The organism is Pseudomonas sp. GW823-FHT06E10 (genome assembly GCF_058794995.1).
In genome coordinates this window covers 114,005-169,450 of sequence record NZ_JBXAHJ010000003.1, presented here as the reverse complement: position 1 = coordinate 169,450, position 55,446 = coordinate 114,005, and the positions used below count along the sequence as shown (strand labels likewise).

At 60.2% G+C, this 55,446-nt stretch carries 53 protein-coding genes (1 of these 53 running past the window's edge); 25 read left to right on the top strand and 28 right to left on the bottom strand.

The annotated features are described in order from the left end of the window. Window positions 1–18 precede the first annotated feature (18 nt). Together AC1Q6Y_RS06375 and AC1Q6Y_RS06370 are read right to left on the bottom strand one after the other, a co-directional pair. Window positions 19–1,197 carry a trans-sulfuration enzyme family protein gene (locus tag AC1Q6Y_RS06375; RefSeq protein ID WP_492624208.1) on the bottom strand — a complete coding sequence of 393 codons (1,179 nt, stop codon included), beginning with the start codon at window positions 1,195–1,197 and terminating at the stop codon, window positions 19–21. After that, on the bottom strand, window positions 1,194–2,570 hold the full coding sequence (locus tag AC1Q6Y_RS06370; protein ID WP_102671909.1) for a pyridoxal-phosphate dependent enzyme: 1,377 nt from the start codon (window positions 2,568–2,570) through the stop codon (window positions 1,194–1,196). Before AC1Q6Y_RS06370 ends, AC1Q6Y_RS06375 begins: the two co-directional genes overlap by 4 nt. Before the next feature lie 276 nt (window positions 2,571–2,846). On the opposite strand from AC1Q6Y_RS06370, the gene AC1Q6Y_RS06365 reads away from it, so the two are divergent. From AC1Q6Y_RS06365 to AC1Q6Y_RS06335, 7 genes are all read left to right on the top strand, one after another. Next, window positions 2,847–4,208 carry a flavin-containing monooxygenase gene (locus AC1Q6Y_RS06365; RefSeq protein ID WP_492585919.1) on the top strand — a complete coding sequence of 454 codons (1,362 nt, stop codon included), beginning with the start codon at window positions 2,847–2,849 and terminating at the stop codon, window positions 4,206–4,208. Continuing rightward, complete coding sequence (locus tag AC1Q6Y_RS06360) at window positions 4,208–4,618, top strand: RidA family protein (protein ID WP_003201555.1); 411 nt, start codon at window positions 4,208–4,210, stop codon at window positions 4,616–4,618. Before AC1Q6Y_RS06365 ends, AC1Q6Y_RS06360 begins: the two co-directional genes overlap by 1 nt. A 10-nt stretch (window positions 4,619–4,628) precedes the next feature. Then, entirely contained in the window at window positions 4,629–5,303 is a 675-nt protein-coding gene (locus AC1Q6Y_RS06355) for a DUF1028 domain-containing protein (RefSeq protein ID WP_429521497.1), read from the top strand. Continuing rightward, entirely contained in the window at window positions 5,296–6,465 is a 1,170-nt protein-coding gene (gene argE, locus AC1Q6Y_RS06350; RefSeq protein WP_492624207.1) for an acetylornithine deacetylase, read from the top strand. Before AC1Q6Y_RS06355 ends, argE begins: the two co-directional genes overlap by 8 nt. 35 nt (window positions 6,466–6,500) lie before the next feature. Then, window positions 6,501–7,541 carry an ABC transporter substrate-binding protein gene (locus tag AC1Q6Y_RS06345; RefSeq protein ID WP_090456239.1) on the top strand — a complete coding sequence of 347 codons (1,041 nt, stop codon included), beginning with the start codon at window positions 6,501–6,503 and terminating at the stop codon, window positions 7,539–7,541. 683 nt (window positions 7,542–8,224) lie between these two features. Next, a complete protein-coding gene (locus tag AC1Q6Y_RS06340; RefSeq protein WP_492624206.1) occupies window positions 8,225–9,640 on the top strand; it encodes a purine-cytosine permease family protein in 1,416 nt (471 codons plus the stop codon). 124 nt (window positions 9,641–9,764) lie between these two features. Next, window positions 9,765–10,829: a GGDEF domain-containing protein gene (locus AC1Q6Y_RS06335; RefSeq protein ID WP_492624205.1), complete on the top strand. Its 1,065-nt coding sequence runs from the start codon at window positions 9,765–9,767 to the stop codon at window positions 10,827–10,829. A 118-nt stretch (window positions 10,830–10,947) separates the two neighbouring features. Here AC1Q6Y_RS06335 and cls read toward each other — a convergent pair whose 3' ends face one another. Together cls and AC1Q6Y_RS06325 are read right to left on the bottom strand one after the other, a co-directional pair. Next, a complete protein-coding gene (gene cls, locus AC1Q6Y_RS06330; protein ID WP_492624204.1) occupies window positions 10,948–12,243 on the bottom strand; it encodes a cardiolipin synthase in 1,296 nt (431 codons plus the stop codon). Between the two features lie 286 nt (window positions 12,244–12,529). Then, complete coding sequence (locus tag AC1Q6Y_RS06325; protein ID WP_090456231.1) at window positions 12,530–14,431, bottom strand: potassium transporter Kup; 1,902 nt, start codon at window positions 14,429–14,431, stop codon at window positions 12,530–12,532. Between the two features lie 429 nt (window positions 14,432–14,860). On the opposite strand from AC1Q6Y_RS06325, the gene AC1Q6Y_RS06320 reads away from it, so the two are divergent. Next, a complete protein-coding gene (locus tag AC1Q6Y_RS06320) occupies window positions 14,861–15,676 on the top strand; it encodes a lytic transglycosylase domain-containing protein (protein WP_090456229.1) in 816 nt (271 codons plus the stop codon). Between the two features lie 70 nt (window positions 15,677–15,746). Here AC1Q6Y_RS06320 and AC1Q6Y_RS06315 read toward each other — a convergent pair whose 3' ends face one another. Continuing rightward, the gene (locus AC1Q6Y_RS06315) at window positions 15,747–16,316 is read right to left on the bottom strand and encodes a DJ-1/PfpI family protein (RefSeq protein WP_159390200.1); all 570 of its coding nucleotides are present in this window, start codon (window positions 16,314–16,316) and stop codon (window positions 15,747–15,749) included. A 470-nt stretch (window positions 16,317–16,786) separates the two neighbouring features. On the opposite strand from AC1Q6Y_RS06315, the gene AC1Q6Y_RS06310 reads away from it, so the two are divergent. After that, complete coding sequence (locus tag AC1Q6Y_RS06310; RefSeq protein WP_492624203.1) at window positions 16,787–16,912, top strand: hypothetical protein; 126 nt, start codon at window positions 16,787–16,789, stop codon at window positions 16,910–16,912. 190 nt (window positions 16,913–17,102) lie between these two features. Here the strand turns inward: AC1Q6Y_RS06310 and AC1Q6Y_RS06305 are convergent, their stop codons facing one another. Further along, window positions 17,103–18,062, bottom strand: coding sequence for an HlyD family secretion protein (locus AC1Q6Y_RS06305; RefSeq protein WP_150814616.1), 960 nt, complete (start codon window positions 18,060–18,062; stop codon window positions 17,103–17,105). A 3-nt stretch (window positions 18,063–18,065) separates the two neighbouring features. After that, complete coding sequence (locus tag AC1Q6Y_RS06300; protein WP_090456221.1) at window positions 18,066–18,437, bottom strand: DUF3302 domain-containing protein; 372 nt, start codon at window positions 18,435–18,437, stop codon at window positions 18,066–18,068. A 118-nt stretch (window positions 18,438–18,555) separates the two neighbouring features. Between AC1Q6Y_RS06300 and AC1Q6Y_RS06295 the strand changes: the two genes are divergently transcribed. Further along, complete coding sequence (locus AC1Q6Y_RS06295) at window positions 18,556–19,218, top strand: VIT1/CCC1 transporter family protein (RefSeq protein WP_090456219.1); 663 nt, start codon at window positions 18,556–18,558, stop codon at window positions 19,216–19,218. A gap of 77 nt (window positions 19,219–19,295) precedes the next feature. Continuing rightward, entirely contained in the window at window positions 19,296–20,378 is a 1,083-nt protein-coding gene (locus tag AC1Q6Y_RS06290) for a sterol desaturase family protein (protein WP_492624202.1), read from the top strand. 205 nt (window positions 20,379–20,583) lie between these two features. On the opposite strand, the gene AC1Q6Y_RS06285 is transcribed toward AC1Q6Y_RS06290, so the two are convergent. Together AC1Q6Y_RS06285 and AC1Q6Y_RS06280 are read right to left on the bottom strand one after the other, a co-directional pair. Then, window positions 20,584–21,522 (bottom strand): cupin-like domain-containing protein, encoded by a 939-nt coding sequence (locus AC1Q6Y_RS06285; protein WP_492624318.1) that lies wholly within the window; start codon window positions 21,520–21,522, stop codon window positions 20,584–20,586. A 349-nt stretch (window positions 21,523–21,871) separates the two neighbouring features. Next, complete coding sequence (locus AC1Q6Y_RS06280; protein ID WP_492624201.1) at window positions 21,872–22,348, bottom strand: hypothetical protein; 477 nt, start codon at window positions 22,346–22,348, stop codon at window positions 21,872–21,874. A gap of 1,805 nt (window positions 22,349–24,153) precedes the next feature. Here AC1Q6Y_RS06280 and AC1Q6Y_RS06275 point away from each other — a divergent pair. From AC1Q6Y_RS06275 to AC1Q6Y_RS06265, 3 genes are all read left to right on the top strand, one after another. Continuing rightward, window positions 24,154–25,518 (top strand): OprD family porin, encoded by a 1,365-nt coding sequence (locus AC1Q6Y_RS06275; protein ID WP_407516471.1) that lies wholly within the window; start codon window positions 24,154–24,156, stop codon window positions 25,516–25,518. A 78-nt stretch (window positions 25,519–25,596) separates the two neighbouring features. Continuing rightward, window positions 25,597–26,130: a molybdopterin-dependent oxidoreductase gene (locus AC1Q6Y_RS06270; protein WP_349736776.1), complete on the top strand. Its 534-nt coding sequence runs from the start codon at window positions 25,597–25,599 to the stop codon at window positions 26,128–26,130. Between the two features lie 33 nt (window positions 26,131–26,163). Then, window positions 26,164–26,460, top strand: coding sequence for a hypothetical protein (locus AC1Q6Y_RS06265; protein ID WP_492624200.1), 297 nt, complete (start codon window positions 26,164–26,166; stop codon window positions 26,458–26,460). Window positions 26,461–26,472: 12 nt separating this feature from the next. On the opposite strand, the gene AC1Q6Y_RS06260 is transcribed toward AC1Q6Y_RS06265, so the two are convergent. Next, the gene (locus tag AC1Q6Y_RS06260; protein WP_492624199.1) at window positions 26,473–27,231 is read right to left on the bottom strand and encodes a DUF899 domain-containing protein; all 759 of its coding nucleotides are present in this window, start codon (window positions 27,229–27,231) and stop codon (window positions 26,473–26,475) included. Window positions 27,232–27,315: 84 nt separating this feature from the next. On the opposite strand from AC1Q6Y_RS06260, the gene AC1Q6Y_RS06255 reads away from it, so the two are divergent. Together AC1Q6Y_RS06255 and AC1Q6Y_RS06250 are read left to right on the top strand one after the other, a co-directional pair. Beyond that, the gene (locus tag AC1Q6Y_RS06255; RefSeq protein ID WP_492624198.1) at window positions 27,316–28,536 is read left to right on the top strand and encodes a helix-turn-helix domain-containing protein; all 1,221 of its coding nucleotides are present in this window, start codon (window positions 27,316–27,318) and stop codon (window positions 28,534–28,536) included. A gap of 35 nt (window positions 28,537–28,571) precedes the next feature. Next, window positions 28,572–29,204, top strand: a complete 633-nt coding sequence (locus AC1Q6Y_RS06250; RefSeq protein WP_407516468.1) for a Vgb family protein — start codon at window positions 28,572–28,574, stop codon at window positions 29,202–29,204. Between the two features lie 253 nt (window positions 29,205–29,457). On the opposite strand, the gene AC1Q6Y_RS06245 is transcribed toward AC1Q6Y_RS06250, so the two are convergent. The 5 genes from AC1Q6Y_RS06245 to AC1Q6Y_RS06225 form a co-directional block, all read right to left on the bottom strand. Continuing rightward, complete coding sequence (locus AC1Q6Y_RS06245) at window positions 29,458–29,859, bottom strand: GFA family protein (protein WP_492624197.1); 402 nt, start codon at window positions 29,857–29,859, stop codon at window positions 29,458–29,460. 388 nt (window positions 29,860–30,247) lie between these two features. Beyond that, a complete protein-coding gene (locus tag AC1Q6Y_RS06240; protein ID WP_223502979.1) occupies window positions 30,248–31,108 on the bottom strand; it encodes a CAP domain-containing protein in 861 nt (286 codons plus the stop codon). A gap of 175 nt (window positions 31,109–31,283) precedes the next feature. Further along, on the bottom strand, window positions 31,284–31,949 hold the full coding sequence (locus tag AC1Q6Y_RS06235; protein WP_429521484.1) for a helix-turn-helix transcriptional regulator: 666 nt from the start codon (window positions 31,947–31,949) through the stop codon (window positions 31,284–31,286). 19 nt (window positions 31,950–31,968) lie between these two features. After that, window positions 31,969–32,598, bottom strand: coding sequence for a hypothetical protein (locus AC1Q6Y_RS06230; RefSeq protein WP_492624196.1), 630 nt, complete (start codon window positions 32,596–32,598; stop codon window positions 31,969–31,971). Between the two features lie 133 nt (window positions 32,599–32,731). Then, window positions 32,732–33,520 carry an alpha/beta hydrolase gene (locus tag AC1Q6Y_RS06225; RefSeq protein ID WP_492624195.1) on the bottom strand — a complete coding sequence of 263 codons (789 nt, stop codon included), beginning with the start codon at window positions 33,518–33,520 and terminating at the stop codon, window positions 32,732–32,734. Window positions 33,521–33,649: 129 nt separating this feature from the next. On the opposite strand from AC1Q6Y_RS06225, the gene AC1Q6Y_RS06220 reads away from it, so the two are divergent. Together AC1Q6Y_RS06220 and AC1Q6Y_RS06215 are read left to right on the top strand one after the other, a co-directional pair. Beyond that, window positions 33,650–34,594 carry an aldo/keto reductase gene (locus AC1Q6Y_RS06220; protein ID WP_492624194.1) on the top strand — a complete coding sequence of 315 codons (945 nt, stop codon included), beginning with the start codon at window positions 33,650–33,652 and terminating at the stop codon, window positions 34,592–34,594. A 123-nt stretch (window positions 34,595–34,717) separates the two neighbouring features. Continuing rightward, window positions 34,718–35,371: a peroxiredoxin gene (locus AC1Q6Y_RS06215; protein WP_056727305.1), complete on the top strand. Its 654-nt coding sequence runs from the start codon at window positions 34,718–34,720 to the stop codon at window positions 35,369–35,371. 145 nt (window positions 35,372–35,516) lie between these two features. Here AC1Q6Y_RS06215 and yghX read toward each other — a convergent pair whose 3' ends face one another. From yghX to AC1Q6Y_RS06185, 6 genes are all read right to left on the bottom strand, one after another. Continuing rightward, window positions 35,517–36,404, bottom strand: a complete 888-nt coding sequence (gene yghX / locus AC1Q6Y_RS06210) for a YghX family hydrolase (protein WP_492624193.1) — start codon at window positions 36,402–36,404, stop codon at window positions 35,517–35,519. A 150-nt stretch (window positions 36,405–36,554) separates the two neighbouring features. Then, complete coding sequence (locus tag AC1Q6Y_RS06205; protein ID WP_090456193.1) at window positions 36,555–36,956, bottom strand: heme-binding protein; 402 nt, start codon at window positions 36,954–36,956, stop codon at window positions 36,555–36,557. A gap of 19 nt (window positions 36,957–36,975) precedes the next feature. Next, window positions 36,976–38,193 carry a glycolate oxidase subunit GlcF gene (gene glcF, locus AC1Q6Y_RS06200; protein WP_492624192.1) on the bottom strand — a complete coding sequence of 406 codons (1,218 nt, stop codon included), beginning with the start codon at window positions 38,191–38,193 and terminating at the stop codon, window positions 36,976–36,978. 3 nt (window positions 38,194–38,196) lie between these two features. Then, window positions 38,197–39,261: a glycolate oxidase subunit GlcE gene (gene glcE, locus AC1Q6Y_RS06195; protein ID WP_492624191.1), complete on the bottom strand. Its 1,065-nt coding sequence runs from the start codon at window positions 39,259–39,261 to the stop codon at window positions 38,197–38,199. Next, entirely contained in the window at window positions 39,261–40,760 is a 1,500-nt protein-coding gene (gene glcD / locus AC1Q6Y_RS06190) for a glycolate oxidase subunit GlcD (protein ID WP_090456187.1), read from the bottom strand. The genes glcE and glcD overlap by 1 nt, the downstream gene beginning before the upstream one ends. Window positions 40,761–40,977: 217 nt before the next feature. Next, window positions 40,978–42,741 (bottom strand): L-lactate permease, encoded by a 1,764-nt coding sequence (locus AC1Q6Y_RS06185; protein ID WP_218497691.1) that lies wholly within the window; start codon window positions 42,739–42,741, stop codon window positions 40,978–40,980. Between the two features lie 178 nt (window positions 42,742–42,919). Between AC1Q6Y_RS06185 and AC1Q6Y_RS06180 the strand changes: the two genes are divergently transcribed. After that, the gene (locus tag AC1Q6Y_RS06180) at window positions 42,920–43,156 is read left to right on the top strand and encodes a hypothetical protein (RefSeq protein ID WP_090456183.1); all 237 of its coding nucleotides are present in this window, start codon (window positions 42,920–42,922) and stop codon (window positions 43,154–43,156) included. Between the two features lie 38 nt (window positions 43,157–43,194). Here AC1Q6Y_RS06180 and AC1Q6Y_RS06175 read toward each other — a convergent pair whose 3' ends face one another. Next, window positions 43,195–43,455 carry a hypothetical protein gene (locus tag AC1Q6Y_RS06175; RefSeq protein ID WP_090456182.1) on the bottom strand — a complete coding sequence of 87 codons (261 nt, stop codon included), beginning with the start codon at window positions 43,453–43,455 and terminating at the stop codon, window positions 43,195–43,197. A 383-nt stretch (window positions 43,456–43,838) separates the two neighbouring features. On the opposite strand from AC1Q6Y_RS06175, the gene AC1Q6Y_RS06170 reads away from it, so the two are divergent. Next, window positions 43,839–44,903 (top strand): hypothetical protein, encoded by a 1,065-nt coding sequence (locus tag AC1Q6Y_RS06170; protein WP_492624190.1) that lies wholly within the window; start codon window positions 43,839–43,841, stop codon window positions 44,901–44,903. Window positions 44,904–44,920: 17 nt separating this feature from the next. Next, window positions 44,921–45,274, top strand: a complete 354-nt coding sequence (locus AC1Q6Y_RS06165) for a DUF1428 domain-containing protein (RefSeq protein WP_090456179.1) — start codon at window positions 44,921–44,923, stop codon at window positions 45,272–45,274. 16 nt (window positions 45,275–45,290) lie between these two features. Here the strand turns inward: AC1Q6Y_RS06165 and AC1Q6Y_RS06160 are convergent, their stop codons facing one another. Next, window positions 45,291–45,485 (bottom strand): hypothetical protein, encoded by a 195-nt coding sequence (locus AC1Q6Y_RS06160; protein ID WP_056727280.1) that lies wholly within the window; start codon window positions 45,483–45,485, stop codon window positions 45,291–45,293. 122 nt (window positions 45,486–45,607) lie between these two features. On the opposite strand from AC1Q6Y_RS06160, the gene thpR reads away from it, so the two are divergent. Then, on the top strand, window positions 45,608–46,150 hold the full coding sequence (gene thpR / locus AC1Q6Y_RS06155) for an RNA 2',3'-cyclic phosphodiesterase (protein WP_492624189.1): 543 nt from the start codon (window positions 45,608–45,610) through the stop codon (window positions 46,148–46,150). A 284-nt stretch (window positions 46,151–46,434) separates the two neighbouring features. Here thpR and AC1Q6Y_RS06150 read toward each other — a convergent pair whose 3' ends face one another. The 5 genes from AC1Q6Y_RS06150 to AC1Q6Y_RS06130 form a co-directional block, all read right to left on the bottom strand. Next, complete coding sequence (locus tag AC1Q6Y_RS06150) at window positions 46,435–47,532, bottom strand: polyamine ABC transporter substrate-binding protein (RefSeq protein WP_090456176.1); 1,098 nt, start codon at window positions 47,530–47,532, stop codon at window positions 46,435–46,437. A 178-nt stretch (window positions 47,533–47,710) separates the two neighbouring features. Next, on the bottom strand, window positions 47,711–48,595 hold the full coding sequence (locus AC1Q6Y_RS06145) for an ABC transporter permease subunit (protein WP_090456174.1): 885 nt from the start codon (window positions 48,593–48,595) through the stop codon (window positions 47,711–47,713). Continuing rightward, window positions 48,592–49,506, bottom strand: coding sequence for an ABC transporter permease subunit (locus AC1Q6Y_RS06140; RefSeq protein ID WP_150814396.1), 915 nt, complete (start codon window positions 49,504–49,506; stop codon window positions 48,592–48,594). The genes AC1Q6Y_RS06145 and AC1Q6Y_RS06140 overlap by 4 nt, the downstream gene beginning before the upstream one ends. After that, on the bottom strand, window positions 49,503–50,645 hold the full coding sequence (gene potA, locus AC1Q6Y_RS06135; protein WP_102672777.1) for a polyamine ABC transporter ATP-binding protein: 1,143 nt from the start codon (window positions 50,643–50,645) through the stop codon (window positions 49,503–49,505). Before potA ends, AC1Q6Y_RS06140 begins: the two co-directional genes overlap by 4 nt. Before the next feature lie 366 nt (window positions 50,646–51,011). Further along, complete coding sequence (locus AC1Q6Y_RS06130) at window positions 51,012–51,773, bottom strand: gamma-glutamyl-gamma-aminobutyrate hydrolase family protein (RefSeq protein ID WP_492624188.1); 762 nt, start codon at window positions 51,771–51,773, stop codon at window positions 51,012–51,014. 283 nt (window positions 51,774–52,056) lie between these two features. On the opposite strand from AC1Q6Y_RS06130, the gene AC1Q6Y_RS06125 reads away from it, so the two are divergent. The 3 genes from AC1Q6Y_RS06125 to AC1Q6Y_RS06115 form a co-directional block, all read left to right on the top strand. Then, window positions 52,057–53,433: a glutamine synthetase family protein gene (locus tag AC1Q6Y_RS06125; RefSeq protein ID WP_090456168.1), complete on the top strand. Its 1,377-nt coding sequence runs from the start codon at window positions 52,057–52,059 to the stop codon at window positions 53,431–53,433. A gap of 184 nt (window positions 53,434–53,617) precedes the next feature. Then, the gene (locus tag AC1Q6Y_RS06120) at window positions 53,618–55,108 is read left to right on the top strand and encodes an aldehyde dehydrogenase (RefSeq protein WP_492624187.1); all 1,491 of its coding nucleotides are present in this window, start codon (window positions 53,618–53,620) and stop codon (window positions 55,106–55,108) included. 51 nt (window positions 55,109–55,159) lie between these two features. Next, a protein-coding gene (locus AC1Q6Y_RS06115; RefSeq protein ID WP_154861981.1) for an NAD(P)/FAD-dependent oxidoreductase crosses the window boundary here: on the top strand, window positions 55,160–55,446 show its 5' portion. 997 nt of this gene lie beyond the right edge of the window; 287 of the gene's 1,284 nt are visible here — the first part of the coding sequence; it begins with the start codon at window positions 55,160–55,162; the stop codon falls past the right edge of the window.

Genomic DNA, 55,446 nt, shown 5'->3' with positions numbered 1-55,446 from the left:
TCTCAACATTCAGGTGATTTACATCCTTGCCAACGCCTGCGCCAGATCGGCACGCAAGTCCTCGACGTCCTCAACCCCCACCGACAACCGCACTAACCCGTCGCCAATCCCCAGTTCCGCGCGGGTATCGGGCGGGATGGTGGCGTGGGTCATGATTGCCGGGTGTTCGATCAGGCTTTCCACGCCGCCCAGGCTTTCGGCCAGGGCGAAGATCTGCACGCTTTCAAGGAAGCGTTTGGTACCGGCCAGGTCACTGTTGAGGTCGAGGGAGATCATCCCGCCGAAACCGCGCATTTGCCGCTGGGCCAGTTCGTATTGCGGGTGCGACGGCAGGCCAGGGTAGTAGACCCGTGAGACTTGTGGCTGGCGCTCCAGCCACTGCGCCAGCTCCAGTGCGTTGCTGCAATGTCGCTCCATGCGCAGCGCCAGGGTCTTCACGCCGCGCAGGGTGAGGAACGCATCGAACGGGCCGGCGATGGCGCCGACGGCGTTTTGCAGGAAGCCCAGGCGCTCGGCCAGTTCGGCGTTCTGCCCGACCACGGCGATACCGCCGATCACGTCGGAGTGACCGTTGAGGTATTTGGTGGTCGAGTGCAGCACGATGTCGAAGCCCAGCTCCAGCGGGCGCTGGATCCACGGGCTGGCGAAGGTGTTGTCGGCCACGCAGATGATGCCGCGGGCGCGGCAGGTGCGGGCGATGGCGGAGAGGTCGGTGAGGCGCAGCAGCGGATTGCTCGGGGTCTCGACCATGACCATGCGTGTGTCGTCTTGCAGGGACGCTTCGAACGCCGCCAGGTCGGTAAGGTCGACGAAGCTGAAGCGGTGCCCGGCGCTGCGCTGGCGCACCTTGTCGAACAGGCGGAAGGTGCCGCCGTACAGGTCGTTGCCCGAAACGATGTGCGAGCCGGCGTCGAGCAGTTCGAGCACCGTGGAAATGGTCGCCAGCCCCGAGGCGAAGGCAAAGCCCCGGGTGCCGCCTTCGAGGTCGGCCACGCAGCGTTCCAGCGCCCATCGCGTCGGGTTGTGCGAACGCCCGTAGTCCAGGCCTTTGTGCACCCCGGGGCTTTGCTGCAGGTAGGTGGAGTTGGCATAGATCGGCGGCATCAACGCCCCGGTCGAAGGGTCCGGCGCTTGCCCGGCGTGGATCACCCGGGTGGCGAAGCCCTGTGGCGGGGCGTTTTTATCCTGTTGACTCATGGCAGGGATCTCCGCAAATGGTTGAGCATGTCGGTTCGGGTAATCAGGCCGTGAAAGCCCGAGGCATCCTGGATGATCGCCACCAGTCCACGGCCCAGCTCGGCTTCCAGTTCAGCCAGCGTGGCATTGGGGGACAGGGTTTGCAGTTTGTCGGTCATGGCGCTGGAGACTGCCCTGCGAAAGTGCGCAACATCTTCATGCACGCCCAGCAGGATGTCGGACTCGTCGATCACGCCGACCAGTTGCTGCCCCTTCACCAGCACCGGCAGCTGCGAGACATCCGCCAGGCGCATGCGCTGGAAAGCCGTCAGTAGCGTGTCATCCGGGCCGACGCTGATCACTCGGCCATCCTCGAAGCGCCGCGCGATCAGGTCGCGCAGGTCGCCGTAGTGCTTGCGTTGCAGCAGGCCCTGATCGTTCATCCACTGGTCGTTGTAGACCTTCGACAGGTAACGCGTACCGGTGTCGCAGACGAAGCTGACGACCCGTTTCGGCTGGGTCTGTTCGCGGCAGTAACGCAACGCCGCCGCCAGCAAGGTGCCGGTCGACGAACCGCCGAGAATCCCTTCGGCGCGCAGCAGTTGGCGGGCGTGATCAAAGCTTTCTTCGTCGCTGATCGAATAGGCGTGGCGCACGCTGGACAGGTCGGCAATCGACGGGATGAAGTCTTCGCCAATGCCTTCCACCGCCCAGGAACCGGGGGTGGGGAGGGTGCCACCGCGGCTGTATTCGGCCATCACCGAACCGACCGGGTCGGCCAGGACCATTTCCAGGTCCGGCTGTACCCGTTTGAAGAAACGGGTCAGCCCGGTGAGAGTGCCGGCCGAACCGACACCGACGACGATGGCGTCCACATCATGCTGGGTTTGCGCCCAGATCTCCGGCGCGGTGCTGCATTCGTGGGCCAGCGGGTTGGCCGGGTTGTTGAACTGGTCGGCGAAGAACGCATCGGGAATTTCCGCCGCCAGCCGTGCGGCGACGTCCTGGTAATACTCGGGATGGCCCTTGCCGACGTCGGAGCGGGTGATGTGCACCTCGGCGCCCATGGCCTTGAGGTGCAAGACCTTCTCGGTGGACATCTTGTCCGGCACCACCAGCACCACTCGGTAACCCTTGGCGCGGCCGACCAGGGCCAGGCCGAGGCCGGTGTTGCCGGCGGTGGCTTCGACGATGGTGCCGCCGGGGCGCAGGCGGCCATCGCGTTCGGCGGTGTCGATCATCGCCAGACCGATGCGGTCCTTGATCGAGCCGCCGGGATTCTGGGATTCGAGTTTGAGAAACAGCGTACACGGGCCGGTATCGAATCGGCTGACGCGTACCAGAGGTGTATTGCCGATCAGTTCGAGCACGGCAGGGCGGGAGTTGTCAGTCATGTCGTCACTTCCTTGCGCTATTCGCACTGGGTGGACATCGACCGGCGCTGTGCCATCAGGCGTCAATCGCCGGCATTGCATCGCTAGGACCATAGGCCGGGATCAGGCCTCCCGCAACCTTGCACAGCCGACCGGTCGGCTCGACGCTTTTTCCTCGCCAGCAACCACAAAAAACATAATTTCGCTATTTCCCGGCTCCGAACAGAATGCGGCCAACACCCTGACACCGATAGCCCAAGCAGAAGAACAACAGTGATCAGAATCGAGGCGGCAGCCATGACCGACCTGAATCAAACCACCTTTCAGAAGTGCACAGCCATGACAGTTGATAAAACCGAAATTGATACGCTTGTTGTTGGCGCCGGCCAGGCCGGCGTGGCCATGAGTGAACACCTGAGCAAGCTCGGTGTGCCTCACCTCGTTGTGGAGCGCAATCGTATCGCCGAAGCCTGGCGCACCGGTCGCTGGGATTCGCTGGTCGCCAACGGCCCGGCCTGGCACGACCGCTTCCCGGGGCTGGAGTTCGACGGTCTGGACCCGGATGCCTTCGCCGGGAAAGAGCAGGTGGCTGAGTACTTCGAAGCCTACGCCCGCAAGTTCAACGCGCCGATCCGTACCGGCGTGGACGTGAAGAAAGTCGAACGCAATACCGACCGTCCCGGTTTCACCGTTGAAACCTCTGATGGCGTGATCGAGGCCCGGCATGTGGTGGTCGCCACCGGTCCGTTCCAGCGTCCGGCCATTCCGCCGATTGCCCCACAAATCGCCGGCATCGCGCAGATTCACTCCGCCCAATACTACAACCCGCAGCAACTGGCCGAAGGCGCGGTGCTGGTGGTGGGTGCAGGTTCCTCGGGCGTGCAGATCGCCGATGAACTGCAACGTTCCGGCAAGCAGGTCTACCTGTCGGTGGGCGCCCACGATCGTCCGCCGCGAGCCTATCGCAACCGTGATTTCTGCTGGTGGCTGGGGGTGCTTGGCGAGTGGGATGCCGAAGCCATGCAACCGGGCAAGGAACACGTGACCATCGCCGTGAGCGGTGCCCGTGGCGGCCACACCGTGGACTTCCGCCGGCTGGCTCACCAAGGCATGACCCTGGTTGGCCTGACCCAAGCGTTCAACGGCGCCGTGGTGAGTTTCGAAAACAACCTCGCTGACAACATCCAGCGCGGCGATGAAAACTATCTGGCACTGCTCGACAAGGCCGACGCCTACATCGAACGCAATGGCCTGGAGTTGCCGCTGGAACCCGAAGCCCGGGCCATGCTGGCGGACCCGGATTGCGTGACCAATCCAATCCTGGAGCTGGATCTGCTCAAGGCCGGTGTCACCACGATTATCTGGGCCACTGGTTACTCAACCGATTACAGCTGGCTGAAGGTCGATGCCTTCAAGGAAAACGGCAAGCCGCAGCACCAGCGCGGTGTGTCGGCCGAGCCGGGGGTGTATTTCGTGGGGTTGCCTTGGCAGTCCCGTCGTGGCTCCGCGTTTATCTGGGGCGTTTGGCACGACGCCAAGCACATCGCCGACCACATCGTTAAACAGCACACCTATCTCAACTACCGGGATGCGACCCAGCGTCAAGCCGAAGCCGCCCGTGCACCTATTCACAAAGCCAGCCTCATGGGAGTTCGTTAATGCCTACTCATACCCGCATCCGCATGTTCAACACCAAAGACACCTATCCGAACCAGACGCTGGACAACGATTTGTGCCAGGCCGTGCGCGCCGGCAACACCGTGTATGTGCGTGGTCAGGTCGGCACCGATTTCAACGGCCAACTGGTGGGCCTCGGTGATCCGCGCGCCCAGGCCGAGCAGGCCATGCGCAACGTCAAGCAACTGCTGGAAGAGGCGGGCAGCGACCTGAGCCACATCGTCAAGACCACCACCTACCTGATCGACCCGCGCTATCGCGAGCCGGTGTACCAGGAGGTCGGCAAGTGGCTCAAGGGCGTGTTCCCGATTTCCACCGGCCTTGTGGTCAGCGCCCTCGGCCAGCCGCAGTGGCTGATGGAAATTGATGTGATCGCTGTCATCCCTGAATAAGGAATTCGCCATGACTTTTTCCATCGTGGGTCGCTGCGCCGAGACCGGCCAGTTGGGCATTGCCATCAGCTCTTCGAGCATTGCCGTCGGCGCGCGCTGCCCGTGGCTGCGGGCCGGTGTCGGCGCGGTGTCGAGCCAGAACATCACGCTGCCGGCCCTCGGCCCGCAGATCCTCGATGAACTGGCCAACGGCTCGGCGCCGCCCCAGGCGCTGGATCACTCATTGACCCGCAACGGCTACAGCCAATATCGCCAGGTGGCGGTGGTGGATGCCCACGGGCGCACGGCGGTGTTCAGTGGCAACCATGCCCTGGGCATCAATAACGCTGTGGCCGGTGACCAATGCGTGGCGGCCGGCAACCTGCTGGCCAACAGTGGGGTGATCGAGGCGATGGTCGCGGCGTTCGAAAGCAGCGAAGGCTGTCTCGCCACCCGGCTGATGAACGCCTTGCAGGCCGGGCAGGACGCTGGCGGCGAAGCCGGCGCGGTGCACTCGGCAGCGCTGTCGGTGGTCGGTGACCTGACCTGGCCGATTGTCGACCTGCGGGTGGACTGGGCCGAGGAAAACCCGATTGGCGAGCTGGGCAAACTGTGGACGGCCTACGAGCCGCAATTGCAGGACTATCTGACCCGCGCCCTCAATCCGACCCTGGCCCCCGCGTATGGAGTGCCCGGCGATGAGTGAGTTGCGCAGCCGCGCCATGCTCGCGCGATTGATCGGGTTCGCCACGGTCAGCCGCGATTCGAACCTGGAGCTGATCGAGTTCGTGCGCGACTACCTGCACGAACTGGGCGTGGATTGCGAACTGATCTACAACGCCGAGCGGACCAAGGCCAATCTGTTGGCCACGGTCGGCCCGCGTGTGGCCGGCGGCATCGTGTTGTCCGGGCACACCGACGTGGTGCCGGTGGACGGCCAGGCCTGGACGGTCGAACCGTTCTGCCTGAGCGAGGCGCACGGCAAGCTTTACGGTCGCGGCAGCGCGGACATGAAAGGCTATCTGGCTTCTGTGCTGGCCGCTGTGCCGATGTTTCTCTCCAGCCCTTTAAAGCGCCCGGTGCATTTGGCGTTTTCCTATGACGAAGAGGTCGGTTGCCTCGGCGTGCGCGGCTTGCTGGAGGTGCTGCCCCAACGCATCCCGGCACCGGTGCTGTGTTTGATCGGCGAGCCGACCGAACTCAAGCCGGTGCTCGGCCACAAGAGCAAACTGGCGATGCGGTGTCACGTGCGCGGCGCCGCCTGTCATTCGGCTTACGCGCCATATGGGGTCAATGCCATCGAGCAGGCCTCACGCCTGATTGGTCGGCTGGGTGACATCGGCGCCACACTGGCTCGCCCGCAATTGCACGACAAGCGCTTCGACCCTGCGTTCTCGACCGTGCAGGTCGGAGTGATCCAGGGCGGTACGGCGCTGAACATCGTTCCAGCGGACTGCCGTTTCGATTTCGAGATCCGCGCCTTGCCGGACTTCGCCCCGCAAGTGGTCGTCGATGAGTTGCAGGACTACGCCGAGCAGACGTTGCTGCCGGCCATGCAGGCCGTGGACACCGATACCGGTATCCGCTTTGAAAAAATCTCGGCCTATCCCGGCCTGGCGACACCCGCCGACAGTGCAGCGGCCCGGCTGATTGCCCAGCTGTGCGGCAGTGACGAGTTCAGCACCGTGGCCTTTGGCACCGAAGGCGGGCTGTTCGATCAGGCCGGGATTCCATCGGTGGTCTGCGGTCCCGGCAGCATGGACCAGGGGCACAAGCCCGATGAATTTGTCAGCGTTGATCAGATGGTGGCCTGTGACCGCTTGATGGATCGCCTGGCGGCTTACTTGAGTGAATCCGAACACCCATAACAACAACGGGCCGACAAGCCCCGAGGAAGCGATCCATGTCCAGATCCTTGCGTTGCAGTGTTCCGTTTGCCCTGGCGTTGTTGAGTGCCAGTGTGTGGGCGGCCCCCCAGGACCTCACCGTGATTTCCTTCGGTGGTGCTACCAAACAGGCCCAGGATAAGGCCTACTTCCAGCCCTTCAACGCCAGCGGCGCGGGCAATATCATCGCCGGGGAGTACAACGGCGAGCTGTCGAAGATCAAGGCCATGGTTTCCGCCGGTCACACCAGCTGGGACGTGGTGGAAGTCGAAAGCCCCGAGCTGTTGCGCGGCTGCGAAGAGGGCCTGTTCGAGAAGCTCGATGCGGGACGCTTCGGTGATTCGGCGAACTTCGTGCCGGGTGCGCTGACCGAGTGCGGTGTCGCAACCTATGTCTGGTCGATGGTCATGGCCTACGACCAGAGCAAGCAGGCCAAGGCGCCGCAGTCCTGGGCCGACTTCTGGAACGTCGCCGACTTCCCGGGCAAGCGCGGCCTGCGCAAGAGCGCCAAGTACACCCTGGAAATCGCGTTGCTCGCCGACGGTGTCAAGGCGGACGACGTGTACAAGGTCTTGAAAACCCCGCAAGGCGTGACGCGGGCCTTCGCCAAGCTCGACCAGATCAAGCCGAACATCCAGTGGTGGGAGGCGGGCGCGCAGCCGGCGCAATGGCTGGTGGCCGGTGACGTGGTGATGAGCGCGGCCTACAACGGCCGGATCGCTTCGGCGCAGAAGGAAGGCATGAAACTGAGCATCGTCTGGCCGCAGAGCCTGTACGACCCGGAATACTGGGCGGTGGTCAAAGGCACGCCGAACAAGGCGCTGGCGGAAAACTTCATCGCCTTTGCCAGCCAGCCGCAGACGCAAAAAGTCTTCTCGGAAACCATCCCCTACGGGCCGGTGCATCGCCAGACCCTGCCATTGCTGCCCAAGGATGTGCAGGACCAACTGCCGACCGCCGAGGCCAACCTGGCCGGCGCGCGGGCTGTGGACGCGGAGTTCTGGGTTGACCATGGCGAGGAACTTGAGCAGCGCTTCAATGCCTGGGCTGCGCGCTGATACAGGCACCGCATAACCCCTGTGGGAGCGAGCTTGCTCGCGAAAGCGGTATGTCAGTCACATCGATGTTGGATGTGCCGCCGCCTTCGCGAGCAAGCTCGCTCCCACAAAAAGCACAGTGCAATACCTCGGGTTCATGCTCTGCCGTCTTCACGGAATGACGATGGTAGTCAATTCGGACGAAGGACCTTGTGGGAGCGAGCTTGCTCGCGATGAGGCCGTCAGATTCAACATCTTCGTTGGCTGACTCTCCGCCATCGCGAGCAAGCTCGCTCCCACAAAAAGCACAGTGCAATACCTCGGGTTCATGCTTTGCCGTCTTCACGGAATGACGATGGTAGTCAATTCGGACGAAGGACCCTGTGGGAGCGAGCTTGCTCGCGATGAGGCCGTCAGCTTCAACATCGTCGTTGACTGATACACCGCCATCGCGAGCAAGCTCGCTCCCACAGGGATTTCGTCGTTCAGTTGTCATGGTGTTCTGATCAATATTTTATTTTTATTGGTTTTTTCTGCCGGTTATTCCGGGAAACCACGCAATCTTTTTTAAGGTTTAAAGGCACAAATTAACTAATTTTCCTCCTCTCGCTCTTTGTCCATGATCGCCTCCAACAAGAAATGCGCAGGTATGCCCGCGCACACCGAAGTACGAACACGTACTCATCCTTGCCTTGGAGTTCGTCATGTCCACCACCGCTTCATCCGCCCCGCTCATCGAGAAACACACGATCGGGTACGTCCCCCCTGAGGATCGCCACGGAAAGGTCAAAGATCTGTTCACCCTGTGGTTCGGCGGCAATATCGCGCCGTTGCCCATCGTTACCGGCGCGCTTGGCGTGCAGTTGTTTCACCTGAACCTGGTCTGGGGCATCGTCGCGATCATCGTCGGCCACCTGGTCGGCGGTGTGCTGATGGCGCTGCACTCGGCGCAAGGCCCGCAGATGGGCATTCCGCAGATGATCCAGAGTCGCGCTCAGTTCGGTTCGCTGGGCGCGTTGCTGGTGGTGGTGATTGCCGGCGTGATGTACATCGGTTTCTTCGCTTCCAACATCGTCCTGGCCGGCAAGTCGCTGCATGGCGTGGTCGAGAGCGTGCCGGTGTCGGTCGGCATCGTCCTTGGCGGCCTTGGCTCGGGGATCATCGGCATCATTGGCTACCGCTTCATCCACGTGCTCAATCGCATCGGCACCTGGGTGCTGGGCCTCGGCATCGTGCTCGGCTTCGGTTACATCCTGACCCACGTGCAGACCGATGACTTCCTGACACGTGGCAGTTTCAACATCTCCGGCTGGCTGGCCACGGTGTCGCTGGCGGCGCTGTGGCAGATCGCATTCGCGCCCTACGTGTCCGACTACTCGCGCTACCTGCCCAAAGACGTGAAGGTCAGTTCGACGTTCTGGGCGACCTACCTCGGCTCCTCGCTGGGTTCAATCCTGTCCTTCGTGTTCGGTGCCGTCGCCGTGCTGGCCACGCCGGTGGGCATGGACACCATGGACGCGGTGAAACTCGCGACCGGCGCCATCGGCCCGCTGATGCTGGTGCTGTTCCTGCTCAGCGTGATCAGCCACAACGCCCTGAATCTGTATGGCGCCGTGCTGTCGGTGATCACCTTGCTGCAAACCTTCGCCCACCGCTGGATTCCGACTGCTTCGAGCCGGGCGGTACTGTCGCTGATCATCCTCGCCGGTTGCTGCGTGGCGGCCATCGGCGCCTCGGCGGATTTCATCGGGCATTTCGTCGACCTGGTACTGGCGTTGCTGGTGGTGCTGGTGCCGTGGACCGCGATCAACCTCATCGACTTCTACGCCATCCACAAGGGTGAGTACGACATCGCCTCGATCTTCCGCGTCGACGGCGGCATCTATGGCCGCTTCAACCCGCAGGCGCTGTTGGCCTACGCCATCGGCATCGTGGTGCAGATCCCGTTCATGAACACGCCGATCTACACCGGTCCCGTGGCCGTGCACATTGATGGTGCGGATTTATCCTGGTTGGTCGGGCTGGTGGTCACCACACCGCTGTACTACTGGCTGGCGAACCGTGATACGGCTTATCGTCGGCGCCAGAACATGGCCAGTCTGATGCCGACCAACAGTTGATCGGGCCTGTGGCACAGGCGTACCGGGTTGAAATGATTGTGTAATTCGGGATGGTCGTTTGCCGGGCGTATGGCTATGCTCAGCAAGTTTGCCAAACGCCAATGATAACAATCACAGTGAAACCATGAGCCAATCAGACACGCGTGCGACTGTTCTAGCGCTGTATCCAGAAGACTCCCGCGAGGCGGCGGCATTGCTCAAGCAGGCAGTGCCGCTGATGGTTCGTCACAACATTCCGCCCAACCCGGTGCACTACGCGCTCTGGTACACCTACAGCAAGGGCCAGGAGCCGGAGCTCAATCGGCACCTGGACCGGGTGGTCAACGACTTCGACTACTTCCCGCCGGAGTCGGCCGCCAAGCTGTTTCGCGAGTACATCATCCGCGATGAACTGGCGGACGCCCGCTCCGGGCAGCAGGACGCGATCAATCTGGTCGACGACATGGAGCGCGATGTGTCGCGCAGCGTGAAGGGTAACCAGGATTTCCAGGCCAGCCTCGGCCAATACCTGCAGATGCTCGAAGAACCCGCCAGCGAGCGCTTGCCGAGCATCCTGACCCAGCTGCAACAAAGCACCCGGCTGATGCAGGGGCAGCAGGAACACTTCCTCGCCCAGTTGCAATCGGCACAGCATGAAATCAAAAGCCTGCGCGACAAACTGGAGCGCGCCCAACTGGCCGCGACCCTCGATGGCCTCACCGAATTGCTCAACCGCACCACCTTCAACCGCCAGCTTGAACAGGCCTTGAGCAACGTGGCGACGGGCGTGGCGCTGGTCATGCTGGATATCGACCACTTCAAACAATTCAACGACCAGTACGGCCACCCCTTGGGCGACCGCGTACTTCAGCATGTCGCCCGGGTGTTGCGCGATTCGCTGCCTGGCGAAGCGTTCGCGGCACGTTATGGCGGCGAGGAGTTTTGCGTGGTGCTCAAGGATTGTCCGGACCTGGCCGCCGCGGGTGCTTTTGCCGAGCGCCTGCGCCTGAAAATCCAGTCGCTGCGGGTCAAGGCCCGGGGCACCGACACGGTGCTGGACACCATCACCGCCTCGTTCGGCGTGGCCCATGCACAACCCGGCGATACACCGGAAAGCCTGGTGACCCACGCAGACGACGCGCTGTACCAGGCCAAGCGCAACGGGCGCAATCAGGTGCGTCAGCAGTCTGACGTAGCGGTCGGGTCGTAGATTTCAGTTTCACGGGGGTCAAGGTCGCTGGCGAAAGTCTACGCTGCTTCCTGGGCATGGGTTAGCGACATACCCATCAGGGTGCAGAACAGCACATCCCGGTGACACGCCACTCAACTCAGAGCCAGTACTCCCAAAGGCGCGCCATCTGCTCCTTGGCTTTCACACCGAGCGAGCGGCTCTGCCACTTTTCCATCTTGATTTCGTTCGACTTGGCGAGATCGGCCAGGAATGCCGCCTGCATTTTTTTTCCAAACCCGGCGCCCAGCACAACAACGTTGACTTCATCGTTATGCAGGAAGCTACGCCAGTCGAGGTTGGTGGAGCCGACAGTCGACCACACGCCATCGATTACTGCTGTCTTGACGTGGAGTAGCGCGTCTTTGCGTTCGTAAAGCTTGACGTTGGCTTTCAACAGCTCGCTGTAGTAGGCGCGTCCAGCATGGAACACCAGCCACGAATCGGTGCTGCTGGGCAGCACCAGCTTGACGTCGACGCCACGTGCTGCAGCCTCCTTGAGTGCCGCCAGCAACTGCGGGTCGGGAATAAAGTAGGCGTTAGTCAGCCATATCTCGGATTGCGCGCTACGCAGCGCCGAAATCAGCGTGGCATAGATCAGGCTGAACGGCTCATTTGGCGAGCTTCCGATGGCCCGCACCACCTCGGTGCCTTTGCGCTCAGGTGGCGGAAAGTAGTGGCGAGCAGCGAGTGGTTCGCCTTTCTGGGTAGCCCAGGTTCCGATGAACAGCTTCTGGAGTTCCGCAACCACAGGCCCCTCGATGCGCAAGTCGGTATCGCGCCAGGGCAAATCACCATTTGGGCGAGTCTTTGAGTAAGAACTGAACGAGCTCCCCGAATAGACGCTGCTGATGTTGATCCCGCCGAGAAAGGCAATACGGCCGTCCACTATCAGCAGCTTTCGGTGGTCGCGCTGGTTCACGTCCCAGCCCGCTTTGGCAGTCACCGGATTGACTGGGTTGTACTCCAGCACCTTGACGCCCGCGTCGGTCAATTGAGAGAAAAACGCCGATGATGTTTTAAGGGTTCCGACGCTGTCACGGATCAGATTGACCTGTACGCCTTGCCGTTGCCGAGCGATCAGCGCGGTGGCGAAGCGCTGGCCGACTTCATCATCGTCGAGGATGTAGGTCTCCATGTTGATGTGGTCGCGCGCTGCTTCCACGGCTTTGATCATCGACTGGTAGGTGGTGGGGCCGTCCTGCAGCAAGTCGACCTTGTTTCCTTCCGTCAGCGGGCTGCCGACGATGGACTCCTCGATTGCGAGGTGCACGTCGAAGATGTCGGTCTCTGCGCCGGTTGGCTCGAGTCGATCGAGAATGGCCTTGCTGCGCTCGGCTGACAGAGGCCCGTGTACCCCGTCGAGCTGCACTGGCGCAGAGGGCGCGCGAGCCATATCGGGCACTATCCTGGGCAATGTACTGCAGGAAACCACAAATGCCAGGAGCACAGCCATGCACAGAGCCAGAGGAACACACACACCCTTACATGTGGCAAAAAGATTCATCAGGCCCCCTCTTTGTGAGGACGGTGATAGCGAGTGGCGATGCCGTCACTTGCTTTGACTACTGCGCAAGGGCAGGGTTCGTCGTCAGAGAGTGCTTTTGGCCGATTGTTGCTTTTCGGGAATGGGTCGATTGCTGCCGAGCAAACAAGACCGCCAGTGCGATCTTGCCAGTTCCTTACATCTCCACCTGTGTGCCCAGTTCTATCACCCGATTCAACGGCAACTTGAAGTACTTAAGGTTGCTGTTGGCGTTCTTGAGTAAAAAGGCGAAAAGGCTTTCTCGCCAACGGGCCATACCGATGCGCTTGGTCGGGATCACCGTTTCCCGGCTCAGGAAATAGGTGGTGCGCATCGGGCTGAAGTCCAGCTCGGCCAAGTGACAGAGACTCAGCGCCAAGGGGACATCGGGCTCCTCGATAAAGCCAAAGTGCAGACTGACCCGGAAGAACCCTTCGCCATACGCTTCAACCTCAAACCGTCTATCAGCACTCACACGAGGGCTGTCTTCAGACACCACCGTAAGCAATACCACTTGCTCATGCAAAACCTGGTTATGCAGCAGGTTGTGCAGCAACGCATGCGGAACGGCATCGGACCTGGCTGTCAGAAATACCGCCGTACCCTGTACCCGATGAGGAGGCTGCGTGCGGATGCTACCGATAAACAGTGGTAGAGGCAGCGCGGTTTCGTCCAGCCGTTCAACAATGATCTTGCGGCCACGTTTCCAGGTGGTCATCAAAATGAACAGACCAATGCCAGCAATCACCGGGAACGCACCGCCCTGGAAGATCTTCGGAGCATTGGCCGCGAAGTACAGGCTGTCTACCAGCAGAAAACCGAGCAGCATCGGAACGGCCAACCAGCGCGGGGTTTTCCATAGCAGCAGGACGACGGCCGAGGACAGGATGGTGGTGATCAGCATGGTGCCCGTTACAGCGACCCCATAAGCGGCGGCCAAAGCACTGGACGACTCGAAACCAAGTACCAGCAGCACAACACCGACCATCAACGCCCAGTTAACGGTACCGATGTAAATCTGTCCCTGCTCCTGGCTGGAGGTATGCTGGATAAACATGCGAGGGACATACCCAAGCTGGATGGCCTGGTGTGTCAGGGAAAATGCGCCGGAGATCACGGCTTGAGAAGCGATGATGGTTGCCAGTGTAGAGAGTGCGACCATCGGCAGCAGTGCCCAGCCCGGCGCGAGCAAATAAAATGGATTGCGCACCGCCTCGGGGTTTTCCAGGATCAAGGCACCTTGGCCAAAATAATTGAGTACCAGTCCTGGCAATACCAAAATGAACCAGGCGCGGGCAATGGGTTTGCGACCGAAGTGCCCCATGTCTGCATACAGTGCTTCGGCGCCCGTCAGCGCGAGCACCACTGCCCCGAGGATGGCCACACCGATTCCCGGATGAGCAATGAAAAAATGCGCTCCCCAGTATGGATTGAGCGCTTGCAGCACTTCCGGCCGCTGTAAAATGCCATAGACCCCCAGCGCACCCAGCACGACAAACCACAGCACCATCACTGGTCCGAACAGAATGCCGATGCGAGCCGTGCCGTGTTTCTGTATCAAGAACAGCGCCACCAGCACGATCACTGACAAAGGCACGACCCAGTGTTCAATTCCGTCAAACGCCAGCTGTAGCCCTTCAACCGCAGAGAGCACCGAAATAGCCGGGGTGATCATGCTGTCCCCGTAAAAAAGTGCCGCACCAAACAGGCCAAGCAAAACGAGTATTTTACTCATGCGCGGATAAGGGGCGGCTGCGCGGCGAGCCAAAGCCGTCAACGCCATGATGCCGCCTTCACCCTGGTTGTCGGCACGCAGGATGAACAGCACATATTTGATCGAGACGACCCAAATCAGTGACCAGAAGACCAACGACAGAATACCCAGCACGCCGTCGTGGTTGGCCTGAACTCCGTAGTGGCCAGAAAATACTTCTTTCAGCGTGTAGAGGGGGCTGGTGCCAATGTCCCCGTAAACCACTCCGACCGCGGCGACGAGCAAGCCCACTCCTGACGCTTTGGATTGCGAGTTTTCATGTGCTCCGATTGCTGTTTCACTCAAGGGTCGCTTCTCTCGAATTACGGGGAGGAAATACATGCCATCCTTGGGCAAAACGATGTGCCTGGGCCACTGAAGCCTCAAGGCGCATGGACGATCTAAAAAGTCGCGGCCAGTATCTTTGAGGGCGCAAACAGCAGTCGTAAAGAAAGCGTAAAAAATTTACGGCAGATACTCGAAACATCAGATCCAGTGGCTTGGGCCTGTCACGCCCCAGCCCTGGCAAGCCGGGACGACGCGTCGTGCGAGCAATCAGACCTGCGCCTCGCCCGGGAACGTCGGCAGCCCGTACGTCAACGCAAGTTCCAAGGCCGGTTACAAGGGGTATAACTATCAGAACAAAAGGTGGGTCACCCAGAATAGGCCCTCCAAAGGCAGCGCCCGGGACGGGCGCCCCAGGCCTGATCGGCGCCAGCGGCGCGGAGCGATGTGATGAGTTCCAGAGCATGGCGATGGGCTCGCAAGAGCTTTCTTGGCTGCATCGAGCTGGCCGTGCTGGTCACTCCACTGTGCGCCAGCGCCATGTTCAAGTGCCAAGCCAGGGACGGAGCGATCAGCTACACCAGCCAGGCCATCGCCAGCGCCCGCTGCACTCGCCTCAATGGCATGGCGGGCGCCGGTGTCGGCGCCAAGGCAATGGCGCTGCCACGGGTTGTGCGGGACGACACCCCAGGCGCGGTGCGGATTCGGGTGTGGACTTTCATCCACAAGGGTAATCGTCAATATGTGAGCCGGCGCCCCGTCGGGATCTCCGCACGGGTCGATGTCCTTGAGCTCTATTACATCAAGGGCTGCTATCTGTGCATGGCGCCGAAGGATTTCAAGGTCGCGTCACTGCGACTGGACACCCATTCCTATCGACGGGAGATCGAAGCCGCTTCGGGTCATTATGGTGTCGACAGGGCGCTGGTCCGCGCAGTGATACATGCCGAATCGGCGTTTCGCCCCAACGTCATTTCCGAAGCCGGCGCCCAGGGGCTGATGCAGTTGATGCCCGCCACCGCCGAACGCTTCGCCGTGGACGATCCGTTCGACGCACGACAGAACATTCGTGGCGGCGTGCGCTATCTGGCCTGGCTGCTCAAGCGCTTCAACGGCAACCAGATGCTGGCGTTGGCAGGTTACAACGCCGGCGAAGCGTCCGTGGTCCAGTACAACGGGGTGCCTCCCTACGCCGAGACGCAATCCTACGTCACCCTCGTGCAGTCCTTGACCGAACGCTATCGCAACCATAGCGGCCGTCCGTGAGAGGCAGAAACCGGCCAGGAGCGGACCTCGAACACATCACCTGATCGGCTGTTTTTGTAGGACGAAGCGGTCACCCGTGTTCCGCTGCCAACATTGACCTGAACTGCGAAATGATCTCTGAAGATAACCCGGCAGCTTCGAACACTGCGCAGGTAAAGCTAACGGGTGCAGGACCTGGAGCAGTTATGATGCGGTCGGCAACCACCGCTACTTGACTGCTTCGATAAAGCGTGGCCCCGTCATAACCTGCGGCATTCTGTTGTAAAAAGTCAGCGCTGTTCGAAGTATGAGGAACCGTGTCGAGAAGCCCGGCCCTCGCAAGTGCCAGCGTCCCCCCACAGATACCGGCAATTGTCGCTCCACTTGAACGACTAGCATGAAGAAAGTCCCGAATATCCGGTGCATCTGCACGCTCCCAGATCATTCCACCGATGACGACAACAACGTCCGGCTTCCAGTCCAGGCATTGTTGCAAGCTGCTATCCACAGTTACAGCCAATCCGCCCTGCGAGCGGAACTGCCCCGTAGTAGAGGTGAAAAACCTGACGTCGATCCCGTAAAACGGGGATGCGGTTCCTGCAATGAAAGCGTATTCCCAGTCCGCAAAACCGGGTGTCAGTATCAAGCCCAAGCGTGCCATCAGTCCGAATCCTCCATGAAAACGAACAACATAAAGCGACAACAAACAGATCTCAACGTCCGCTTCGGGTCTATTGTGTTGAAAAAATCCCAACGCCATCCTGACTGTTACTGGACTTGAGAAAAAAAAATGAAGTCGCCGTTGCCTCTGTAGTTACCTCTTCAACCAGGTACTTGCCGGTTCTTCGCCTGCCCTCCATCCACATCCGCATGATTCATCCTCGTCTGAAGGTGAAATGAGTGGAGCTACCTCCAACAGATACCATAGAGGACAACCACTGACACGCCTCTGGCCGCTTGACACAGGGAAATGGGATGACTGGAAAAACGGTGGGCAAGTCTGTGCAATCACCCAGCCGGTGGAACTGCAAACCATTCTGGCAATCGAAACTTTAAAGGGCGAGACGGGCGTAGTATGGGTTACGCATTCGCATTGAACGCCCTGTAGGGCTGTAAAGCCGGGAGGGTTGCATGGAAAGGGACGCGATGTTCAAGTTCCTTGCGGGCTACCTGTTGATGTGTGCCCTGCTGGCATGGGGGGTGATCCAGGCGTCGCACTGGATTGCTTCTCGCCTGCTGCTGTATTGGATTATTTAGCGCCGACCCTCGCTGCTTCGCTCCTCCTTGTCGATTCTTCCAGTACCACAATGGTGCGATCCACTGTCTGGCCTTCTCCCTCTGACCCTCAGCCTGCTCGATCAGTCGCTGCAATAACGCGATCAGGCCGGTTCGCTGAACCGGCAACTGACCCCATTCAAGGATTGAGCCAGTTGCCGATGCTGCCAGGTTAGTGGAACGGAAAGATGTAATTCATCCATGCTGCCATGCGCAGAAGGATTTTGCGCATCATCGCGATGTGGTGGAAATGCTGGCTGTACAACGCCGCCTGGCCGTAGGCGCCGCCGGGCATCTGGTCGGCGTACTGGGCATAGTCGGGATCGGTGATCTCAATGATCACCGGAACCCGGCCGGCCGGCGGTGAACCGGTGAAGCTGATCAGTGTGCCTGACGGTTGGATCTGGCCTTCGGCGATGACCGAAACGACGGTCTTGACCTTGCCTTCGAAAACCTTGCCTGGAATGCCGTCGAAAGCGACCTCGGCCTCGTCGCCCTCGGTCAGGCGCAACAGGCTGTTCTGGCGCATCCACGCGGAGAAGTAATGCCCTTCGGCGGGAATGAAGACCATCGAAGGGCGCAGCGGCAACTTGGTCGCCATCATGCCCGGACGCAGTGAAACATGGGTGACGAAGCCTTTGCTCGGCGCACGGACGGTGGTGTTGTCGAGTTCGTACTGCGCGTTGTCCAGTTGTGCCTTCAGGTCATCACTGCGAGCGACCACCATATCCAGTTCCCGTTGGGTACTGAAGTTACGCTTGATCAGCTCGGTGATCCGGGCGCGATCGGCCTGGGCGGCAATCAGCTGTGCCTTGAGGGATTTCACCCGGTATTCGAAAGGTGCAGGGTCGATGCGAAACAGCACATCGCCTTTTTCCAGGGGCTGGTTGGTCTTCACCGAAACATCGATCACCTGGCCGCTGACCACGGGTATCACCGGAACCGATACGAAATAGGACCGCGCCACCTCGGAGTAGGGGTGGTTGTAGTTCATCGTGAAAATCAGCGTGCCGATAATCACGATCCCGCCCAGCACCGCCGTGGGCACCGTCCATTTGTTCAGGGGGATGCGGAAGATCTTGAAGATGGCTACGCAGAGAGCGGCATACGTCAGAATGAGTAAGAGATCCATGGCTCAAATGCCCTCGCCGAGATTGTCCGTTGGCACACGGTTCTGTGCCGTACCCATCGCTGACTCCAGGCGCTCGATCCGGCCTTGCAGCTCGGCGACCTGTTGTTCGAGGTGAACCACATGACTTTTGGGTGAGTGTCCGTCACTGAAACCCCAGCCCCGGTCCTCCCGATAGGCCATCGCCCAGATCCACAGGAACGGCCAGAGTGCGTGCAAGGTGAAGAGGCTGACCCAGCCGGTGGCGTGGATCGCATCCTGGTGAGGGTGGTTGCGGTGGACGGCAATTTCATAGGGGATGTCGTGGAGCAGGATGATCCCGTAGAACAAGAAGAGTCCTACAAATATCAGTACGCCCAGGGCGAAGTATTCAAGCATGAACCAGTCCTCTTGAAGCAGATAGCGTGTGCGCCTGAGTGTAGCCGTTCAATCTACACTTGACGGGGATGCGGATATCCAGCCGGAACAACCGGTACCTGACCGACGAGGTGAGTTCATGCCAACCAATGCTCAATTCGAGAGGGCGCCTGTACTTGACCCTGTCGAGCGCATTACCGAGGTGATCTTCGGCCTGCTGATGGCCATGACATTCACCGGCACCATCAGCGTGGCCACGGCAGACCAGGCCGCCGAACGCACGATGATGATTGCCGCGCTCGGCTGCAATCTCGCCTGGGGACTGGCCGATGCGGTCATGTACCTGTTGCGCGCACTGGTCGAGCGCACGCGCAGGATCAAGCTGTACATGGCCTTGCGTAATGGCACGGACGCCGCGGTCGGTCAGGCGCTCGTTGCGCAAGTGTTGCCGTTGCAGTTCGCGACGGCGGCCGGCAGTGAGGGCCTGGAGTTGTTGCGCCGTCGGCTGCTCGAGCAGCCCCCCTTGCCGATCAGGGCCGGCCTCGGCTGGAGCGACTTCAGGGGCGCCCTCGGTGTTTTCCTGTTGGTCGTGTGCTCGACATTTCCGTTGGTGGTGCCGTTCATACTGCTCGATCAGACGGCGCTCGCCATCCGCCTGTCCAACCTGATCGGACTCGTGGTGCTGTTCATCGCAGGCTGGCTGCTCGCCAGATACGCTGGCGCCACACAATGGCAGGGTGGGGTGATCATGGCCGCCACGGGGGGCGTGCTGATCCTTGCAATCATTGCGCTGGGTGGATAAAAACCGGGCATCATTCAACACACTAAAGACTCGTTCTCATTTACAATTGCCCTTCCATTTACGTCGGGCAGCCCGGTATGGATGTTCTCGCCGCAATCCATCTTCATTTATCCCAGTGGGTGATCGAGCCGGTCACCCGGCAGTTCCTGGGCATTTTCGACTTCAACGGCAGACTCGGTCTAGCCTTTCTCTGCATGTCTTACAGCGTCGCCTATTGCCTGTTCCGCTACCGCAAATCCCGGGGCTTGACCGACGCGCGCTCATTCGGACAGTTCATCGGCGGCTGCCGGGTGTACCTGCATCGCTCGGCGCTGCTCGACTACCGCTACTACTTCGTACTCGCCATCCTCAAGGTTGCCCTGGTGCTGCCCATCGTCGGCCTGGTCGATCCGTACGTCTTGCGTTCAGCGGACTACATCGCGTTCTTCACCCAGCTGTGGGGCGCGCGTACGCAAGTGGAAGAGAACCTGGCGCTGACCCTGCTCTATGGGCTGGGCGTATTTCTGGTCAAGGATTTCAGCCATTACTGGGGTCATCGCGCTTTCCATTCGCGGTATCTGTGGGCCTTCCACAAAGTCCATCATTCGGCGCCCGTGCTGGTGCCGGCGACGGCCAGCCGCGTGCACTTTCTGGAAGAAGTGGTCGAAAAGCTCACGGATATCATCTGCGTCGGCGCATTTGCCGGGGTCTTCTGGTACGCCTGCGGCGGGGAGATCAGCCGCTATACCTTGTTTGGCGTGACCTACATGGTGTTCATCTTTAATGGTCTGGCGGCCAACCTGCGTCACAGCCATGTCTGGTTTTCCTTCGGGCCGGTGCTGGAACGGGTGCTGAGCAGCCCGGCGCAACACCAGATTCATCACAGCGATGCGCCACGACACTTCAACAAGAACTTCGGCATCAATCTGTCACTGTGGGACTGGATGTTCGGAACGCTCTACGTCACCCGGTCCACACCCGAGGCCATTCACTTCGGCACCGGTGAGCAGGATCACGAGCGTTACCTGACGCTGCAGGGGTTGATCGTCACGCCTTTCGTGGACATCGCCCGCAAACTCCTTCCGGGAAAACCCCCGAAAGCACAGCCTGAAAACGGATCTGATCCGTATTTTTCAGCGCAATCTGCCTCTGTAACGGATACAGCCGCCAGCCCACAATAAGTCTTCGGTACGCCGCTCGGGCAGCACACGCCGCCCCTGTACCGCCAATTCATAGTGTGGGAGGCCCCATGGCCAAGATGACGATTTTTCTCGGTGGTTTTCTGCTGTTGACCATCCTGATCGGTATGCTGGCGACGATTCCGCCGGCGTGATTAGGTGCGGCGTTGACCTTGGGAAGGTTCATGGTGTCCAGTGCTTGAAATGCTCAATTGCTATCGATTTTCTCACGCACCGAATTTACCCAGAAGTTTATCGAGAGGGACGAAGTCAACGACCTTACTTGGTGAAACCAGCCTTCAGGTAAAAAGAGTAAATCGCCGGGTTTCAAATGCACCGCAAAAAAGCTCACATGTTTTGCTGCCGGAAACTCCTCAAAATTCGGATTTGACGGGTCGAAGTCGCAACCTTCCAGGCCGCCATTAGGCGAAGTCGACCAACTACCCAATGCAATGCGGTGGTGAGGCGCAGCCAGCAACATAGACTTTTCTCCCCAGACTTGAGCGAAAAGGTTGTCTGAGTCATCCCGATGAAGGGGGGTCAACGAAGCCTGCGTTTCTTCGCGGGCTTGCATGACGGGCAGCGTGCAATACAGCCGGTCGGCCATCCACAGCTGGCCCTTAGTGGCGCGGGCCAACAACGGCAGCACGCTGACGCGTTCACTCGCGTAGGCATCCTCGCAAGGCTGCAAGTCGACGATCTGATCCAGGTCCGGGTCGTAGACCACGACTGAAAACCCTTGCCGGGCCGCACCTCGTTCCCGCCGCAAAGCCCCCAAGCGTTTTTCGGTAGAAGGCAGGTGATTACCGTCGACAATGCGCAATTGCCAGCCGGGCAAAATGGCGGGACAACCCAACGCCTCTATCGTCGGGGTCAGGCGCTCAGCGCTTCCTGTGACCAACGCCCGCAGCAATGCAGGCTCTGTGCGACTGACCTTGTCATAGAGCGCCGCCAAGGTAACCGGTAGGTCATCCATCTGGCGGGCAGCGGCATGCAAGGAAGGGCGCAAACCCAATGGAACAAGGGACATCAGCTCAACGATGGTCGAAAACAAAAGCTCACGCGGGTATTGGCGTTGACGGTGTTCTTCAAACACCTGATCAACCCATTCGGCAGGAACAGCCTGCTCCAGTATCAACTTGGCCATGACACTGGCCGGTGTCTTTTTTTCAAACCGCGCTAGAACTTCTGCCCACATCGTTTTCGTCACCCTGACTGGAGTTTTAGGAGATTCTAAACGAAGCCCTTGAAAGGGCTGACTCTAAGGGCGGCGTTGAATTTGAGCTTATCCCCCGGGCACTATGTACCAATTCATATACTGTACGCAGATTTTTCCTCAGGGCCTGATCTTACTTCTGGTAAGTAACAAAGATACTTTGGTTGCTATTAAAATTTGTCAAAAGTTTGATCGTTAGATTTGAGCCGGTATCATTGCTGTTAGCCGGCTCAGGATTTTTTCGCAGAGGGAGTTGTGCACCATGTGCTTAGTTTAATACTCAGCTATACACATCCCGCTCTATTATATTTGAAAGCTTCAGTAGCTTGGTGTATGGTCCCGTCAATATAGTGTTTTTATCCTTGATTGTGTGAATGATAAGCTCAGATTTGCAGAAGTAAAAAATGCTAAACATTCTTTTTTTTGGGTAGTATACTCCATCTTTTTTTTCTGAATAATCGATGGTGAGCATTGCGCTCTTCAATGTTTCTTGGCTTATATCGATGTGGGTTCTTAATTCAGAAAGCGCTTCGTCATAATACATTAGTTTGATTGTCATAGCTAAATAACCTATAGTTCCGGCTATGGCGTTGCTACTTCGGTATGCTTCTGTTAGTCCTATTTTGTTCATAAAAATAAAAACTAAACTCATCAGTGTGTAAGCCAATACGGTTTTTTCAACTAATGAAAGTAATTTAAGGTGGTCTTTTGATAATTGGTCTCTTAGCTTAAGTTTTTTCAAGGTGTCACTATTCATGGGGTCAATCACGCTACGATGCTCTGTTATAATTTTAAATCTACTGGGCGTACTCGCACTGAACTAAGGTACGTCCAGTAGAACCCCGGTTATTTAACTGGGAGTACTAGAGGGCGTCTGAGGGAAAAAAGAAGATCCCTCAAAGCCACCTGGAAAGGTACCTGGTTTCCACGCGTTAGCGGCATCTCTTCCTGCATTATAAATTCCTTCTCCTGCCATGCTTCCCAACCCGCCCCCAATTGCCGCACCCGCGAGTGGATGCCCAAGTCGAGTCCCTATAGCAGCACCTGCCGCAGTACCCAAAGTACCTCCTACGCCAGTTGCAAAAGTGCTACCATTGCTGGCGCCTGAAACTTGAGATATTTCAATATTGGATAACTTTCTCATGACTAAATATTCCTTTTTAGGCGTTAATGATCGTCAGCGTTCTATTTGTGTAGTATTCAACCTCCATTTGCTAAAAAAATTTTTACTATTCACGTCAGTAAATACTGGGATCGGAGTGTGCCTGAAACGCACAATTTCTCTAGTTGCCACTGCATTGCAACAGGTTTTTTTGTTGTATATTAGAAATGAGTTTTCATGGTTGATGAAAGCCTAGAAGAACCATCAATCTTGGAATAAAATAAATTATGGTTGAAATTACAACTGGTAAAATTACGGTCTGTATGTGCTCGCATTGGATAATGTTACGACCGAGTTTTGCATTTATAAATGATGCGCACCCCTTTGCCGTGAGCGAAAGGAATAAAGCAATTCCGAGAGAAATAGTCATTTCCACGATATCATCTATGTCCAAAACAAATTGTCCGAGGCGGATTTGAGTTTTTGTCGTAATAATATAATGCCTACTTATAGGTTTTGTATTATTAAAAATATAGCTTCATGCTCTACTTTTGATTCTTCCGCTCTAGGCACCGAACGCGGTCCGTGTTTCCTGTTACGACGCCAGTGCCGAAAACCGGCACCTGACTTGCCCAAAGCCTGTTTTACATCAAGAGGCCCTGATACTCCTATTCGATCGATCGTCAATACCCATAGGATTTGTAATGTTGGCACACTTGGCTCCGGATACAGAGGAGCGTTTCTTCCCGATCCGAGACTTTTATTGTAAGTCCAAGTAGAAGGCGAGCAGGCTGATGTTGCATTAATAAGCCATAAATACCGATGGCAAGACAACATGTAGTCAAAGGTCTATTTATACTGCCACGCAGCAAGCTAAGTACCATCCTGCAGATGTAGGGGGTCAGAAGTTGATGTGAGCCCTTCTACACAGGTCAGGCTCTGTACGAAAGAATTTTAAAGTACGTAGATCGTTTGTTAAGTCAGCTTCGTCCTACATTTCAAGTAAGTTTTCTTTTTTTCAAGAGAGATGATTCCTACAAAAATGCTTTCCCGTTTTAACTTTCCAGACTGTAAATTGCGCGAGCTCCACATTCCCGATTATTGAGTCAGTATTTGACCGTAACCTGGAAAACTAAAGTCGGTTGTTTTTCAAACTCTCACATGAAAAAAAAACACTCGTGTGTACCGCAGAAAACCATGCCGGCAGTAGTTTTTGCTTATGACACCTCGGTAGCGCTCGGTGACTCGGCCACCACCTCGCACGATTGCATACCCTGTAGAAATTAATTTGACTTCAGAGTCAGGTTCTTGAAAGATGCCGCCCGACCAGACTGTTTCCAGGCTCTCGCTGCGCCTATCGCTGTATACAAAAATATATAGCGAAAGCCGCCCGCCAGAGCTCAGGCAAACCCGGACCCTGGACACCAAAAAAACAAGAGACCCGCACCGGAGTAAACACAATGAAGCTGCAACCCCTGGCCCTGGCCATCACCCTGGGTGGCTTGACCCACCAGGCCATCGCCGCCGGTTTTATCGATGACAGCAAGGCCTCGCTGAACCTGCGCAATTTCTATTTCAATTCGGACAACCGGGAAAGCCAGGGCAAGGTGGGTAATGCCGCCTACACCAGCCAGGCCAAGGAGTGGGGGCAGGGGCTGCAACTCAACGTGATCTCCGGATTCACCCAAGGCACCGTCGGCTTTGGCCTGGACGCTATCGCCATGATGGGGCTGAAGCTCGACAGCGGCGGTCGTGTGGGCAAGGCCGGTATCGACCGCACGCCGGGGGCGCTGTTTCCCACGGACAGTGACGGCCATGCAGTCGATGAATATTCCAAGGGCGGCGTGACCGGCAAAGTGCGCATTTCCAAGACCGAAGCACGCCTGGGCACCCTGCAGCCCAAGCTGCCGGTGATCAACTTCAACGACGGTCGCCTGCTGCCGCAAACCTTCGAAGGCGGGCAGATCACTTCAAGTGAAATTGACGGCCTGACCCTCACTGCCGGCCAACTGCAAAGTACCAAGACCCGCAGTTCCACCGACGATATCGATCTGCGCATCGGCGGTGCGACGCGTCCCGCCGGTACTCCGGCCAGCACCGCGCTGGCCGACTCGGACACCTTCGTCTTCGCCGGCGGCGACTACAAGATTACCAAGGACCTGACCGCCCAGTACTACTACGGCAGCCTCGAAGATTTCTACCAACAGCACTTCCTCGGCCTGATCCACACAATGGCCATCGGCCCCGGCGCGCTGAAGACTGACCTGCGCTATTTCAACAGCAGCGCCGATGGCAAGAACGGCAACGCGGCCGGACGGGCCCAGGGCTACAAGAGCAGCGGTTTCTGGAAAGCGGGCGACACACACGCCGGTGAAGTGGACAACAACACCTGGAGTGCCCTGTTCACCTACAGCCTGAGTGGCCATGCATTTAGCGCGGGCTACCAGCAAGTCTCCGGCGACAGCGCGTTCCCGTTCGTCAACCAGGGCGACGGAGCCACTGCGTACCTGATCACGGACCGGCAGATCGGCAAGTTCCTCAGCGCCGGTGAGCGCACCTGGCTGGCCGAGTACGGGTATGACTTCGTGGCGCTTGGCGTGCCGGGGCTCAAGACAGTGGTCACTTATCTCAGTGGCGACAACATCGACTCCGCCGCCGGTGATCGCAAAGAGTGGGAGCGCGACCTACGGATCGACTATGCACTGCAAAGCGGTCCACTCAAGGGGGTGGGCATTTCCTGGCGTAACGCCAGCTTGCGTGGCAATGCCAGCAGCGACCTGGATGAAAATCGCCTGATCCTCAGCTACAGCCTGCCGCTGCTTTAAGCACGGCGGAGCGGTCCCGGACTGCCATCGCCCAGTCCGGGACCCCAGTGATTGGTCAACCACGACAGGAGCATCGCCATGCGTTCAATTTTTTCGACTGTGCAAAGCCTTGTTCGCCCCAGCGCCAAACCCGTGTTGTTTTCACGCCCGGCCATCAATGTGGCTGAGCAGACTCTGGAGGTGGTCGGGCAAGTGCAGATCCCGCTGTGCCTGAGCGTGGCCGACCTGCAAGCCATGCCGGGCTATGACTGGGTGCGACTGACCAGCAATACCTGCGAGGGCAATGCGCAAAAAGCACAGAAAAAGGGCTATCGCGGGGTGCTGCTGCGGGAAATTGTCCTCAAGGCCGGGTTGAAGAGTGATGACCCCAAAGGCTGGAAACGCGCCTATGTGGTGGCGCGTGCCAGTGACGGCTATGTCGCGTTGTTCAGTTGGAACGAACTGATCAATACCGACGTGGGCGATGCGGTGCTGGTGGTGTACCGACAACATTCGCACGGGCAGACGGAGCTCGGCGAACACCTTTCATTGGTCTCGGGAAGCGATCGTCATTCCGGGGCTCGTCAAGTGAAGTGGTTGCGCAGCATTGAGCTGTGCAGCATCTTTGGTTGACTCATCCACAACGCCGAACCGGGGGAAATGCCAATGCCAGTGTGCAATTCGCTTGGCCTTGATCGACATTCTACGGTCGAGCAGGTGTTAGGCGGCGAACAGTGGCCACCGGAATTCGAAGTGGCCATGAGGGATTTGCTCGAGCAAATGGCCAACGCCGGCCATGAAGTCACGCTGCACAACCTCGGCCGCTTCCTCGGCGACTTTGTGCCGCGCTACACCCTGGACCGTGCCGAGGAATGGCAGGAATGGGCGACCCGACGCTGGTTCTCGCAGACAAAGCCGGCACTGGTGGACAAGCTGGCGGACGTTTTCATCGGCGGTCAGTGACACCGCTGGCGCTCACCGGTACTCATCATGCCGACGCCACCAAGGCCCCGTTTCATTGCGGCCCTTGGGCGCGCGGTCGAGCCATTGGTACATGCTCCACAATCCGTCCAGGCCCCGCGCGTAGGTGGAGTAGGTGTGATAAATCTCGCCGTCCTCCAGCACAAACGTACTCAACCCCGGCCGGTCGCGGGTATAGGTCGGCGCATCGGTGCCACAGGTCGCGGCGAACTGTTTCACCGGTTCCGGGATCTGGCTGGCGTCCATGGCATGGCCGCCACGCTGGTAGTTGTATTCGACCAAGCCTTCGCGCTGCTGCGCTTCGGTGAAGTAGACATTGAAGTCAGCGGTGAAGTCGCTATCGGCGGCCGAGGCCCAGGGGAAGGTCCAGCCCATTCGGCGCTTGTAGGCCTGCAGTTTCGTCAAGGGTGCGCGGGATATCGCCATCAGGGTCACGTCGTGGTTCGCCAGGTGGACGACGACGGGGTCGAAGCCATCGGCGATGGCTGAGCAGGACGGGCAGCCGGCCGTGTAGTCGGGGCCGAACATGAAGTGGTAGACCAGCAGTTGCGAGCGCCCTTGAAAGAGTTCGGCCAGGGTGGCGCTGCCGTTGTCGGTATCGAAGCGGTACGTCTTGTCGAGGCGAAACCATGGCAATGCCTGGCGTTGCCTGGCCACATCATCGCTGCGTCGGGTCAGCGCCTTTTCCGCTTCAAGCAGTTGCAGACGTGCCGCCAGCCATTGTTCCCGGGTCGCGGTTTTGTGGGTGTTCATCGTTGTACGCTCCTGGTGAAAGGTCGTGATTTAGACTAAACCCGGGTATCGAATGATGGGAGTGACAAGCGTGGCGGGATTACGATGGACTCGATGATCACGGCAGCTGCACAGGCGCTGGCGGCGGGCAATCCGCTGGGCGCACTGGACCGCGTGGCCTTGCGCGACGATGCTCCGGCCTTGGCCCTGCGCGGTATCGCCATGGCGCAACTGGGCGATCTGGTGCGGGCCAGGGCGCTGGTCAAGCGGGCGCAACGGGCCTTTGCGCCCAAGGAAGTGCTGGCCCGGGCGCGCTGTGTGGTGGCCGAGGCGGAAATCGCCCTGGCTTCGCGGGAGCTCGGGTGGCCGGTCAAGGCGCTCGAAGCGGCGCGGGTCACCCTTGAACACCACGGTGACCGGGTCAATGCTGCCCATGCGCGTTATCTGCAAATCCGTCGTTTGCTGTTGATCGGCCAGCTCGACGAGGCGCAGCAGTTATTGGCCGGACTCGACCCCGGCCCATTGCCACCGGCCTTGCGGGCAACCCATGAACTGGTGCTGGCGGGGATCGCTATTCGGCGCCTGCAATCGCACGCGGCGCGGGAAGCGTTGAACAGGGCCGGGCAGGCTGCCGGTCAAGCCGGGATTGCCGCCCTGATGGCTGAGGTCCAACACGCTGTGTATCTGCTCGATGCCCCCGCGGCACGCCTGATTGCCCAGGGTGAAGTACGGCCGCTGTTGCTCGAAGATGTTGAAGCGTTGTTCTGTTCAACGTCACTGGTGGTGGATGCCTGCCGGTACGTTGTGCGCGGTTGTGGCATGTCGGTGTCGCTCGCGACGCGGCCGATCCTGTTCGTGCTCGCCCGTGTGTTGGCCGAGGCGTGGCCTGCCGACGTTGCGCGGGAAGTGCTGATCGCCCGGGCATTCCGTCTGAAGCTCTCGGATGAATCCCATCGCGCCCGGCTTCGCGTGGAAATCGGCAGGCTGCGTAAAGCACTCAAGCCGTTGGCCGGCGTTATCGCGACAGCGCGCGGTTATGCCCTGCAATCGCCGGTGTGTACGCAGGTGGTGACGCTGGCGCAACCGGTCGAGGAAAAATTTGCCGCGGTGTTTGCCTGCCTCGCCGATGGCGAGTCGTGGTCCAGTTCCGCCCTGGCACTGGCGCTGGGTACCAGCCAGCGCACGGTGCAACGGGCGCTCGATGCGCTGGCGGAGCAGGGCAAGGTGCAGTGGTTTGGCCGTGGTCGCGCGCGGCGCTGGATGACGCCGCCCGTGCCGGGATTCGCGACGACCTTGTTACTCCCGGCGCCGCTGCCCGGTGGTTAGGATGAACGGCACCAAACCCCATCGAGGAATGCCAGATGAAACACGCAACTGCTGAAATCATTCGTGAATATGGCCCGTTTGCCGATGTCGACCACGTGTGCGGCGTCACCTGGGATGGCGAAAAGGTCTGGTTCGCATGCAACAGCAAAATCAACGCCCTGGACCCGGAAAGCGGCAAGTTGCTGAGCTCGATCGATGTCGCTGCCCATGCCGGCACCGCGTTTGACGGGGAGCACCTGTTCCAGATCGCCGAAGACCGCATCCACAAGATCGACCCCCGCACCGGTCGCATCCTCTCGACGATTCCTGCTCCCGGTGCAGGCGCCGATTCGGGGCTGACCTGGGCCGAAGGGACGTTGTGGGTGGGCCAGTACCGCGAACGCAAGATTCACCAGATCGACCCCGAGAACGGCAAGATCCTGCGCACCATCGAATCCAACCGTTTCGTCACCGGCGTGACCTGGGTGGACGGCGCGCTGTGGCACGGTACGTGGGAAGGCGATGAAAGCGAATTGCGCCGGATCGATCCGCAATCGGGCGAAGTGCTGCAGAGCCTGAAAATGCCCGAAGGCGTGGGCGTGTCGGGGCTGGAGTCCGATGGTGGCGAGCGGTTGTTCTGCGGTGGCGGCGATAGCGGCAAGGTGAGGGTGGTGCGCCGGCCTGCATGAGTGTGGCCGGGTTACCAAGTGCAACCTGTGTGGGAGCGAGCTTGCTCGCGATTGCAGAGTGTCAGGCAACATCGATGTTGACTGATTTGACGCCATCGCGAGCAAGCTCGCTCCCACAGGGTTAGTGGATGTACGCAAAATCTGCGAGCAACCGAAATCACTGTGGGAGCGAGCTTGCTCGCGATAGCGGTGGGTCAGTCGATATCAATGTTGAATGTGCTGACCTCATCGCGAGCAAGCTCGCTCCAGTCACTCAGTCCGTTCGTGGATGCTGATCGTTGATGTCGTACCAATCCGCTTTCGAGCTGACAAAAACATGTTTTTGCTTGTTTGGTCGGAACGGCGTATCCAGCGTACCGAGGGCAATCGAAATCCACTCGGAAAACGCTCCTGTCGAGTCAGACCAGAACAGTGAAGATCCGCAGTGAGAACAGAACTGCCGTGTGACACCCCTGGACGATTCATAGGCCTGCAGCGAATCTGCGCCGGTCATGATGCCAAGCGCGGAGGCGGGTGCGCTGGCATAGGTTGCAAATGCAGCCCCATGGCCCTTTCGGCATTGGCTGCAATGGCAATGGGTGACGGCTTTCAGCTTGGTCGACAAGCGATATTTGACGGCGCCGCAGAGGCAACTGCCGTGGTGAAACTCATCCATGTAAAGTCATCCGTGGATCGATAGTATTTTTCCGTCCTGCCATGTTTTCTGCTGGTCGAAATCGGTCTAAAAGCCCGGTTGGCAAATGTGTCTGTTTTGCTATCCTCAAAACTGTAGGTGAAGACGCAGACTGATGCGCAAAAGGATAGCAAGGAGACGTGGGGCGCGTTCCGAAGGGTACACGGTTAGAAAGATCCCCGCGCTGGGATCCAGCCCTTATGCCGTGTGAAGCAGAAGAGTTCCATTACAGTTTCACGACTCTTTTGTGGGAGGCCTGATAAACCTTGTAAGCCGGAGACCAGCACCGGCCACCTACTTGTTACATTCACCCACAAAGCCCGCTCAGTGCGGGCTTTTCAATGCCCGCAAGGTGGGTCCGGTCAGCGGCTCAAGGCGCGCCAAACAGCATCGTCCAGTAAACACCGTTGTCGCTGCGCGCGTTGGCGGCGTAAGCGGCACCAACCTGGGTGAACATCGGGTTCATCAGGTTGGCGCAGTGCCCTGGGCTGGCGAGCCAGCCGGCCATGGCCTTGCTGGGTGAACCTTGCCCGGCGGCGATGTTTTCACCGATCTGCCGGCCACGGTAGCCAGCGGCCCTGGCGCGGTCGGAGGGCATGTCACCGTCGGCGTCCTGGTGGGCGAAATAGTTGCCGTAGGCCATATCCTTGCTGTGGCTTTGTGCTGCGGAGCCCAAGGCTGCACTCCAGGACAGCGGCCGTGCGGCGGCGAAACGCTGGCGACCACACAGTCGCGGTTTGGCCCGGGCTGCGTTTACCTGCGCCAGCAACGCCTGAGCGGCGCTGCGTGGATCGCCGGTTTTCCCGTCGAGCACCGGCCGTGCCAGCACCACTTGCCACTCACTTCCGGCGCGGCTGACGCCGATGTCGGCGTATTGATTGTCGAGCAGTGCCGCGCAATGCTCGTCCTGGAACATATCGAAGGCTTCTTCGGCATCCCGTGCACCCACCACGCGGATGGACCGCACCATGGTGGCCTGATAGCCGGAAGCCTTTAACCGGTCCCGCAACCCACCGCCATAGCCAACGGGCAGGGCCAGGTTCGACTTGAGCGTCAGGGGTGATAAGCGTTGCGTCGGCCGCCGGTCGCAGCGTTGCGGATGGGCGCGATAGTCATTGATGGCGTCTACCAGTTGCCGTTGCCCATCGGCGTGGGCGGGGCTTGCAAAAACGGGGAGCAGGGAAAACAGGCACAGCGAAGATAAGCGCAAGGCAACGGCGGTTTGGCGCATGGACGGACAACTCTGATGAGATGACAACGAAGAAAGTGGGGAAAAACGCTGGGCTATGACTGGTGCCTTGAAACAAGGTTCACGGCGGGCACCTGTCTATTTGCGGGCGAAGCCATGAGTCCGACGAAGGGTGTCAGGTCGTCGGAAACCGGCAGCAACGGTTGTCACGCCAGCGCTAGGCTGGCTGATCGGTATTGCCTGAAGCAGGCTCTGTCGCGACGTCCGGGGTTTCGCTCGGACGCAGCCTGAAGCGACAGACATGCCCGCCGCGCACCATGCACTCGCTGTGCTCGACTTCACCGCCGCCCAACGCGCCAATCAAGGCCAGGTCCAGTTCGCAGACCACCGGGTGGGCAGCGGCCAAGCGATGGAACACGCAGTTATGCGCGACGATTTCCGGGGTGCCGCCTGAGCGAAAAAACACCTCGGCTTCGTAGCCCGCCTGATTCATGTGCTGCACGATCCTGGCTTCATCCACGACCTGCTGTTCACGGTCCGAAGCCAGTTTGCGGCCCATGCTGCGCATCAGCGAGGCCAGGGCTTCAGGGCCGATGATGGCAGCGACTTCATCAATCAATACGCTGGCCAGTAGCTGATAATGGCGAGGGAACTGCTCCCGCGCGTGGTCGGTGAGCTGATACAGCTGCTCGGGGCGGCGGCCCGTCGGCCGGGTGTCGCCGCGCAGCACCAGAGCGTCACGCTCCAGCGCCGCCAGGTGTTGGCGGATCGCCGTGCGCGTGACTGCCAGGTGCTCAGCCAACTCGTCAATGCTCATGCCGCCCCCATGGTGCAGCAGTGCGTTGAGCAGGTCCTGCTGTGTTCGGCCCAGTCCTTCCAGCATGGTGTGCCCTCGCGCGATATCAGAACTTGTCCGGGAATTGCTTGACCAGCGCGCCGGTCAAGGCGTCGGCCAGGGCCAGGATGTGCGTGCGCATCATCGCCCAGGTGCGGGCTTCGCCGGTGTAATCGTGTGCCGAGAATTCATCGATCTGGGCGACGTGGTGACCGCCATGGGCCGACAACATGTTGACCAGCGTGGCTTCAGGCAGATTGGGGTTGGCGGTGGCCAGGAAAGCCGCAATCGCCTTGGCATTGCCGGTCAACTCGGTGACGGCAGCCTGCTTGCCTTTTGCGTCTTTCGCGACGGTGGCATCGCTGTAGTGTTTCACCGCGCCCCAATGACCGGCAAGCAGCTTGAGCAACTGATCGGCTGCCGGTTGGCCGTAGAGCGAGGCGATGCTGTTGGCGATTTTGGTGGCGTTGTCGACCACCTGGTCCGCCGCCACTTTGGCTTGCTTCTGGTCGGCGGATTGATTGGCCAGCGCGTAGTTTCTGATCCAGAAAATGTGTTCGACCCAAAGGTCGCGAAGGGCCAGGCGCGTGGTCAGCGCGGGGCTGTCGGCAGCGGCAGGTGAGGCGGCAGGCGTCTGGCTCCAGACCGGTTGCGCACAGAAAGCCAGCAGGAGCAAAGCCAGGATCTTGATATTCATGACGGCACCCTCTGAGAGTGGGAATGTTCGACAATATCAATATAGGCATAAAAATATGTTTTTATTGGGCGTGGATGAACTCTCGGATTAACGGTCGTATTTCGTCATGGGTAAGGCACGTTGCACTCAGGTTTTACAACCCTTCACGCAGACGTTTGAGGTAGTCGGGGCTGTCACTGATCGAGTTATGGCCCGTCCCCGCAATGACCTGCAATGACGCCACACCACGGGTGAAGTGACTCAACAGGCGCTCGGTGCTTGAGCGCGCAATCACCTCGTCATGCTCGGCCGCGATCAACAATGTCGGCACGGTGATGCGGGCGGCGTACCGCCAGGACTGAAACTTGTCCTTCAACAACCAGCGCACCGGAAACCAGCGGAACTGACGGGCGGCGAGCCCTTCGAGGCTGTTGTAGGGCGTGATCAGCACCAGTCGCGCCGCCGGACGCTCGCTGGCCAGGCGCACGGCCACCCCGGAACCCAGGCTGCGTCCGACCACTGCCACATGCGGATGGCTGGCATGTACCTGGTCGAACAACGTGATGGCATCGCGGGCAATGGCCTCTTCGGAAGGCGAGCCGGAACTCCCGCCATAACCACGGTAATGCAGCAGATACAGGGCGTAGTCAGGGAACGCTTGGGAGAACCCGGGCAGGTTGCGCGAGACGTCTTCGGCATTGCCGCCAAAATAAATCAGCGCGTTGGGTCCCTTGTGCGGTCGGATGGACACCAGCACCTGTGCGTCGGCAGTCGACAGGGTGAGCAGCGTCGCGTCTGTACCGACGGCGCGCGGTTGCGGGTAGTAAATCAGCGCTCGCTGGAAAACGAACAGCGCCACGCACAGCGCCAGGTACAACGCAGCGACGATGACGACGAGTAACAACAGGGTGCGCGACATTCGACTAACGTTAGTGGGCGGCATTGACTGCTCGGGGTTTGAAAATGGCTGGCGCCACAAGGCTTTCTGAGTGTAGTCAATCGACCCTTGGCGCGGGTTATCCGTATTGTCGGCGCAACAGGCCGGACCCTGGCGACTGGTGAGAAGCGTTTTATGAGCCATCCTGTGGGGTACACCCGTCGAGCAATACTCACGCTGGCTGCCGGTGCTTCGGCGGTCTTCACGTTCGGTCAGGCGGGGGCACAACCCGTGCTGTCGACGGGAACAGGAGGCAAGACCATGCAGACCCGCGCCATTCCTTCCAGCAACGAGTCCTTGCCGATCGTAGGGTTGGGCACTTACCGAGGCTTCGATGTCGAGCCTTCGCAACCGGCCTACAAGGACTTGCCCGCAGTGCTGGATGCCTTGTTTGACAAGGGGGGCAAGCTGATCGACAGCTCGCCTATGTACGGTCGCGCCGAACAGACCGTCGGCGAACTGCTGTCGATCCATGAGCCGCGCTCGCCGGCCTTTCTGGCCACCAAGGTGTGGACCCGGGGCCGCGAAGAAGGCATCGCGCAGATGGAACAATCCTTCGCCCTGCTGCAGACCGACCGGATCGACCTGATGCAGATCCACAACCTGCTGGACTGGCAGACGCACCTGCCGACCCTGCGCCACTGGAAGGAAGCAGGGCGCATCCGCTACATCGGCATCACCCATTACACGGCGTCGGCTTATGAAGAAGTGGAAGCGGTACTCAAGGCCGAACCAGTGGATTTCTTGCAGATCAACTACGCCCTGGATGATCGCGGCGTCGAGAAACGCCTGTTGCCGTTGTGCCGCGAGCGGGGAGTGGCGGTGATCTGCAACCGACCGTTTGGCGGTGGCGGCTTGCTGGCCAAACTCAAGGATAAGCCGCTGCCAGGCTGGGCGGCGCAAGTCGGGGTCAAGAGTTGGCCGCAACTGGCACTGAAGTACCTGCTGTCACATTCGGCGGTGACCTGCGTGATTCCCGGCACCGGCAACCCGCGCTACATGGCGGAAAATGTCCGGGCCGGTTTCGGCCCGATGCTCACCGATGCCCAGCGTCAGCAACTGATTGCGCTGGTGGGCTAGCGACGTGTTCAACCCGTTGCAGCGAGTCGCCGAACCTCTCCTATACTGAGTCGCGTCCATGCCGTTGAAAGCGCATTCGCTGCCCTGACGGCGTCCCTGTCCATCACTGCAAGGAGATCGAACATGGCTATCCGCATTGGCGACGAAGCACCGGATTTCACCGCCGACACCACCGAAGGCACCCTCAACTTTCACCAATGGATCGGCGATGGCTGGGCCATCCTGTTTTCCCATCCCAAGGATTTCACCCCGGTGTGCACCACCGAACTGGGTTACCTGGCCAAACTCAAACCGGAATTCGACAAGCGCAACACCAAGGTCCTGGGCCTCAGCGTCGACCCGGTCAGTGACCACAACCGTTGGGTCGGTGACATCGCCGAGACCCAGGGCACGGCGGTGAACTACCCGCTGATCGGCGACGAAAACCTGGTGGTGGCCAAGCTCTACGACATGATCCACCCCAATGCCAGCGGCGGCGCGCGCACGGCAGTGGACAACGCCACGGTGCGTTCGGTGTTCATCGTCGGCCCGGACAAGAAGGTCAAGGCCATGCTGATCTACCCAATGAGCGCCGGGCGCAATTTCGATGAAGTGCTGCGTCTGCTTGATTCCCTGCAACTCAATGCCAAACACACCGTCGCCACCCCAGTGAACTGGCGGCCGGGTGAAGACGTAATCATCCCGACCTCGGTGTCCGACGAAGACGCGAAGAAGAAATACCCGGATGGCTTCAAGACCCTGAAGCCGTATCTGCGGACTGTGGCTCAGCCGAAGTAGTCACCAACAGTCATACCGCCATCGCGAGCAAGCTCGCTCCCACACTGGATCTCTGCTGTACACAGATTTTGTGTTCACCAACGATCCCTGTGGGAGCGAGCTTGCTCGCGATGAGGCCAGTCCTGCTGGCCGAGTATTTCCCTGGTCAAACCAGATACTTGCGAAACCACCCCAACGTCCGCTCCCACGCCAGCTTGGCCGCCGCCTCGTCGAAGCGCGGCGTCGAATCATTGTGAAAGCCATGATTGCAGCCCGGATAAATGTAGGCCTCATAGGTCTTGCCCCCGGCCTTCAACGCTTGCTCATAGGCGGGCCAGCCTTCGTTGATCCGCGTGTCCAGTTCGCCGTAGTGCAGCATCACCGGGGCCTTGATCCGGGGCACTTCCTCGGCCGTTGGCTGACGGCCATAAAACGACACGGCGGCCCCCAGTTCCGGATAGGCCACCGCGGCGGCGTTGGTCACGCCACCGCCGTAGCAGAATCCGGTGATGCCGACTTTTCCGCTGGCGGCAGGGTTTTTCATCATCCATTCGACGGCGGCGAAAAAGTCGTTCATCAGCTTTTCCGGGTCGACCTTGGCCTGAAGCTCGCGGCCCTTGTCGTCATTGCCCGGATAACCGCCGACCGAACTCAGGCCGTCCGGGGCGAGGGCGATGAAGCCGGACTTGGCCAGCCGCCGGGCCACATCTTCGATGTACGGGTTGAGCCCGCGGTTTTCGTGCACGACCACCACTGCTGGTACTTTGCCGGTGGCTTTGGCCGGACGCACCAGATAACCGCGAACCTGGCCGTGGCCCTTGGGCGACGGGTAGGTGATGTACTCGGCAATAATCTCCGGATCGGTGAAGGAGACCTGCTCGGCCAGCGCATAGTTGGGGCTTAGCGCGGCGAGCAGGGCTCCAGCGGTCAAACCGCCGAAGGTAAACAGCGCCGCACGGTCGAGAAACTCCCGGCGGTTGATCTTGCCGTGGGCGTAGTAGTCGTACAGTTCCAGCAGTTGCGGGGAAAAGTCTTTGGCAGTTAGACGGGTCATTGCTGCAACTCCTCATGACTGGTTTAACACGGACCCTGTGGGAGCGAGCTTGCTCGCGATGGCGGAATGTCATTCAACATAGATGTCGACTGGTCTGCCACTATCGCGAGCAAGCTCGCTCCCACAGGGGGAAGTGGTGATGCCAAAACCTCATTTCACGCTCTGCGCCCCGGCCTTAGCTACCTGCGCATCCTGTTCAGGCTTGACGCCCGACACCCCGACAGCGCCAATCACCTGTCCATCGAAAACAATCGGCACGCCACCCTCAAGCGAAGTCAGCAAGGGTGCCGAGAGGAAAGCGTAGCGCCCGGCGTTGACCATGTCCTCATAGCTTTTCGATTCGCGCCGCCCGAGGGCTGAGGTGCGCGCCTTTTCGGTGGCGATGTAGGCACTGCCTGGCGCGCAGCCATCGAGGCGTTCGAGGGCCAGCGGGTGGCCGCCGTCATCGACCACCACTATGGTCACGGCCCATTGATTGGCCTGTGCTTCGGCGCGGGCGGCGGTGAGTATCTGGCCGACTTCGGCCTGGCTCAGGACAGCTTTGCGGTTCATGGGCATCTCCAGGGGCTGGTTAAGGCAAGTTGGCTTCGACCAGTTCGATCCAGTGCCGCACCGGGGTTCGCCCTGCGCCGTCGAGGTGCGACTGGCAGCCGATGTTGGCCGTGACAATGACCTCGGGATGGCCGCTTTCCAGGGCGTCGAGCTTGTTGTCGCGCAGTTGTCGCGACAGTTCGGGCTGGGTCAGCGAATAGGTGCCCGCCGAACCGCAGCACAGGTGCCCGTCGGGGACGGAGGTCAGGTTGAAACCGAGTCCGGTCAGCAGCGCTTCCACGGCACCGCCGAGTTTCTGCCCGTGCTGCAAGGTGCAGGGGCAATGGAAGGCCAAGCGTTGCGAGGCGTGGATGCCGAGTTGCTCCAGCGGTTCGTCGCGCAACACTTCCACCAGATCCCTGGCCAGCGCACTGACCTTTTTCGCCTTGTCGGCATAGGCCGGGTCGCTGGCGAGCAGGTGGCCGTAATCCTTGATGAAGGCGCCGCAACCGCTGGCGGTCTGCACAATCGCCTCGGCGCCTTTTTCCAGGCTCGGCCACCACGCGTCGATGTTGCGCCGGGCACGATCGAGGCCGGCGGCCTGGGCGTTCAGGTGGTAGTCCACGGCGCCGCAGCAACCGGCTTCGCGGCTCGTGATGACACTGATCCCCAAGCGGTCCAGCACCCGCGCCGCCGCGGCATTGGTGTTGGGTGACAGACTGGGCTGCACGCAACCTTCGAGCATCAGCACCTGACGCTCGCGCAGAGTCATGGGTCGCGGCTTGGCCGGGTAGACATTGCGCGGCAACTTGCTTTGCAGGTTGCCGGGCAGCAGCGCGCGGAACACCTGACCGCTATTGACCAGGCTCTTGAACAGCTCTGGATGCGGCACAGTCTGCCGCAAACCCTCGCGCAACAGGCGTTGACCGAGGGGGCGTGGCACCGCCGCATCGACCACCGCCCGCCCGATGTCCAGCAGGTTGTGGTAGTCGACGCCCGACGGACAGGTGGTTTCGCAGTTGCGGCACGACAGGCAGCGGTCCAGGTGCTGCTGGGTCTTTTGCGTGACGTCGTTGCCTTCCAGCACCTGCTTGATCAGGTAAATGCGACCCCGTGGTCCGTCCAGTTCATCGCCGAGCAATTGATAGGTCGGGCACGTGGCATTGCAGAACCCGCAGTGCACGCAGGTGCGCAGGATGCTTTCGGCTTCTGCGGCGCGGGGCAATTGGCTGGCGCGTTCACTCAAGGTCGTCTGCATGGTTCAAAGCTCCGCGTACAGACGTCCGGGGTTGAAGATACCCCGTGGATCGAGCTGTTGTTTCAGGTTGCGGTGATAGCGCATCAGGGCCGGGGGCAGAGGCTGGAATGGAGTGTCGGTCAGGCCGTGGCTGAAGCAGGTGGCATGGCCACCGACCTCGTCGACGACCTGGCGGATGTACGCCGCTTCGGCATCGGATTTCAGCCAGCGCTGGGCGCCCCCCCAGTCGATCAACTGGCGCCCCGGCAACGACAGAAGCGGCGTGTTGTGTGGCAGTGACAGGCGCCAAAGCGGTTGGTCTTCATCGAAGAAACTCAAGCGCTGTTCGTTGAGATCGTCCCACCAGCAAGACTCCAGCCGTTCGCCTCCGAGGCGCTCATGGGCTGCCGATACCGAACCTTCACCCCCCTCAAGCCGCAGGTGCAGGCGTGAACCGTCGTGACAAGCCGCGCTGATCGGCAACGGCTGCTGGCCCCATTCCGCCAGGCGCAACAAGGCCCGTTCGGCGTCCATTTCCAGGCTGATACTGAGGCACTGCCGGGGTTTGGGCAGCACTTTGAGGGACACTTCGGTAATCAGCCCGAGGCTGCCGTAACTGCCGGCCATCAGGCGCGACAGGTCGTAGCCGGCGACGTTTTTCATCACCTCGCCACCGAAGCGCAACAGCTTGCCTTGCCCTGTGATGACCCGCGTGCCGAGCACGAAATCGCGCACCGAACCGGACCACGGGCGCCGTGGCCCGGACAGCCCGCAGGCGATCATGCCGCCGACGGTGGCGCCGTCGCCGAAGGATGGTGGCTCGCAGGGCAGCATCTGTTGCGCGGCGTCCAGTACCTGCGTCAGTTGCGACAACGGGGTGCCGCAACGGGCGGTGATCACCAGTTCAGTCGGGTCGTAACTGACGATACCCTGGTGCGAGCGGGTGTCGAGAATCTCCCCGGCCGTGGTGCGGCCGAGAAAGGCTTTGCTGTTGGAACCCTGGATGCGCAAGGGCGTGGCGTTTTCCAGCGCCTGATTGACCTGTTCCAGCAGTGACTGGCTGTCATCGAAATCTTCAGGGCCGTGCATCAGAAGCGCTCCAGTTCGGGGAAGGGCAATTGACCGCCATGTATGTGCATGGCGCCGAATTCGGCGCAGCGGTGCAGGGTCGGAATGTTCTTGCCGGGGTTGAGCAGGCCGCTGGGGTCGAAGGCGGCCTTGATGGCATGGAACAGGGTCAGCTCATCGCTGTTGAACTGCGCGCACATCTGGTTGATCTTCTCGCGGCCCACGCCGTGTTCACCGGTGATGCTGCCGCCGACCTTCACGCACAACTCCAGAATTTTGCCCCCCAGGGCTTCGGCTCGATCAAGTTCACCGGGTTGATTGGCATCGAACAGGATCAGCGGGTGCATGTTGCCGTCCCCGGCATGGAACACGTTGGCCACCCGCAGGCCGTATTCGTTCGAAAGCTCGGCGATGGCGTGCAGTACGCCGGGCAGTTCGCGACGGGGAATGGTGCCGTCCATGCAGTAGTAGTCCGGCGAGAGGCGACCCACCGCCGGGAAGGCATTCTTGCGCCCGGCCCAGAACAGCACGCGCTCGGCTTCGTCCTTGGCCTGGCGTAACTCGGTGGCGCCGGCCTGTTGCAGTACCTGGCGCACCCGGTCGCAGTCATCTGAGACATCGGCTTCAACACCATCGAGCTCGCACAGCAGAATGGCCTGGGCATCCACCGGATAACCGGCGTGGATGAAGTCCTCGGCGGCGCGGATGGCCAGGTTGTCCATCATTTCCAGGCCACCGGGGATGATGCCGGCGGCAATGATGTCGCCGACGGCGCGCCCGGCTTTTTCCACGGAATCGAACGCCGCCAGCAGCACTTTGGCGGTCTGCGGCTTGGGCAGCAGCTTGACCGTGACTTCGGTGATCACCCCGAGCAGGCCTTCGGAGCCGGTGAACAGCGCCAGCAGGTCGAAACCGGGGGCGTCGAGGGCGTTGGAGCCCAGGCTCAGGTGCTCGCCATCGACGGTGAGGATGTCGACCTTGAGCACGTTGTGTACGGTCAGGCCGTACTTCAGGCAGTGCACGCCACCGGCATTTTCCGCGACGTTGCCGCCGATGGAACAGGCGATTTGCGACGACGGATCCGGCGCGTAATACAGGCCGAAGGGTGCCGCTGCCTGGGAAATCGCCAGATTGCGTACGCCGGGCTGAACCCGTGCGGTACGGGCGGCTGGATCGATGTGCAGGATGTTGTTGAAGCGCGCCATCACCAGCAGCACACCTTTCTCCAGGGGCAACGCGCCGCCGGACAACCCGGTGCCCGCGCCACGGGCCACGACGGGGACGCGCAGTTCATGGCAGACCCGCAGCACCCCCTGGACTTCGTCGATGGATCGGGGCAGCACCACCAGCATCGGCGTGGTGCGGTAGGCCGACAGCCCGTCGCATTCGTAGGGCTTGGTTTCCTCGCGCTGATGCAGGATCTCAAGAGCTGGCATGCGGGTTTGCAGGGCGTGCAACAGCGCCTGTTTGTCGACATCGGGCAAGGCGCCGTCAACGCGTTCATCGTAGAGAATGTTCATCGGCGCTCGACACTCGTTTTGTTGATGCGTGAGGTCTGTTTTCGCGGTCCACTGTCTTAATCATTGGCCCGTCAGGCCCAGCTGTCCATGGGATCGTTGTCTGCTCGACGTACCACCACTCACTGTGGGAGCGAGCTTGCTCGCGATAGCGGCAGACCAGTCGACATCTATGTTGAATGACACTCCGCCATCGCGAGCAAGCTCGCTCCCACAGGGATCAATGTCCGCCCACCACCATATGGCTGAACGGTGCGACGTAGGCCTGCAGCGTCACCAGGCCACCGACCAGGATCGCCAGCACAATCGAGTGGAAGAACACGTAGCGCAGGATTTCCCCTTCATGGCCGTACCAGCGGGTGGCGGTGGAGGCGACCACGATCGACTGGGCGTCGACCATCTTGCCCATGACCCCGCCGGAACTGTTGGCTGCAGCCATCAACACCGGGCTGATGCCCAACTGCTCGGATGTCACCCGTTGCAGGCCGCCGAACAGCACGTTGGACGCGGTGTCCGAACCTGTCAACGCCACGCCGAGCCAGCCGAGCAGGGTGCCGAACATCGGGTAGAAAATGCCCGTCGCGGCGAAAGCCAGGCCCATGGTCGCATCCAGGCCCGAGTAGCGCGTGAGGAAGCCCAGCGCGAGCATCGCCACTATGGTGATCAGCGAATAACGCACCACCCACAAAGTGCGCAGGTACTGGTGAATCAGTTGCGGGATCGAGTACCCCATCAGCAAACCGCCGACAATCGCCGCCAGCAGAATGCCGCTGCCGGTGGCGGTGAACCATGTGAACTTGTACACCGCTTCTTCGGTTTTCGGCGCGGCCACCACGGGCGGGACTTTCTCGACCTGCAAGTGCAGGGTGGTGAAGGTCACGACCGGCGCAAACAGCGGGTTCGCCTCGCGCATCGGCTTGCCCTGAGGATCGAGCTTGGCGGCACTGGTTTGCGGGTCGATGGCGGGGCGGGTGTCGAAGGTGTTCTTGAAGCCCTGGGTGCCCCAGATGAACACGAAGACCGTGAGGATGAGCCACGGCATCCACGCCCGCATCACTGCCGGTTTTGCTTCATTGGCAAAGGTTGCAGTGGGTACAGGCTTTTCGTCGTGCTCGGCATCGATCTTCGAGTTGTCGACCCGGCCGGACAGGGCGGCGGAGGTATGCACGGTGGCCGGTTTCCACACCTTGAGGAAACCGGTCAGGCAGGCCATGGAAATCAGTGCGGCGATCACGTCCACCAGCATCGGCCCGTGATAGTTGGACACCAGGAACTGCGGCACGGCAAAACTGACCCCGGCCACCAGGATCGCCGGCCAGATTTCCACCATCTTGCGCCAGCCGGCAAAGGCCCAGATCAACCAGAACGGCACCAGCACCGAGAAGAACGGCAACTGCCGGCCGACCATCATCGACAGCTCCATTTCGTCCAGTCCGGTGACCTTGGCCAGGGTGATGATCGGTGTGCCGAGGGCGCCGAACGCCACGGGGGCGGTGTTGGCAATCAGTGCCAGCCCTGAAGCGGCGAGCGGCGAAAACCCCAGCCCGATCAGAATCGCCCCGGTCACCGCCACCGGCGTACCGAAACCGGCCGCGCCCTCGAAAAACGCTCCGAAGCAGAAGGCGATCAGCAGCAATTGCAGGCGCCGGTCATCGGTGATGCGCGCCAGGGAGTCTTGCAGCACCTTGAACGAACCGTTCTCGGTGGTCAGGCGATGCAGGAAGATGATGTTCAACACGATCCAGCCAATCGGCAGCAGGCCGTTGGCCGCACCGAACAGCGCCGCGGAACCGGCCATGCTCGCCGGCATGCCGAAGGCGAAGATCGAGATCAGCAAGGCCGAGACCAGGGCGAGCAACGCCGCCAGGTGCGCCTTGATATGAAAAAAAGCGAGGGCCGCCAGCATCACCACCACCGGCACAGCCGCCATGAGCGTTGAAAGCACCGGGTTACCGAACGGATCGTAGACTTGCTGCCAGACCATGTTCCACCTCTGCTTTTTATTGTTGGACGTGCAGATCCCCAGGGGGAGGTGGCCTTGAGTATAGGTGGCATTGCGCCGCTGTCAGGGCCGGCCTCCGGTCCTGCCAATCGGCGCATTCCGGAGGGCTGAGCTAGCATGGCCAGTAGGGTTTGAATTCAGTCAGGGGAGCAATGCAGTCATGACCGAGCGCCATATGGAGCACAAGGAAACGCTATCGAACGGATGCAACATCAAAGTCAAGGCAGAGATATTGAAGGACGGTTCGTTGGGCATGTTCATCGGTGTCTATCGGCCGGACGGCTCGGCCATCGATGAGAACCACGACCCACGGCCGCACATGCTGGACATGGAAGCGGCGATGGATTGGGGGATTGATATTGCCAAGGGGATCGGCAATAGCCAGCGAACGTTGTGAGCGGTTGCCGTCCGTGCCCGGGCGACCGGCGGTCGCTGTCAGAACCCGAACGAACGGGCCGAGCCTTTTGCCAGTTCGACATCCAGCAGATGCTCGACCAGCACGTCATTCAAAAAACGGAACTGATCATTGAGCCCGACCACTTCGTTGCTGAAGTGATGATCGGCTGCCGGGATCAGCAACGCCTCGAACTTCTCGTCGAACAGAAGAGTCAACTCTTTACGTGACTCGAATTCCTGCGCGTAGAAATTGTTGCCGAACACCGGAAAACGTACGGCGAGGGTGACAGTGTGAATCATGATGTTTGTTCCTCGCTCAGGACGTACCAGGCAAACACACTCAATGTGAACGCCGTCAGGGTCAGGCAGGTCAGCAGATGGATCAGCATGAGGTTCCCCTCCGATTCGGGGTTTCGTGTTGGCTTGGAATTGATCCTACGCTGACGGCGTTCAAGCGGAAGGCAATCGCGGCGATGGTGAATATCGACGCAAGTGATGGTGCAATTTGCGCTGTCTGCTCTGGCCCCATCGCGAGCCGGTTCGCTCCCACAGGTTCACCGCCGACCAGGGGGGGAGCGAGCCTGCTCGCGATGGCGGCCGACAGAGCACCGCCACCTATACTTAAACCGATGGTTTCGAGTGTCGGGCATTTCGTCCGGTGCACACTGCGGGAAGTCGCAATCTTGAGCCTGCGTTCGCTGATCGTCGCCGTGCTGGTGGTGTTGGCGGGGTGCGCCACACCGCCGCGTGCGCCGGTGGAAGTGGTGCCGGTCATCGTCTCAACGAGCACCTGGCAGCAAGTGGACCGGGAGATCGTCGCTGCGTCGCAGTCAGCCACCGAGCAAACCAGAATCTACGCCCGCGGCGCCATGGAGTACTGGCGCACACGGGTCTATGAGTTGACCGAACAGAATTTCATTCCGTGGTTCAGCAGCTACTGGACCCAGGAATGGCTGTCGGTGAAGGTCAGCTGGTACACCCTCAGCGCCAGGGGTGAGCAGGACGCATCGGAAAAACGCCTGGCGGCGTACCTGCTCGAAGCCTATCAGGAGAAGGTCTTGGCCCCGGCGGCATTGGAAGTCGATCCCGATGCGATTCTCGGTCTGGCAGCGGCGTTCTACGTCGACATCCTCAAGGAAGAGCTGCAGAAAATCTCCACCCGCCACGGCGTGCCGATGGCCCAGCTCAACGGGCGCATCCAGAAAATCCCGGCCATCGCCCTCGGGCCGCCGCCGGCGCGGGACGCTTCGTTGTACCAGATCGTGCACACCGAATCGCTGAACACCTTGCCGGCCTTCGCCGCGCTGGTCGACAAAATCCACAAGGCCGGTGGCGACAAGGGGGTGGGCTCGACCGACACCGCGATGGCGCCGGTGGCCAGGCGCGCCAGCCGGCGGATGGAAGCCGAGATGGCCCCGCGCGGGGCCGCCAGCGCCGTGGCCGCGGCAGCCGGGAGACTCGCCGGTGGCTTGATCACGATAGGGGTGGCGGGCATTCGCGCACTGATTCAGGCCAATGACCGGCCCGACAGCGAGGCGCTGATCCGCAGCAGCCTGGGCAATACCTTCGACAAGGCCTGGCTCAAACTGGTGCAGAACCCGACTACTGGCGTCATGGCTGGCACGCTTTACATGGCGGGGCAGATCGAAGGCAGCCTGGCGGTAAGCACTGAGCCGCCGGTCGGTTTGAGTACCGGCACTGTCGATTGGACGCCAGCGCAATCGACTACCCAGCAGATCACCCCATGACCCAAGGAGAAATACTCATGTCTTATGTCGATGGTTTTATCGCTGCCGTACCCACCGCCAACCGTGAGCAGTACATCAAACACGCCGAAATCGCCGCCTCGATTTTCAAGGAAAACGGTGCCTTGAGCGTGGTCGAATGCTGGGGCGAGGATGTCCCGGAAGGCAAAGTCACCTCGTTTCCAATGTCGGTGAAGCTCAAGGAAGGCGAAACCGTTGCCTTTGGCTGGATCGTCTGGCCGGACAAGGCCAGGCGCAATGCCGGAATGGACAAGATGATGCAGGACCCGCGCATGAAGCCGGACGTCAATCCGATGCCCTTCGATGGCCAGCGCATGGTGTACGGCGGGTTCGAATTGCTCCTCCAGGCCTGACGCCTTACGCGGGGGATCACTCCGGCGTCGGGGTGATCCTGCAACTCTTGCGCTGGCGGATCTCGTCGTCCGTCGGCCGCTCGCGGATGAACTCGAAGCGCGGCTCGCCTTCGCTGTAGTGCACCAGCCAGCCCCATTCCAGCTTGAGTTCATCCTGGCCGGGCTCGGGCGGTCTGGCCCACCATGGTTCCTTGCTGATGATCTGTCGCATGGCCCCCTCCGGTATTTCGGGATGCTAGAACTATAACGCGCCTGCCCCACGATGCCAGAAATGCGCTGGTCGGCAGGCGGGTGTTGAGTACACTCAGGCAGTCTTCCCACGAGGTGTCCGGCATGAACGACGAATCCCGCGAGCCGTTCAAGCGTCTGTTCTTTGCGCTGAACTGCGCCCCGACCCAGCGCCGGGAGATAGCGCAGTGGCGCAGTGCGCTGCAACTGCGCAACGGACGGCCGGTGCCGGCGGAAAACTTTCACCTGACGCTGAAGTTTTTGGGGGCGGTGGGTGTGGCGCAGATTGCTGATATCTGTACCGCTGCGGCGGCGATCCGTACACCGGGCGAGCGCTTGACGGTGGTGCTGGATCGGTTGGACGTGTGGCGCAGGGCAGGGGCGCTGGTGCTCGCACCGGAGCAGGCGCCCCCGGCATTGTTGCGCCTGGTGTATGCCCTGGAACAGGCGATGTTGCCGTTCGGCCTGGAGCAAGCCCCAAGGGAATACCGTCCGCACCTGACCCTGGCGCGGGACTATCGGGCACCGGTGCCGGAGTCCGCAACGGCGCCGGAATTCTTCCTGCGTGCCGACCGGTTCACCCTGTTCGAATCCCACAAGGGCCGCTATCGGGCACTGGCCGAATGGCCTTTGATCGATCCCCAATAAAAAAGGCGCCCGAGGGCGCCAAAATTCACCTGAACCGAGGGAGCCAGGTGAGGCCGTTCTACTTGCAGGAGAGGCAGCGGTGGTAAGGCGCTGCGTGAACGGAAATGGGTAAAGCTGAAATGTGTAAAGCTGAAATGTGTGCTGGCTGTTCTGGCCTCATCGCGAGCAAGCTCGCTCCCACAGGGGGGTAGCGTCGTTCGCACATCATTGGTTCAACACGGACCACTGTGGGAGCGAGCTTGCTCGCGATGGCAATGTCAGGCTCAGCAGATCAACTGAGTGAATTACTGGCCCAACTTCACCTTGGTCCAGCCACGGGTCATGATCCGCTGGACGGCAATCGGCTGGTCCGGCACGGCATAGAGCGTGGCCATCACCGCTTCCGGCGGGTAGGAGCCCGGATCGTTGCGGATCGCTTCATCGACCAGTGGCGTGGCCGCAGCGTTCGCGTTGCTGTAGCCGATGTTGTTGGTGATGTCGGCAATCACGTCGGGGCGCATCAGGAAGTTCATGAACAGGTACGCGTTCTCGACGTTGGCGGCATCGCGCGGGATGGCGAGCATGTCGTAGAAACTGGCGGCGCCTTCTTTCGGGATGCTGTAGTCGATCTTCACCTTGTCCCCGGCTTCCTGGGCGCGGGCCTTGGCCTGCAGCACGTCGCCGGAGTAACCGACGGCCACGCAGATGTTGCCGTTGGCCAGGTCCGAGATGTATTTCGACGAATGGAAGTACGCCACGTTCGGGCGAATCTTCATGAACAGCGCCTCGGCTTCGGCGATGTGCTGTTTGTCCTGATCGTTCACCGGGTAGCCCAGGTAGTGCAGGGCGGTCGGGATCATTTCAGTCGGCGAATCGAGGAAACTGATGCCGCAGGCTTTCAGCTTCTCGGCGTTTTCCGGTTTGAACAGCAGGTCCCAGGAGTTGGTCGGGGCGTTGGCGCCGAGCACTTCCTTGACCTTCTGGGGGTTGAAGCCGATGCCGATCGAACCCCACATGTACGGGATGGCGTGGGCGTTGTCGGGATCGCTCGCGGAGGCGTTTTTCAGCAGCACCGGGTTGAGGTTTTTCCAGTTCGACAGCTTCGACTTGTCCAGTTCCTGATAGACACCGGCCTTGATCTGCTTGGCCAGGAAGCTGTTGGACGGTACGACGATGTCGTAGCCGGATTTGCCCGCCAGCAGGCGTGCCTCAAGGGTTTCGTTGCTGTCGAAGACATCGTAGGTCACCTGGATGCCAGTCTCTTCCTCGAACTTCTTGACGGTGTCCGGGCCAATGTAATCCGACCAGTTATAGACGCGCAGAACCTTGTCATTGGCCTGGGCGCCGGTGGCGATTGCGCCCAATAAGGACAGTGTCAGCAGAGTCCTGCCAAACATTTTCATCGGTACAACTCCATTTTTTTTCAAGATCACACGGCAAACATTTGTGGCTGGAACGCTTGCGCGCTCCCGTGTAGGAGCGAGCCTGCTCGCGAAAAACTCAAGGACGCCGCGTTAATTCAGGTAGCCCGCGTCATCGTTGACGTCCATCGCGAGCGAGCTCGCTCCTACAGGGGCGGCCTCAGGCCGTCGCTTCTGCCATTTGCTTTTTCGGTTGCTGCCAGGATTCGCTGGCGGTCTGGTCCATGGCTTCCTGGATCGCGCGCTTGCGGGTGGCTTCGGCACGGCGGCTGAAGTACCAGACCATGAAGGTCACGATCGACACTGCCAACAGGATCAGGCTGGCCACGGCGTTGATCTCGGGCTTGACGCCCAGACGCACCGCCGAGAACACCTCCATCGGCAGGGTCGTGGAACCCGGGCCGGACACGAAGCTCGCCAGCACCAGGTCATCCAGCGACAGGGCGAACGACATCATGCCGCCGGCCGCCAGTGACGGCGCGATCATCGGAATGGTGATCAGGAAAAACACCTTGAACGGCTTCGCACCCAGGTCCATGGCCGCTTCTTCGATGGACAGGTCCAGTTCGCGAAGGCGGGCGGAGACTACCACCGCCACATAGGCGGCACAAAACGTGGTGTGGGCGATCCAGATCGTGACGATGCCACGCTCCATCGGCCAGCCGATCAACTGCGCCATGGCCACGAACAGCAGCAACAGCGACAGGCCGGTGATCACTTCAGGCATCACCAGCGGCGCGGTGACCAGGCCACCGAACAGCGTGCGGCCCTTGAAGCGTGTGACGCGCGTCAGGACGAACGCGGCCAGCGTCCCTAGTGCGACTGCCGCAATCGCGGTGTAGCAGGCGATTTCCAGCGAGCGCAGCACCGAACCCATCAACTGGCTGTTGTCGAGCAAACCGGCGTACCACTTGATCGACCAGCCACCCCACACTGTCACCAGCTTGGAGGCGTTGAACGAGTAGATCACCAGAATCAGCATCGGCAGGTAGATAAACGACAGGCCGAAAATCAGCATGAACTTTGAAAATCCGAAGCGTTTCATCCCCGTGCCTCCATCTCTTTGGCCTGGCTGCGGTTGAACAGCAGAATCGGCACAATCAGGATCAACAGCATTACCACCGCCAGGGCGGACGCCACCGGCCAGTCGCGGTTGTTGAAGAATTCTTGCCACAACACACGGCCGATCATCAGGGTTTCCGGGCCGCCCAGCAGTTCCGGAATCACGAACTCACCGACCACCGGAATGAACACCAGCATGCAACCGGCGATGATGCCGTTCTTGGCCAAAGGCACGGTGATTTTCCAGAAGCTGTTGAAGGTGCTCGAACCCAGGTCCGATGCGGCCTCCAGCAGGCTCTGGTCGTGCTTGACCAGGTTGGCGTACAGCGGCAGCACCATGAACGGCAGGTATGCATAGACGACGCCAATGTAGACGGCGATGTTGGTGTTGAGGATCTCGATCGGGTGCGACGTCAGCCCGGTCCACATCAGGAACCCGTTGAGCAGGCCGTTGTTGCTGAGGATGCCCATCCACGCATAAACGCGGATCAGGATCGCGGTCCAGGTCGGCATCATGATCAGCAGCATCAGCACGTTCTGCGCTTCCTTGCTGGCCTTGGTGATGGCGTAGGCCATCGGGAAACCGATCACCAGGCACATCACGGTGCTGAAAAACGCCACCTTCAACGAGCCCAGGTAGGCGGACAGGTACAGCTCATCCTCGCCCAGCAGGGTGTAGTTGCCGATGTTGAGCAACAGCTGGAATTTCTGCTCGGCGAAGGTGTAGATCTCCGAGTAGGGCGGAATGGCCAGGGCCGCTTCCGAGAAGCTGATCTTCATCACCAGGAAGAACGGCAACATGAAGAACAGGAACAGCCAGATGAACGGAATCCCGATGACGAACTTGCGCCCGCTGGGGACCCACCTCAGGAATTGCTGATTGAAGGTTTTCATGCGCGCAGTACCACGCCGCTGTCGTCTTCCCACCACACGTAGACCTGATCGTCCCAGGTCGGACGCGCACCACGGCGTTCGGCGTTGGCCATGAACGACTGGACGATCTTGCCCCCAGGCAGTTCGACGTAGAACACCGAGTGCCCGCCCAGGTAGGCGATGTCATGCACTTTGCCAGCGGACCAGTTGTAGCGGTTATCCGGCTTGACGGTGCTGACCAGCAGTTTTTCCGGGCGGATCGCGTAGGTGATCGACTTGTCCTGCACCGAAGTGCTGACGCCGTGACCGACGTAGATCTTCTGCTCCAGGTCCGGGCTGTGGATTATCGCGTGACCTTCCAGGTCCTCGACCACGGTGCCGTCGAAGGCGTTCACGTTGCCGATGAATTCGCAGACCATGCGGCTGACCGGTGCTTCATAAATGTCCACCGGGCTGCCGATCTGGGCGATCCAGCCCAGGTGCATGATCGCGATGCGCTGGGCCATGGTCATGGCCTCTTCCTGGTCGTGGGTCACCATCACGCAGGTCACGCCCACGCGCTCGATGATCTCCACCAACTCCAATTGCATCTGCGAACGCAGCTTTTTATCCAGTGCGCCCATCGGTTCGTCGAGCAGCAGCAGCTTCGGACGCTTGGCCAGGGAACGGGCCAGGGCCACGCGCTGACGCTGGCCGCCGGACAGTTGGTGCGGCTTGCGCTTGGCGTACTGGGTCATGTGCACCAGGCGCAGCATCTCCTGCACCCGGGCGTCGATTTCGGCCGCTGGCAAACGGTCCTGCTTGAGGCCGAAGGCGATGTTCTGCGCTACCGTCATGTGCGGGAACAGCGCGTAGGACTGGAACATCATGTTGATCGGTCGTTCGTACGGCGGCATGTCGGTGATGTCGACACCGTCGAGCAGAATCCGGCCTTCGGTCGGGCGCTCGAAACCGGCGAGCATGCGCAGCAGGGTCGATTTGCCGGAACCGGAACCACCGAGCAGGGCGAAGATTTCACCCTGGTGGATTTCCAGGGACACATCGTCCACAGCGATGGTTTCGTCGAACTTCTTGGTGACGCGATCGATTTTCACCAACACCTTTTTCGGTGCCTGGTGACCCTCAAGAGCCTTCCTGTAGATGCTGGAGGCGTTTGCCATGTGAAACTCCCAACAGGTTTCAGTCGCCCGGCCAACACGGCCCGGCTTAATAGTGGATTGCAAACCCGTATCGGGGACTTCGGTCAGAACGCAGACCCTGTGGGAGCGAGCTTGCTCGCGATGAGGCCGGCACAATCGACATTGATGTCACCTGACACATCGCTATCGCGAGCAAGCTCGCTCCCACAGGGATTTGCGTTTGCTGATCGAACTCACCCATACCGCTCGGGTTTATTCGGCGCCGCCATCCTGGCTGCCTTTCGTACTTGTTGTTATTGCAGTGTGTTGTTGTCGCGGGTGACGGGCGCGCAAAGGCACGCCCGCCTGACCCACGGGGGCAGAAAATCGTTTGTTGGTGTTTTTACGTCAGCGCGAGTGACGCAGTGCCGCCCGTTGCCGGCAGGCTTCGCCAAACGCCTGGAAAATACTCAAATAAGGAGGGTTGTTCAGCACTTGCCATTCCGGGTGCCATTGCACGCCGAGGGCAAAGGCCTTGCTGTGCTCGACGGAGATCGCCTCGATCAGGCCATCGGGCGCGACGGCTTCGGCGCGCAGGCCGGGCGCGAGGCGGTCGATGCCTTGGCTGTGAATCGAGTTCACCTGGAACACCGCAGGCAGCTCCAGCGTTTCGAACACACCGCCGGGCTGCACATTCACCTCATGGGCGGGGGCGTATTGCACGGCCAGGTCCGGATGGTCGGCCTCGCGATGGTCGAGCAAGCCAGGCAGTTCATGGACCTTCTGATGCAGGCTGCCACCGAACGCCACATTCATTTCCTGGAAACCACGGCAGATGCCGAGCACCGGCACGCCCGCTGCAATAGCGGCGCGGATCAGGGGAAGGGTGGTGGCATCCCGCGCCGGATCATGATCCGTGCCGGGGGCGCTGTCGGGGCCTTGATAGTGGAAGGGTTCCACGTTCGACGGCGAGCCGGTCAGCAACAGACCGTCGAGCTGCGGCAGCAGGTCATCGATTTCGGTCAGGTCGCCTAAGGAAGGAATAACGACAGGCAGCCCCAGTGCCGCAGCGCTGACAGCACGCAAGTACTTGTCACCGCTGATGTGGTAGGGGTGCAGGCCAATCTGTTTGACGCACGCAGTAACGCCGATCAATGGCTTGAGTGCCATTTTTATCACCTCGAAGTTTCACACTTGAACGAGCTTTTCCGGAGCTTAGCCTTGTTGATTTTAATTAACAACTCTCATGTAAAAAATTCTAAACGCCGCACGTCCGATCTTCAGGGTTTACGCGTGTTTGAGGGCGTATCTGGCACTCTCGTCCCCCTGAGAGGCCCGAAAATAAACGTTGAAAGGCCAGGTGTTCGCTATTGACTTCACTTTGTCTTTCGGATTGACTGGGCTCGTGAAAGGGCGGTGAACATAATAATTAACAGTAAAAAATAGGTGCATCATGTCGGTCCCTCTGCGTGCCGTTCAACTCAACGAAGCAAACGCATTCCTTAAGAAACATCCTGAGGTTTTGTACGTCGACCTTCTGATTGCGGATATGAACGGTGTGGTGCGCGGCAAGCGCATCGAGCGCACCAGTCTTCATAAGGTTTACGAGAAAGGCATCAACCTGCCGGCCTCTCTGTTTGCTCTGGACATCAATGGTTCCACGGTGGAAAGCACCGGCCTGGGTCTGGACATCGGCGATGCCGACCGGATCTGCTACCCGATCCCCGGCACCCTCAGCATCGAGCCATGGCAGAAGCGCCCGACCGCGCAACTGTTGATGACCATGCACGAAATCGAAGGCGAGCCATTCTTCGCCGACCCGCGTGAAGTGCTGGCCAATATCGTGCGCAAGTTCGACGACATGGGCCTGACCATCTGCGCCGCGTTCGAACTGGAGTTCTACCTGATCGACCAGGACAACGTGAACGGTCGTCCGCAATCGCCACGTTCGCCGGTGTCCGGCAAGCGTCCGATGTCGACCCAGGTGTACCTGATCGACGACCTCGACGAATATGTCGATTGCCTGCAAGACATCCTCGAAGGCGCGAAAGAGCAGGGCATCCCGGCTGACGCCATCGTCAAGGAAAGCGCCCCGGCGCAATTCGAAGTCAACCTGCATCACGTGGCTGACCCGATCAAGGCCTGCGACTACGCGGTCCTGCTCAAGCGTCTGGTGAAGAACATCGCCTACGACCACGAGATGGACACCACCTTCATGGCCAAGCCGTATCCGGGCCAGGCAGGTAACGGTCTGCACGTGCACATTTCGATTCTCGACAAAGAAGGCAACAACATCTTTGCCAGCGAGGATCCCGAGCAGAACGCCGCGCTGCGACACGCGATCGGCGGTGTGCTCGAGACCCTGCCGGCGCAGATGGCGTTCCTTTGCCCGAACGTCAACTCGTACCGTCGTTTCGGCGCACAGTTCTATGTACCGAACTCGCCGAGCTGGGGCATCGATAACCGCACCGTGGCCGTGCGTGTACCGACCGGCTCCAAGGACGCCGTGCGCATCGAGCATCGTGTAGCCGGTGCCGACGCCAACCCGTACCTGCTGATGGCATCGGTATTGGCCGGTGTTCACCACGGTCTGACCAACCAGATCGAACCGGGCGCCCCGGTGGAAGGCAACAGCTACGAGCAGAACGAGCAGAGCCTGCCGAACAACCTGCGCGACGCACTGCGCGAGCTGGACGACAGCGAAGTCATGGCGCGCTACATCGACCCGATGTACATCGATGTGTTCGTGGCGTGCAAGGAAAGCGAGCTGGCCGAGTTCGAGAACTCCATCTCGGACCTTGAGTACAACTGGTACCTGCACACTGTCTGACGGCGTTGGCGGCACACACAAATCCTGTGTGCACCGCCAAACCCTGTGGGAGCGAGCTTGCTCGCGATGAGGCCATCACATTCAACATGGATGGCGTCTGACCCACCGCTATCGCGAGCAAGCTCGCTCCCACAGGGATTGCGGTTCTTTTCAGATTCTTATTCCCCTGCGTCGAGTCACAACCATGACAAACACTCGCAGCGATTGGGAGCAGCGCTTCCAGTCCCTAACCATCGAAGGTCGCGCATTCATTGACGGCCAATACTGCGCAGCCGCCAGCGGCGCGACGTTCGAATGCATCAGCCCCGTGGACGGTCGTTTCCTGGCGAACGTCGCCAGCACCGACGAAGCCGACGCCAATACAGCGGTCGCCGTGGCGCGTCGTACGTTCGAATCCGGCGTGTGGGCCAACCTCGCCCCGGCCGAGCGCAAGCGCATCCTGATCCGTTTCGCCGACCTGATCCTGGCGAACCAGGAAGAACTGGCCCTGCTCGAAACCCTCGACATGGGCAAGCCGATCAGCGACTCCATGAGCATCGACATTCCGGCGACCGCCAACGCGATCCGCTGGACCGCCGAAGCCATCGACAAGATCTACGACGAAGTCGCCGCCACGCCCCAGGATCAACTGGGCCTGGTGACCCGCGAAGCGGCCGGCGTGGTCGCGGCCATCGTGCCGTGGAACTTCCCGCTGATCATGGCCAGCTGGAAATTCGCCCCGGCTCTGGCGATGGGCAACTCGTTCATCCTCAAGCCTTCGGAAAAGTCCCCGCTGACCGCGATCCGCATCGCGCAGCTGGCGCTGGATGCCGGCATCCCGAAAGGTGTGTTCAACGTCCTGCCGGGCTACGGCCACACCGTTGGCAAGGCGCTGGCGTTGCACATGGACGTCGACGTGCTGGCCTTCACCGGCTCCACGGCGATTGCCAAGCAGCTGATGGTTTACTCCGGGCAGAGCAACATGAAACGCGTCTGGGCCGAAGCCGGGGGCAAGAGCCCGAACGTGGTGTTCGCCGACGCGCCGGATCTGCGTGCGGCAGCACAGGCGGCGGCCAGTGGTATCGCCTTCAACCAGGGTGAAGTCTGCACTGCCGGTTCTCGCTTGCTGGTGGAACGTTCGATTCGCGAGCAGTTCATTCCATTGTTGGTCGAAGCCCTGCAAGCCTGGAAACCGGGCCACGCCCTCGACCCTGCGACCACTGTCGGTGCGGTCGTCGACCAGCGTCAACTGGACAACGTACTGCGCTACATCGGCATCGGCAAAGAGCAGGGCGCCGAACTGATCGCCGGCGGCAGCCGCACCCTCGAAGACACCGGTGGCCAGTACGTGGAACCGACGATTTTCGACGGCGTGACCAACGCCATGACCATCGCCCGGGAAGAAATCTTCGGCCCGGTGCTGTCGGTCATCACCTTCGACACCTTCGATGAAGCCCTGGCGACTGCCAACGACAGCATCTTCGGCCTGGCCGCTGGTGTATGGACCAGCAACCTGAGCAAGGCCCACACCTTCGCCCGTGGCCTGCGTGCCGGCAGCGTCTGGGTCAACCAGTACGACGGCGGCGACATGACCGCGCCGTTCGGCGGGTTCAAGCAGTCGGGTAATGGTCGGGACAAATCGCTGCACGCGTTCGACAAGTACACCGAACTCAAGGCGACCTGGATCAAGCTCTGATAACAATAAAGCGACGGTCGCCGGCTCTGTCGGCGGCCATCGGAGAAATGTATGAAACAAACACATGTAAACAGCTACTACGCCGCCACCCGCAACTTCACCGGTGATTTCCCGGTGCTGGAAGGGGCGGTGGACTGCGACGTCTGCGTGATCGGCGCCGGCTACACCGGCCTGTCCTCGGCCCTGTTCCTCGCCGAAGCGGGCTACAGCGTGACCGTGCTCGAAGCGGCCAAAGTCGGTTTCGGCGCCAGCGGTCGCAACGGTGGCCAACTGGTCAACTCCTATAGCCGCGACGTCGATGTCATCGAAGAGCGCTACGGCGACAAGACTGCCGAAGT

Bases quoted from the DNA above. Each gene is read 5' to 3' on its own strand.
- AC1Q6Y_RS06375 (WP_492624208.1), bottom strand. From the start codon at position 1,197: ATGAGTCAACAGGATAAAAACGCCCCGCCACAGGGCTTCGCCACCCGG.
- AC1Q6Y_RS06370 (WP_102671909.1), bottom strand. From the start codon at position 2,570: ATGACTGACAACTCCCGCCCTGCCGTGCTCGAACTGATCGGCAATACA.
- AC1Q6Y_RS06365 (WP_492585919.1), top strand. From the start codon at position 2,847: ATGACCGACCTGAATCAAACCACCTTTCAGAAGTGCACAGCCATGACA.
- AC1Q6Y_RS06360 (WP_003201555.1), top strand. From the start codon at position 4,208: ATGCCTACTCATACCCGCATCCGCATGTTCAACACCAAAGACACCTAT.
- AC1Q6Y_RS06355 (WP_429521497.1), top strand. From the start codon at position 4,629: ATGACTTTTTCCATCGTGGGTCGCTGCGCCGAGACCGGCCAGTTGGGC.
- argE (WP_492624207.1), top strand. From the start codon at position 5,296: ATGAGTGAGTTGCGCAGCCGCGCCATGCTCGCGCGATTGATCGGGTTC.
- AC1Q6Y_RS06345 (WP_090456239.1), top strand. From the start codon at position 6,501: ATGTCCAGATCCTTGCGTTGCAGTGTTCCGTTTGCCCTGGCGTTGTTG.
- AC1Q6Y_RS06340 (WP_492624206.1), top strand. From the start codon at position 8,225: ATGTCCACCACCGCTTCATCCGCCCCGCTCATCGAGAAACACACGATC.
- AC1Q6Y_RS06335 (WP_492624205.1), top strand. From the start codon at position 9,765: ATGAGCCAATCAGACACGCGTGCGACTGTTCTAGCGCTGTATCCAGAA.
- cls (WP_492624204.1), bottom strand. From the start codon at position 12,243: ATGGCTCGCGCGCCCTCTGCGCCAGTGCAGCTCGACGGGGTACACGGG.
- AC1Q6Y_RS06320 (WP_090456229.1), top strand. From the start codon at position 14,861: ATGAGTTCCAGAGCATGGCGATGGGCTCGCAAGAGCTTTCTTGGCTGC.
- AC1Q6Y_RS06315 (WP_159390200.1), bottom strand. From the start codon at position 16,316: ATGGCACGCTTGGGCTTGATACTGACACCCGGTTTTGCGGACTGGGAA.
- AC1Q6Y_RS06310 (WP_492624203.1), top strand. From the start codon at position 16,787: ATGGAAAGGGACGCGATGTTCAAGTTCCTTGCGGGCTACCTGTTGATG.
- AC1Q6Y_RS06305 (WP_150814616.1), bottom strand. From the start codon at position 18,062: ATGGATCTCTTACTCATTCTGACGTATGCCGCTCTCTGCGTAGCCATC.
- AC1Q6Y_RS06300 (WP_090456221.1), bottom strand. From the start codon at position 18,437: ATGCTTGAATACTTCGCCCTGGGCGTACTGATATTTGTAGGACTCTTC.
- AC1Q6Y_RS06295 (WP_090456219.1), top strand. From the start codon at position 18,556: ATGCCAACCAATGCTCAATTCGAGAGGGCGCCTGTACTTGACCCTGTC.
- AC1Q6Y_RS06290 (WP_492624202.1), top strand. From the start codon at position 19,296: ATGGATGTTCTCGCCGCAATCCATCTTCATTTATCCCAGTGGGTGATC.
- AC1Q6Y_RS06285 (WP_492624318.1), bottom strand. From the start codon at position 21,522: ATGGCCAAGTTGATACTGGAGCAGGCTGTTCCTGCCGAATGGGTTGAT.
- AC1Q6Y_RS06280 (WP_492624201.1), bottom strand. From the start codon at position 22,348: ATGAATAGTGACACCTTGAAAAAACTTAAGCTAAGAGACCAATTATCA.
- AC1Q6Y_RS06275 (WP_407516471.1), top strand. From the start codon at position 24,154: ATGAAGCTGCAACCCCTGGCCCTGGCCATCACCCTGGGTGGCTTGACC.
- AC1Q6Y_RS06270 (WP_349736776.1), top strand. From the start codon at position 25,597: ATGCGTTCAATTTTTTCGACTGTGCAAAGCCTTGTTCGCCCCAGCGCC.
- AC1Q6Y_RS06265 (WP_492624200.1), top strand. From the start codon at position 26,164: ATGCCAGTGTGCAATTCGCTTGGCCTTGATCGACATTCTACGGTCGAG.
- AC1Q6Y_RS06260 (WP_492624199.1), bottom strand. From the start codon at position 27,231: ATGAACACCCACAAAACCGCGACCCGGGAACAATGGCTGGCGGCACGT.
- AC1Q6Y_RS06255 (WP_492624198.1), top strand. From the start codon at position 27,316: ATGGACTCGATGATCACGGCAGCTGCACAGGCGCTGGCGGCGGGCAAT.
- AC1Q6Y_RS06250 (WP_407516468.1), top strand. From the start codon at position 28,572: ATGAAACACGCAACTGCTGAAATCATTCGTGAATATGGCCCGTTTGCC.
- AC1Q6Y_RS06245 (WP_492624197.1), bottom strand. From the start codon at position 29,859: ATGGATGAGTTTCACCACGGCAGTTGCCTCTGCGGCGCCGTCAAATAT.
- AC1Q6Y_RS06240 (WP_223502979.1), bottom strand. From the start codon at position 31,108: ATGCGCCAAACCGCCGTTGCCTTGCGCTTATCTTCGCTGTGCCTGTTT.
- AC1Q6Y_RS06235 (WP_429521484.1), bottom strand. From the start codon at position 31,949: ATGCTGGAAGGACTGGGCCGAACACAGCAGGACCTGCTCAACGCACTG.
- AC1Q6Y_RS06230 (WP_492624196.1), bottom strand. From the start codon at position 32,598: ATGAATATCAAGATCCTGGCTTTGCTCCTGCTGGCTTTCTGTGCGCAA.
- AC1Q6Y_RS06225 (WP_492624195.1), bottom strand. From the start codon at position 33,520: ATGCCGCCCACTAACGTTAGTCGAATGTCGCGCACCCTGTTGTTACTC.
- AC1Q6Y_RS06220 (WP_492624194.1), top strand. From the start codon at position 33,650: ATGAGCCATCCTGTGGGGTACACCCGTCGAGCAATACTCACGCTGGCT.
- AC1Q6Y_RS06215 (WP_056727305.1), top strand. From the start codon at position 34,718: ATGGCTATCCGCATTGGCGACGAAGCACCGGATTTCACCGCCGACACC.
- yghX (WP_492624193.1), bottom strand. From the start codon at position 36,404: ATGACCCGTCTAACTGCCAAAGACTTTTCCCCGCAACTGCTGGAACTG.
- AC1Q6Y_RS06205 (WP_090456193.1), bottom strand. From the start codon at position 36,956: ATGAACCGCAAAGCTGTCCTGAGCCAGGCCGAAGTCGGCCAGATACTC.
- glcF (WP_492624192.1), bottom strand. From the start codon at position 38,193: ATGCAGACGACCTTGAGTGAACGCGCCAGCCAATTGCCCCGCGCCGCA.
- glcE (WP_492624191.1), bottom strand. From the start codon at position 39,261: ATGCACGGCCCTGAAGATTTCGATGACAGCCAGTCACTGCTGGAACAG.
- glcD (WP_090456187.1), bottom strand. From the start codon at position 40,760: ATGAACATTCTCTACGATGAACGCGTTGACGGCGCCTTGCCCGATGTC.
- AC1Q6Y_RS06185 (WP_218497691.1), bottom strand. From the start codon at position 42,741: ATGGTCTGGCAGCAAGTCTACGATCCGTTCGGTAACCCGGTGCTTTCA.
- AC1Q6Y_RS06180 (WP_090456183.1), top strand. From the start codon at position 42,920: ATGACCGAGCGCCATATGGAGCACAAGGAAACGCTATCGAACGGATGC.
- AC1Q6Y_RS06175 (WP_090456182.1), bottom strand. From the start codon at position 43,455: ATGATTCACACTGTCACCCTCGCCGTACGTTTTCCGGTGTTCGGCAAC.
- AC1Q6Y_RS06165 (WP_090456179.1), top strand. From the start codon at position 44,921: ATGTCTTATGTCGATGGTTTTATCGCTGCCGTACCCACCGCCAACCGT.
- AC1Q6Y_RS06160 (WP_056727280.1), bottom strand. From the start codon at position 45,485: ATGCGACAGATCATCAGCAAGGAACCATGGTGGGCCAGACCGCCCGAG.
- thpR (WP_492624189.1), top strand. From the start codon at position 45,608: ATGAACGACGAATCCCGCGAGCCGTTCAAGCGTCTGTTCTTTGCGCTG.
- AC1Q6Y_RS06150 (WP_090456176.1), bottom strand. From the start codon at position 47,532: ATGAAAATGTTTGGCAGGACTCTGCTGACACTGTCCTTATTGGGCGCA.
- AC1Q6Y_RS06145 (WP_090456174.1), bottom strand. From the start codon at position 48,595: ATGAAACGCTTCGGATTTTCAAAGTTCATGCTGATTTTCGGCCTGTCG.
- AC1Q6Y_RS06140 (WP_150814396.1), bottom strand. From the start codon at position 49,506: ATGAAAACCTTCAATCAGCAATTCCTGAGGTGGGTCCCCAGCGGGCGC.
- potA (WP_102672777.1), bottom strand. From the start codon at position 50,645: ATGGCAAACGCCTCCAGCATCTACAGGAAGGCTCTTGAGGGTCACCAG.
- AC1Q6Y_RS06130 (WP_492624188.1), bottom strand. From the start codon at position 51,773: ATGGCACTCAAGCCATTGATCGGCGTTACTGCGTGCGTCAAACAGATT.
- AC1Q6Y_RS06125 (WP_090456168.1), top strand. From the start codon at position 52,057: ATGTCGGTCCCTCTGCGTGCCGTTCAACTCAACGAAGCAAACGCATTC.
- AC1Q6Y_RS06120 (WP_492624187.1), top strand. From the start codon at position 53,618: ATGACAAACACTCGCAGCGATTGGGAGCAGCGCTTCCAGTCCCTAACC.